This window comes from Laribacter hongkongensis DSM 14985 (assembly GCF_000423285.1).
Taxonomy (GTDB): Bacteria; Pseudomonadota; Gammaproteobacteria; order Burkholderiales; family Aquaspirillaceae; genus Laribacter; species Laribacter hongkongensis.
On record NZ_KE383997.1, the window covers coordinates 123711 to 170194 of the forward strand.

Here is a 46484-nt window from a genome sequence, read left to right on the forward strand (position 1 = left end):
GCCGAAGCGGCACCGGCTGCCACTGCCCTGTCCGACGACAAGCAGGCCGCCATCCGTGCTGCCATGGAACGGGCCGCCGCCCGCAAGGCTGCCAAAGCCGCAGAAGGCGGCCAGCCCGCTACCGCGACCCCTGACAGCACACCCGCCGAAGCGGCACCGGCTGCCACGGCCCTGTCCGACGACAAGCAGGCGGCTATCCGTGCCGCCATGGAACGGGCTGCCGCCCGCAAGGCTGCCAAAGCCGCAGAAGGCAGCCAGCCCGCTACCGCGCCCCCTGACAGCAAACCCGCCGAAGTGGCACCGGCTGCCACGGCCCTGTCCGAAGACAAGCAGGCCGCCATCCGTGCTGCCATGGAACGGGCCGCTGCCCGCAAGGCTGCCAGGGCAGCAGCCGACAAACCTGACGAAAACTCCTGACGCTTATGCGCTTTTCTCCGTTTCTTGCCCGTCCTGCCAGCGTCAGCCGCATCATGCTTTACGTGCTGGGGGCCTTGCTGCCAGGACTTGCGGTCTATGTCCACTTTTACGGGGCCGGCATCCTGTTGCAGATCGGGCTGGCGACCGCAGCCTGCTATCTTTTTGAAGCAACCTGCCTGCACTTGCGCCGGGTGGCCTTGCGTCCCTTCCTGCTGGACGGCTCGGCACTGGTAACCGCCTGGCTGATCGCCCTGTCGCTGCCTTCGCTGGCACCGTGGTGGCTGGTCGTCGTGGCCAGTTTCTTTGCCATTGTGGTGGCCAAGCACCTGTACGGCGGACTGGGCAACAATGTGTTCAACCCGGCCATGGTCGGCTTTGCCGTGGTGATCGTGTCATTCCCGGCCCAGTTGTCGCAGTGGGCGGCACCACACGGACCACTGTCGGCGATGGAACAGTTCCGCTACATCCTGACCCGCGAGCTGCCCGGCGGGATGAGCTTTGACGCCATTGCCCAGGCGACCCCGCTGGACTTCCTGAAAACCCAGCTGGCGGCCGGGCATGACCTGCTGGTTTCCGGCACCAGTCCGATTTTCGGCCTGCTGGCCGGCGTGGGCAGCGAGTGGGTGGCGCTGGCCTGGCTGGCCGGCGGACTGGCCCTGCTGGCCGCCCGGGTGATCAGCTGGCAGGCGCCGGTGGCATTGCTGGCCACGCTGGGCCTGTTGTCCGGCCTTTTTCACCAGATTGATCCTGCCCGCTATGCCAGCCCGGTGCTGCACCTGTTTGCCGGCGCCACCATGCTGGGCGCCTGGTTCATCGCCACTGATCCGGTCAGCGGCTCGACCACGCCACGCGGCAAACTGGTGTTCGGAGCCGGCACCGGGCTGTGCCTGTGGGTAATCCGGACCTTCGGCAGCTTTCCTGATGCCATGGCCTTTTCGGTCCTGATGATGAACATGGCCGTTCCGCTGATCGACCGCTACACCCAGCCGCCGGTGTTCGGCCACAAGACGGCAAGGGGGTGCCCGTGAACGATACCCTGCGCGAAGCCCGCAACAGTGCGCTGACCCTCCTGGCGTTCGCCGTCATTGCCACGGCGCTGATGGCCGGAGTGTATGCCCTGACCTACAAGACCGTGCGCGCCAACGAAGAGCGCGCCAAGCTCGCCGTAGTGGCGCAGACCCTGGTTCCTGGCAGCTACGACAACAATCCGGCACAGGATGCGCTGCTGTTGTCGGCCGAACAGGCCGCCCGGCTGGACAACGACGGCCCGAGCCAGGTGTTTGTCGCCAAACAGGCCGGCAAAGCTGTCGGCTGGGTATTCGAATCGACCGCCCCCAACGGTTATGGCGGCAAGATCCGCCTGCTGGTCGGCATTGACCGTGACGGACGCGTGACCGGCGTGCGGGTGGTCAGCCACAAGGAAACCCCCGGACTGGGCGACTACATCGATATCGGCAAGAGCGACTGGATCAAGGGGTTCGACGGGCAAAGCCTTGAGCGGCCGGATGCCTGGCGAGTCAGGAAGGACGGCGGCCAGTTCGACTACATGGCCGGCGCCACCATCACGCCCCGGGCCGTGGTGGCGGCAGTCGCCAGAACCCTGGCCTTTTTCCACGACTACCGCGCCGAACTGGCCGGCAGCACGAGGTAAGCATCATGCAACACGGACAACCGGCGCCCGATCTGCCGGCCGCTGAATCCTCTCCCTGGAAAAGCATCGCCTTCAACGGCATCTGGAAGCAGAACGCCGGCGTCGTACAGTTGCTGGGGCTGTGCCCGGTGCTGGCGGTCAGCACCAGCATCGTCAACGGCGTGTCGCTGGGGCTGGCCACCGCGCTGGTGACGGCCCTGTCCGGCGCGGCGGTGGCAGCCGTGCGCCAGTGGGTGCCAAGCGAAATCCGCAATCCGATTTTCATCACCATCATCGCCGCACTGGTCACCATGGTCGATCTGGCCATGAATGCCTGGGTCCACGGGCTTTACAACGTGCTGGGCATTTTCATTCCGCTGATCACGACCAACTGCATCGTGCTGGCCCGGGCCGAGGCATTTGCCTCGAAAAACCCGGTACGCGAGTCGGCCTGGGACGGCCTGATGATGGGACTGGGCCTGACCGGCGTGCTGGGCTTGCTGGGCGCCATGCGCGAACTCTTCGGCAAGGGCACGCTGTTCTCAGGCATCGATCTGGTCTTTGGCCCGGCAGCCGGTGCGCTGACCCTGCATCTGGCACCGGAGAATTACCAGTTTCTGCTGGCGCTGCTGCCTCCCGGTGCCTTTCTGGGGCTGGCCTGCCTGATCGCCGGCAAAAACTGGCTGGAAAGCCGCCGGCGGGCACAATCCCGCCCGGCCACTGTCAACGGAGCCGCTTCGGCATGAACGACCACAAACGCCGCCAGCTGATCGCAAGGCTGGCCGAAGCCAATCCCAGCCCGCGCACCGAGCTGGTGTATTCCACGCCGTTCGAGCTGCTGATCGCCGTGATGCTGTCGGCCCAGGCGACCGACAAGAGTGTCAACGCCGCCACCGCCAGGCTGTTTCCGGTCGCCAATACACCCGAAGCACTGCTGATGCTGGGCGAGGACGGCCTGATTCCCTACATCCAGACCATCGGCCTCTTTCGCAGCAAGGCGCGGCACGCCATCGACACCTGCCGCCTGTTGCTGGAGCGGCACGCGGGCGAGGTGCCATCCACGCGCGAAGCGCTCGAAGCCTTGCCGGGCGTTGGGCGCAAGACAGCCAATGTCGTACTGAATGTTGCCTTCAACCAGCCGACCATCGCGGTGGATACGCACATTTTCCGTGTCTGCAACCGCACCCGGCTGGCACCGGGCAGCACACCGCTGGCGGTCGAACTCAAGCTCGAAAAAATCACGCCAAAAGAATACAAGCTCGACCTGCATCACTGGCTGATCCTGTTTGGCCGCTATACCTGTACTGCCCGCAAGCCGCACTGCCAGCAGTGCGTCATCAATGACCTGTGCGAATGGCCGGACAAAACCGTTGCCTAAGCCGTTTTTCATTCAAAAAGGTGAAAATCCGCCATTTCGTGCATGACTTCATGCAAGTGGATTGCCAGTCCTTCCGCATCGCACTAGGCTTAGGACACACCATGCGGGCCAACAGCCCGAATGCGCTCTTATTTTCACGAGGTTGACCCATGCCTGCCGTATTACGTCCCGCTGCCCTGCTCCTGACCCTGACACTCCCGCTGACCATGCTGACCGGCTGCGACAAGGCCCGCGAACTCTACCAGAGCTGGAGCGGTGGCAACGAGGCCAAGCCCGTCGTGCAACAGACACCGGCCCCGGGCATGCTGCTGGCCGACTTCACCTCGCTGGTGGAGCAGGAAGGCCCGGCCGTGGTCAACATTGCCGCCACTCGCCCGGAATCGGCCGGGAATCCGTCACCGCTGCCTTTCCCGATCCCGGAAGACGACCCCCTGTTCGAATTCTTCAAGCGCTTCATGCCGCCAGGCGGCGGCAACCAGGAGCCGGAAGAAAGCGACTCCATCAGCTACGGCTCGGGTTTCATCGTGTCGCCGGACGGTTTCGTACTGACCAATGCCCACGTGGTACAGGGCGCCCAGCAGATCCAAGTCAAGCTGACCGACAAGCGCGAAGTCCGCGCCAAGCTGGTCGGGCTGGACCGCCGGACCGACGTGGCCCTGCTCAAGATCGATGCAGCCAGCCTGCCGACCGTGAAGATCGGCGACCCCAACACCCTGAAAGTGGGCGAGTGGGTGGCCGCCATCGGCGCACCGTTCGGCTTTGACAATACCGTGACCGCCGGCATCGTGTCGGCCAAGGGCCGCAGCCTGCCGGACGATACCTTCGTACCCTTCATCCAGACCGACGTGGCCATCAACCCGGGCAACTCGGGCGGACCGCTGTTCAACCTCAAGGGGCAGGTGGTCGGCATCAACTCGCAGATTTACAGCCGTTCCGGCGGCTTCATGGGCATCAGCTTTGCCATACCGATCGACATTGCCATGAGCGTGGCCGAACAGCTGAAGGCCAATGGCCGCGTCAGCCGGGGCCAGCTGGGCGTGCACATCCAGGAGCTGAGCCAGGAGCTGGCCCGCTCGTTCGGCCTGAGCACGGCCGCCGGTGCCCTGGTGGTCAGGGTGGAGCCCGGCAGCCCGGCAGCCAAGGCCGGCCTGCAACCGGGCGACATCATCCTGAACCTGGACGGCCGCAAGGTGCAAAGCTCGACTGACCTGCCGATGATGGTGGGGCAGATGAAACCGGGCACGACCGTCAAGCTGGGCGTCTGGCGCAAGGGCAAGGAAGTGACGCTGGACGCCACGCTGGCCGAAATGCGCAATCCCGGCACGGAGGAGGCCCCGCAGCAGAAGGCTCCGTCACAAATACCGTCCACCACGTTCGACAAACTGGGCCTGACCCTGAGCGAGCTGTCGGCCAGCCAGCGCAAGGAGCTAGGTGTGCAAAGCGGCCTGCTGGTCGACAAGGTCGGCGGCCCGGCAGCCAAGTCCGGCCTGATGCACGGCGACATCATCCTTGGCGTCAACCAGTCGCCGGTCAGCAACATCGAAGAGTTCCGCAAGCTGATCGACGCGGCCGGCAGCAATGTCGCCTTGCTGGTCAAGCGCATGGACAACACCCTGTACGTTCCGCTGCGACTGGGCAACTGACACTGACCGCCCTGACACCCTCAGGCCAACGGCCCGTTCCTTCCGGACGGGCCGTTTTTCTTCACCCGGGCAGGCCTGTGTCCTTATCCCTGAAAGCAGGGCAGGACACTGCCCTCCGGCTTGCCCGGACAGCCGCCTGCCTGTGATGCAGCCGGGCCTCTCCGGCTAGCTCAGTCCTGCTTACACGCTGCTTTCCAGCCAGCGGATATAGACCCGGTCGGCTTCGTCCAGCAGTGCCTGCTTGCGGGCTTCATCGAGCCAGCTGGCGCGGATGCTGTTCTTGGCCAGCCGCAGGACTTCGTCGGCGCTCAGGTCCAGTGCCTTGATGCAGGCCTCGAAATTGTCGTTGACGTAGCCGCCGAAATAGGCCGGATCATCCGAGTTGATGCAGACATTCAGGCCCAGCGACAGCATCTGCCGCAGGTTGTGCTGCGACAGGTCGTCCACTACCTTGAGCCGCAGGTTGGACAACGGACAGACCGTCAGCGGCGTCTGGCTGGCAACCAGTCGCTGTACCAGCGCCGGATCATCGGTGGAGCGTACGCCATGGTCGATGCGCGACACCTGCAACAGGTCAAGCGCCTCATGCACATAGGCCGCCGGGCCTTCTTCACCGGCATGCGCCACGACCGGCAGCCCCAGCTCACGGCAGTACGAAAACACGCGGGCGAACTTGGAAGGCGGATGCCCCACTTCACTGGAATCCAGCCCGACGCCGTCAATGCGATGCAGGAACGGCTTGGCCGCTTCCAGCGTGGCGATGGCCTCGCCTTCGGACAGGTGGCGCAAAAAACACATGATCAGGCGGAAAGTGATGCCGTGCTGTGCCTCGGCTTCCAGCAGGGCCCGGCGCAGGCCGCCGAGCATGGTTTCAAAGCTGATGCCGCGCGCAGTGTGGGTCTGCGGATCAAAGAAGATTTCCACATGGCGCACGTTGTCTGTGTGTGCGTGTTGCAGGTACGCCCGCGCCAGCAGGTAAAAATCCTCTTCGTCCCGCAATACGCTGGCTCCGGCATAGTACAGGTCAAGGAACGATTGCAGGTTGTCAAACCGGTACGCAGCGGCCAGGGCTGCCTCGTCGGGATACGGCAGGGTCACGCCATGCTTGCGGGCCAGCGCAAAGGTCAGGCCGGGCTCGAGCGTACCTTCGATGTGCAGGTGCAATTCCGCCTTGGGAAGCGCGCGCGCGAGGCCAATAATGTTCAGCATTGAGAAGTTCCTTTGCACAAAACCGGATTTTGACAAAAGGCGTCGCTTTGACGAAGTGCAATGTCGGGCAGAAAGCCGATCATGCCGCGTTTTCGACGACCGTCCACCCAGTCAGGACAGCTGAATGACCCTTGCATCACTTTTTTCCCAGTATTTCCTCGGTGCCATGCTGAGCTTTGTGGTCATCACCAATCCACTGTCGAAAATTCCGATGTTCCTGTCACTCACGCCCGGACAGACGCCGGTACAAAAGAACCGGGTGGCGTTTACCGCCTGTGCCTACGCCGGGGCCATCATGGTGGTGTCGCTGATCGGCGGCAACCTTGTACTGTCGATGTTCGGGATTTCGTACGGAGCATTGCGGGTGGCCGGCGGGCTGGTGGTGGCCGGTGTCGGCTACAAGATGCTTTATCAGGCTCATGATTCGACCAGCCACGCGCACCGCGAATCCGTGGACGTGTCGTTTTTCCCGCTGGCCATGCCCGGCATCAGCGGACCAGGCACCATCGCCGTGGTCATCGGCTTTTCCACCGAGATAGCCGAAATCACCGACTGGCGCTGGAAAATCGCCGCCATCCTGATCACGCTGGCCGCCATCGGCGGCACCATGCTGGTGGTCTGGCTGTCGCTCAAGCTGTCGGCCAAGATTGCCGAGAGGATCGGCCCGAGCGCACTGGACGTACTGACCCGGCTGATGGGATTCCTGCTGATCTGCATCGGCGTGCAGTTCGTGGGATCAGGCATCCGCACCTTCTATTCCACCCTGTCCTGACTCCAGGCAGGGCAATCATGCCAGCGGCCGGGACATGCCCGGCCGTCTGTCAGCCTCCGGTCATTGCCATCAGGCGCACGACCTGCCGTGGTGCCTCCTTGAATTCGTGCCGCTCCGGCTTCAGTTCGATCGCCGCACGAATGGCGGCCTCCAGCCCTGCGTCGTCAATGCCGCTGCGCAACAGCGGTCGCAGCGGCAGGCTGGCTTCCTGCCCCAGACACAGGTACAGCGTGCCGTCGACCGACAGCCGGACCCGGTTGCAACTGGCACAGAAATGCTGCGACATGGGCGTGATCAGCCCCAGGGTAAAGCGCGCATCAGCACTCTGCCAATAGCGGGCCGGCCCGCCGCCCATCGATACCGACAGGGGAAGCAGGGCAAATTCGTGCGCCAGCTGCTCCAGCAACGGAGCCAGCTCGGCACCGCGCACGCTGCGGCCGCTGTCGCCCATCGGCATGGCTTCGATCAGGCGCAGGATGAAACCGTGCCCGATGCAAAAGCGCACCATGTCGCCAACGTCGCCTTCGTTGACGCCGGCCAGCGGCACCATGTTGATCTTGATCTGTTCAAAACCGGCAGCCTTGGCTGCCATCAGCCCGGCCATCACATCGGCGTGACAGTCACGGCCGGTAATGTCGTGCAGGCAGTCTCCCCGCAGCGAATCCAGACTGACGTTCAGCCGCCGCACGCCGGCCTGCCGGAGGGCCGTAGCCTGCCGGGCCAGCTGGGTGGCGTTGGTCGTCAGCGACAGGTCGGCAATGCCGGGCAGCCGGGCCAGATCAGCCGCCAGGCCGGCAATGCCGCGGCGCAGGAGCGGCTCGCCTCCGGTCAGGCGGATGCGCCGGGTGCCCATGCGGCCAAAGGCCGCCACTACCCGGCTGATTTCGTCAAAGGTGAGCCAGTTGCGCGGCTCCTCGAATCCCTTGAATCCCTTGGGCAGGCAATAGGTACAGCGCAGGTCGCAGCGGTCAGTCACCGACACCCGCAGATAGTCGACCGTCCGGCCAAAGCGATCGGTGAGCATAGCCTCGTCCTTCCCATGCAGTCATTGCCGTACAGCCTTTGATCATCCTCTTGCATCGGGCATTTTTCCATTCTCCAAGCGCGTCAGACGGCCTAGTTATTTCGGCCGAAGCCCATGCCATGACAAAAGGATTTCATGTGCTTGCACTTTATCCAAACATCCGTTTGAATGACGTCACCCGGCAGATGCTCATGACATCAAAAACGTACGGACCCGATCCGGCCACTGCCAGGTACGGAGGCATGCGCGCTCTGGTGACCGACATGCCTCCGGTACATCACCAACGAGAGGACAAACACATGGCATTCAGCGACTGGTTCATTCCCGAACGGATCAGGCAACGGCAGGATCAGCTGATCCAGGCACGCACCACCGTCAATGTGGCAATGCTTGCCGCACTGCTGACCCCGCTCTTTTCCGTTTCCTATTTCAAGCTCGGCCACAGTGCCATGGGCTTCGGCATCCTGGCCGGCGGAGCCGGCATGGCCCTCAGTGTCCTGCTGATGCGGCTGACCGGCCTGATGCAGCTGGCCGCCAATGTCGCCATCACCTCCATGTACACCATGGTGTGCTGGATGGCCTGGGTAAACGGCGGGCTGATGGGCACCAGCATCGTCTGGTTTGCCACCGTACCGTTTGCCGCCATATTCATTGCCGGACGACGGGCCGGTTATGTCTGGGCCGTACTCACCCTGCTGGCACTGGTGCTGTTCATGCTGCTGCACAACGACCCCGGTGCCCTGCCCGACATCCCGATTCCCGCCACCGAATTCCCGTTCATGCAGCTCAAGTCGCTGGTCGGCCTGACCCTGGTGGTCCTGGCGCTGGCACTGGCCTTTGACTCCGCCAAGGCCAAAGGCTTCAACAGCCTCGAAACCGCACGCGAACAGGCCGAAAGCTCGCGCCACGCCATCGCTGCCATGCTGGACCAGATCGCCCGTTCGGTGCGGGCTGCCAGCCAGGAAAGCAAGGACATCGCCGATTCGGCCCACCTGATGGTCGACACCATGCAAAAGCAGAGCGCCCGCACCCAGGAGATGGTTGTCACCGTACAGCAGATGAGCGACCTGACCAGCCACAACGCCGACCAGACCGTGCATGCCGCCGAAGTCGCCGGCAACGCCCGCCAGCACGCCAGCGCCGGTGGCCAGGTGATGGACGAGGCGGTGCGCCGGCTGGACGAAGCCGGCCAGGCCATGAGCCGCTCGGCCGCTGCCATCGAATCGCTCGAGCGCCGCTCCAACGAAGTCAACGGCATCGCCCAGCTGATCGGCGAGATTGCCAACCAGACCAACCTGCTGGCGCTGAATGCCGCCATCGAAGCAGCCCGCGCCGGTGAAATGGGCCGCGGCTTTGCCGTGGTGGCCGACGAAGTCCGCAAGCTTGCCGAGCGCACGCAATCGGCCACCAAGGACATCGAAGCCAAGATCGGCCTGATTGTTGACGGTACCCAGGAAGCCCTGATCGCCATCCGCGACGGCAGCAGCCGCATGCAGAGCGGCGCCGGCAACGCACGCGCCGCCCAGGAAAGCCTGTCCGGCATCATCTCCAATGCCCACGAGCTGGCCAATGTGCTTGAAGCCGTTTCCAGCGCCGGATCAACCCAGTCGCAGGGCTTCAAGACCTTTGCCGGCAACGTCACGGCCATCGGCCGCGCGACACAGACGTTGTCGGACGAGACAGGCTCGATTGCCGGATCAACCCGTCGGCTGGACGCACTGATGGCCGAGCTGCAAGACTTTACCCGCCGCTACGAAGCCGCCCAGTCGCAGCCGGCGTAATGCAGCCCGTTTTGCATGTACCGCGCCCCGGTGATTAAATTGGCTCCATGAACTGGTTATTCAAGAAAATCGGCCTGGTGGCGCGGCAGTCCAAACCCGAAGTGGTCGAGTCGCTGCTGCTGCTCTCGCACCACCTCGAGTCGCAGGGACTGCACGTCTTTATCGACCGCGACAGCGTCACCCGCTCACAGGCACAGGGGCTGACGCTGATCGACCGCAGCGACTTCGGCAAGATCGTCGACGTGGCCATCGTCCTTGGCGGCGACGGCACCATGCTGTCGGTGGCCCGCCTGCTCGCCCCCTACCGCGTGCCGCTGATCGGCATCAACCAGGGGCGGCTGGGCTTCATGACCGACATCCCGCTGCACCAGATGCTCGATTCGGTCAGCGCCATCCTGTCGGGCGAGTTCCTGCCCGAAGAGCGCATGCTGCTGCAATCAACCGTGGTGCGCGACGGCGTCGAAATCGCCCATCACCTCGCCTTCAACGACATCGTGATCAACCGCGGTGCCATGGGCCAGATGATCGAATTCGAGGTGTTTGTCGACAACCAGTTTGTCTACAGCCAGCGCTCGGACGGCCTGATCATCAGCACCCCCACCGGCTCCACGGCCTACTCGCTCGCCAGCGGCGGACCGATCCTGCACCCCACCGTGCCGGCCATCAGCCTTGTGCCGATCTGCCCGCAGTCGCTCAACAACCGCCCGATCGCCATCAACGATTCCAGCGAAGTCGAATTCATGCTCACCCGCGGCATCGACGCCCGGGTGCATTTTGACGGCCAGGCGCACTGCGACCTGATGGAACTCGACCGCGTCCTCGTGCGCCGCTACCGCAACTCGCTGAAAATCCTGCACCCGCTGGGCTACAGCTATTTCGACATGCTGCGCCAGAAGCTCCACTGGGGCGAACGCCTGCTGTAACCGACTGCCGACCGAACCCTGCCCGACTGCCCTCCATGCTGCTCTCGCTCTCGATCCGCCACTTTGTCATCGTCGACACGCTCGAACTCGATTTTTGCTCCGGCTTCACCGTCCTCACCGGCGAAACCGGGGCCGGCAAATCCATCATCCTCGACGCACTCGGGCTGCTGCTCGGCGGCCGCGGCGACGGCTCGCTGGTCCGACACGGCGAAGAACGCGCCGAACTGGCGGCCACGTTCGACCTGCAAGCCCTGCCCGAACTGGCCCGCCAGCTGGCCGACGACGCCCTCGTTGAAGCCGGTGACACCGAACTGCTGATCCGGCGCGTGATCGACGCTTCCGGGCGCTCGCGCTGTTGGCTCAACGGCCGCAGCGCCACGCTGGCGCAACTCAAGGACATCGGCGAAGCACTGGTCGACATCCATGGCCAGCATGCCCACCAGTCGCTCAACAAGCCCGACACCCAGCGCCGGCTGCTGGACGCCTACGCCGGCGCCGTCGGACTCGCCACCGAAGTCCGCAGCTGCTTTGACACCTGGCAGACCGTCAAGCACCAGCGCCAGGAAGCCGAGCGGCACGCCGCCGAATTCGAGCGCGAGCGCGAACGGCTGGTGTGGCAGATCAGCGAGCTGGCCGAACTGCAACTGGCTCCGGACGAATGGGAGCAGCTCACCGCCCAGCACAGCCGGCTGGCGCACGCGCAGGAACTGATGGAAGCCGCCCACAGTGCCGTCGAACTGATCAACGAAGCCGATGGCGCCATCCTGTCGCAGCTGGCACAGGTGCAAAGCCGGCTGGGCAAACTCGCTGACGTCGACCCGCAGCTGAAAGACACCGTGGGCCTGCTGGATTCGGTCGAAGCCGAACTGCGCGAAGTAGTGTACGCCCTGCGCGACTACGGCGGCGACATCGAGCAGGACCCGGCCGAGCTGTACCGGGTGGAAAACCGCATCGATACCCTGTATTCGATGGCACGCAAGTTCCGGGTCCGCCCGGAAGAACTGCCGGAAAAACTGGCCGGCTGGCAGGCCGAACTCGCCCGCCTGTCCGAGTCCACCGACATCGACGCCCTGATCGAGGCCGAAACCCGGGCCGAGCGGGCCTACTGCGAAGTGGCCGAGCAGCTGTCGCTGGCGCGCCAGCACGCTGCCATCGAGCTTTCCGGCCGCATCAGCGACGAAATGCAGAATCTGGCCATGCAGGGCGCGCGCTTTGCCATCGAACTGGCCCCGCTGGCGGCACCGGCAGCCAGCGGCATGGAATCGGTCGAATACCTGGTAGCGGCCAACGCCGGCACCACCCTGCGCCCCCTGTCCAAGGTGGCTTCCGGCGGTGAACTGTCGCGCATCAGCCTGGCGTTCCAGGTGGTGGCCAGCGAAGTGGCACGGGTACCGACACTGATTTTCGACGAAGTGGATGTCGGTATCGGCGGCCGGGTGGCCGAGGTGGTCGGCCGGCTGCTGCGCCGGCTGGGCGAACGCTATCAGGTACTGTGCATCACCCACCTGCCGCAGGTGGCCGCCTGCGGCAACAGCCACTGGCAGGTGGCCAAGCGGCTGGAAGGCGGTCGCACGGTCAGCAGCATCCAGCCGCTGAGCGAGGCCGAACGGGTGGAAGAAGTCGCCCGCATGCTGGGTGGCGAGCAGATCACCGACACGACCCGCCAGCACGCCGCCGAGCTGCTGACCCTCGCCCACTGAGCCTGGCCCGGACGGAAGATGCCGGGCACACCGCACACGGACGGTGAAAGTCTCACGCCGCATGACACACGGCAGCACGACGCCGCCTCCCGGTAACGGGATGCGGCGTTTTTCATGGGCAAGACAGGAGAGGCGTGCAGGCCGGCAGCGTATGCGCAGCCGGACCGGGCGCTTCAGAAACCGGACACGCACCCGTGGATTTGCAGGGAACAAGCACCGGCACGTCCGGACGCAGTGCGGTTTCGCATCACCCTGCCATGCAGAGCCTCCGGGCCAGTCGCCTGGCGGCCAGTGCCCCGCACCGGTTGCCGGTCGCCACTGCATCACCACAATCCGGGAACGACAGCCGGAACATCACCCGGCTGTATCAGCCAGCCGAAACTACCCGGTGCCGCACACCACCACACGCCGCAGCCACACATGCCAGACCCGCCCCCGGCCACGGAAATGGCTAGGGCAGCATGAGATACATTGACGAGACAAGAGACTGTGCGCGGGTGCTTGCACGCTCCGGGACTCTGGCCGTACAGGCTGCCACGCCAGCCTTGTGGCCTGTTGACACAATGCCATTCCTCACCGCAGCGGCTCTCCCGCCGACATCAGGCCAGTCCGGAAAAACAGGCGGCAAACCACGCCGCATCAGGTGATGCCGGCCAAGCCGCTTGTCCTGTCCCTTGCCGGACGACAAGTCAAAGAATGTTCAGCCCGCCGGCGATGCAGCCTCGCACCAGCGGTCAACCATGGCTTTTGCATTGCACAGGGTTTCAGCTGGCATCAGCGCGGATTGCCCCTGAACGCCCCCAGACAACCGGAGCCGCGTTCAGCGCGGCTGGCGCAACGCTGTGTTGGCCGACTGGATGCGCTCGCAGGCCGTGGCGGCCGATTGCAGGTCGGCGGATTTTTCCAGTACGGCAGGTTCGGCCTGCAAGGCTCGCTGCACGGCAGTCGCCAGCAGCACGGTGATGTCAAAATCGGCACTCGACAGCACGCGCCCGTTGCGCAGCTTCTTGAAATACACCCGCGCCATCTGGGCGTATTGCCAGGCGCGCTCACCCATGCCGCCACTTTCCTCCCACGCATCCAGCATGGCCAGCATGTGGTGGGTGTCGCGCTCGGCTGCCAGCCAGCGTGCTTCGCTGCTGGCCCGCAGGCTGGCAGCGCTGCCGGTCCTGGCGGATTTTCTGGTTTTTTTGTCTGCTGCCATGTCAGTTTTCTTCCGCCGGAGCCGGTTTGTCGATGGTTTCGTAGCCCAGATCACTGACGGCACGACGCAGTTCGGCAATCGCGATGCGGACCAGTGCCGGTGCTCCGCTAAGGCCGAATTCGATATGCATCATCGGCAGGGCGTCACTGCCAAAGCTCGGCAGGCTGGAAAAACGCAGGGCCGGATAGCGTGCCACCGTGGCCTGCATCAGGTCGATCAGGTCGCCTTCGCGTGCCTTGAGGGCGATGAATCCTTCCTCGGTATCCGGCTCGCGGACCACCAGTTCCGGGTACAGGGTATCGAGCACCCACTCGACCATTGGCCAGGCCATGCTCGGAAAACCCGGCACGCAGTGCAGGTGGCCAAAGCTGAAACCCGGCATCTGGTTGACCGGGTTGGGCACCAGCCGGCTGCCGGCCGGCAGGTTGACCATGTTGATGCGGTGCGGATAGGCCTCGGCCCCGAAGCGCCCTTCGACAATGGCCTGTCCCTCGGGATGAATGGCCAGCGGCACGCCGGCCGCTTCGGCCACGCACTGGCGGGTGTAGTCGTCCGGGGTGGCGCCGATGCCGCCAAAGCTGAACACCACTTCACCGCTGGCCAGTGCCCGGCGAAAGGTCGCCGTCAGGCGTTCCGGGTCGTCCCCCAGATATTCCACGCCAGCCAGCCGCTGGCCGCGGGCAGCCAGAATGCGGACAAGTGCCGCAAGATGTTTGTCCTGTCTCTTGCCGGACAACAGTTCGTCGCCGATGATGATGGCCGAAATTTTCATGTCTTGATGGCTTGGCGGATCAGTGAAAACCGGCATCTTGCAACCTGCCGTCCGCTCATGCAATGCTCAGACGACCGCTTGTCCCCTGCCTCGCGTAAAATACCTGCCATGCTGAATGATCGTGCCCAACGCCTGCTCAAAACCCTGGTCGAACGCTATATCGCCGACGGCCAGCCTGTCGGCTCGCGCACCCTGACCCAGCTGTCAGGCCTCGACATCAGCCCGGCCTCGGTCCGCAACGTCATGGCCGAGCTGGAAGACATGGGGCTGGTGGCCAGTCCGCACACCTCGGCCGGCCGGGTGCCCACCGCGCGCGGCTACCGGGTGTTCGTGGACAAGCTCCTCACCATGCACCCGCTGGAACAGCAGGCGCTGCGCCAGGTCGAAAGCGGCATCCATCCGGACAGTCCGCTGCGCATGGCTGCGGCTGCCTCGCAGCTTTTGTCCGACCTCACCCACTTTGCCGGCGTGGTCATCACGCCGCAGCGGGCCGATGCCGCGTTCCGGCAGATCGAATTCCTGCGCCTGTCGGAAAAGCGCATCCTGCTGATCCTGGTCACGCCGCTGGGCGACGTGCAGAACCACCTGCTGGTCACCGACCGCGACTACACGCCGGGCGAGCTGATCGAAACCGCCAACTACCTCAACCACCACTACGCCGGCCAGTCACTTGAGCACATCACCCGCGACCTCGAGCAGGAACTGGCCAGCCTGCAAGGCCACATTGCCCGCCTGATGACGGCCGCCATCCACGCCAGCAAGGAAGCCACCTCGCAGGACGACATCGTGGTCAGCGGCGAAAAGCGCCTGCTGTCGGTGGAAGAACTGTCGTCCGACCTGGCCTCGCTGCGGCGGCTGTTCGACATGTTCGAACACAAGACCGAGCTGCTGCACCTGCTCAACATCAGCCGCCAGGCACAGGGCGTGAGCCTGTTCATCGGTGAAGAATCCGGCCTGTCGCCACTGGACGGCTGTACCGTCGTCACCGCGCCCTATACCTTCGACGGCACCCGCGTCGGCACGCTTGGCGTGGTCGGTCCCACGCGCATGAACTACGAGCGCGTCATCCCGATCGTCGACATCACCGCCCGGCTGGTATCCAGCGCCCTGTCCAGCCCGCTGTCGGGCTCCGACGCTCCCTCATCCCATTGACCGGTCCGTTTCCCGTGAAAACACTGCTGCCCATGAAATCCCTGTTCTCCGGCCTGCTGCTGGCCTGTTCCCTGCCGGCACTGGCCGACGATGCCCTGATCGCCCGCCCGGACGTCCAGGCATTCATCAACAAGGTCGTGGCCGAACACGGCCTGTCGCGCGAAGCGGTGACCGCATCGCTGCAAGCCGCCGAAAAAAAGCCCAACATCCTGACCATCCTTGACCGTCCCTCGACCGCGCGGCCGTGGTACCAGTTCCGCCCGGCCCACGTGAACAGCCGGCTGGAAACCGAAGGTGCAGCCTTCTGGCGCCAGCACGCTGCGGCACTGGCCGACGCCGAAGCACGCTACGGCGTGGATCCGGAAGCCATCGTGGCCATCCTTGGCATTGAAAGCGGCTACGGCCGCAACATGGGCAGCTTCCGGGTACTGGACGCTCTCTCCACCATCGGCTTTGACTATCCGCGCCGGGCCGCGTTTTTCCAAAACGAGCTGGCTGAGTTCCTGACGCTGGCACGCGAGGAAAAAGCCGATCCGCAAAGCTTCAAGGGCAGCTACGCCGGTGCCATGGGCATGGCGCAGTTCATGCCGTCGAGCTTCCGCCAGTGGGCAGTGGACGGCAACGGCGACGGCCGCCGCGACATCTGGGGCACGCCGGCTGACGCCATCGCCTCGGTCGCCAATTACCTCAAGCAGCATGGCTGGCAGCACGGTGCCGACATCATCCTGCCGGTCAGCGTCAACCCGGCCATGGGTGAAAAACTGGCTGCCGAGAAATTCAACCTGCACTACAGCGCAGCCGAACTGCGCGGGCTGGGTGTCGACATGCCGGCCGGCGTACCGGACCAGGTGCAGGCAGTGGTTTACCCGCTGGAAATGCAGGCCGGCGTGACCGAGTACTGGATGGGGTTGCAGAATTTCTACACCATCACCCGCTACAACAAGAGCACGCTTTACGCCACCGCTGTCGCCCAGCTGGCCAACAACATCAAGCTGCGCTGGGCCATGCAGGAAGCCTACAGCGGCCTTTGATCCACCCGTATCCGGCCGGACAGCCCGGGCGCTGGCCGGCTGGCTACCGTCCTGATTTCCCGGGCCTAGGCCGGCACGATTCCGGCAGTTGCCGTACCCTGCGGCCAACGGACTCCCCCTGTGATTGCCGGCACAGGCACGCCCCTGTTGCCATCCCGGCCCGGATCACCAACCGGCCCGTGGCTGCCTGCTTTTACGCCAGCCTGCCATCGTTTCCTCCCGGAATCCGCCCTGACGAACTCACCAGCCGGACAAGCCACCAGCATCAGGGCGGCCCGGCCCTGCTGACGCCGGCAGCCTCATCTTCCGCCCGCAGCTACCTGGCGCCAGTGGTTTTCCGTGACCTTTGTCGCGCTCGCGCCGCCCCACTCCCCCGCGAGCGGCGCGCCAGCCAAACCTGCCAGCGGACACCGGCTGCCGCGGCGTTTATCATCGGCAGTTTGTCCTTGCCCGCCCGCTGCCCATGACTGCCCTGACCGGCTTTACCATCCTGCATGCCAACCGCGCCGAAATGCTGCGCGACGTGATCCTGGCCTGGCTGGCCCGCGATCCCCTGTCCAGCCCGCTGGACGACGAGGTCTTTCTGGTACAGAGCCAGGGCATGGCGCAGTGGCTCAAGCACGCACTGGCCGAATCCCCGGCCGGCATTGCCGCCGCGCTGGATTTCCAGCTGCCGCAAGGCTTCCTGTGGCGCTGCTACCGGGCCGTGCTGGGCGAAGACAGCGTGCCGGCCCAGTCACCGTTCGACAAGGCGCCGCTCAGCTGGCGCCTGTACCGGGAGCTGCCGGCCTGGCTGCACGAGCCGGTATTCGCGCCGCTGGCACGTTTTGTCGAAGCCGATGCCGACCCGCGGCGCCTGTACCAGCTGGCCCACCAGCTGGCCGACCTCTACGACCAGTACCAGTCCTACCGGGCCGACTGGCTGACCGGCTGGGAAAACGGCCACGACGACATCACCCGCCACGGCCGTCCTGCCCCCCTGCCCGAAGGTGAACGCTGGCAGGCCGAGCTGTGGCGCCGGCTGGCCGGGCAGCTGGCCAGCGCCCGCCATACCCACCGGGCGGCAGTCCACCAGCGGTTTGTCGCGGCACTGCGCGAAGGCACGCCACCGCCGGGCAGCCTGCCGGAACGGGTGGTGGTGTTCGGCCTGTCGGCGCTGCCGCAGCAGACGCTGGAGGCACTGGACGCCATCAGCCGCCACAGTCACGTCCTGATGGCGGTCAACAATCCCTGCCGTTACTACTGGGGCGACATCGTCGAAGGCCGCGAATGGCTGCGCCGCCAGGCCGAACAGCGCCACCGCCGCCGCAGCGGCATGCCGGCCGCCCTCGACGACAGCACCCTGCACCTGCACGCCCATCCCCTGCTGGCATCGTGGGGGCGGCAGGGGCGCGACTTCATCGCCCTGCTGGCTGACTACGACCGCTGGCAAAGCGCGGCCGCCACGCATGCGCAGGACATCGACCTGTTCGACGAGGCCGTGCCCGCCGGGACCCTGCCGCTGCTGCAACAGGTCCAGCAGGCCGTGCTGGAACTGGAGCCCCTGCCGGCTGAACCGCACCGCCTGCCGCTGCCGGACCATTCAATTGCCTTTCATGTCGCCCACAGCCCGCTGCGCGAAGTGGAAATCCTGCACGACCAGCTGCTGGCCATGTTCGACGACCCCGAGCTGGCGCTGAAACCGCGCGACGTGATGGTGATGGTGCCGGACATCAGCAGCTACGCGCCCTTCATCCGGGCGGTCTTCGGCAAGCTGCCGCCCGACCATCCGCGCTTCATCCCGTTTGCCCTGTCCGACCAGTCGGCCGTCAGCACCGAACCCTTGCTGCGGGCCCTGCAACAGCTGCTGGACCTGCCCGCGCTGCGGCTGACCGTCAGCGAGGTACTGGAGCTGCTGGACGTGGCCGCCGTACGCCGGCGCTTCCGCCTGCGCGAAACCGACCTGCCGCTGCTGACCCGCTGGATCGAGGGCAGCGGCATCCGCTGGGGGCTGTCTGCCGCCCAGCGCGCCGAACTCGGCATGCCGGACGATTTTGACCAGAACAGCTGGCACTTCGGGCTGGATCGCATGCTGCTGGGCTATGCCTGCGGTGCCGGCGCCAGCTGGCAAGGCATGGCGCCATACGACGAAGTCGGCGGCATGGACGCCGCGCTGGCCGGCCAGCTGGCAGACCTGCTCTCCACGCTGGCGCACTGGCGGCAGTGCCTGCAAGAGCCCGCCACTCCGGCCGGCTGGCAGGCACGCATCGCTGACCTGGTCGAGGCCTGTCTCGACATCAAGGACGAGCACGACCTGCTGCTGTACGCCGGCATTGCCGACACGCTCGACAACTGGGTGGCCACGCTGGACGGCAACGGCCTCGCCGATACCCGCCTGCCGCTGGAGGTGGTCCGCGACGTGCTGCTTGGTCAACTGGCCGACACCAGCGTGTCGATGCGCTTTCTCGGCGGGGCGGTCAACTTCGGCACCCTGATGCCGATGCGCGCCATCCCGTTCAAGGTGATCTGCCTCCTGGGGCTCAACGACGGCGACTACCCGCGCAGCCAGAACCGCGCCGACTTTGACCTGATGGCGCAGGATTACCGCCCCGGCGACCGCTCGCGCCGCGACGACGACCGCTACCTGCTGCTCGAGGCCCTGCTGTCGGCCCGCCGTCGCCTCTATCTGAGCTGGGTGGGCAAAAGCCCGCGTGACAACCGTCCGCGGCCGCCTTCGGTGCTGGTCGAGCAACTGCGCGACTATCTGGCCACCGGCTGGCAGGCGGCGCCACTCGGAACGGAGCCGGCCACCACCGGCCTCCTCGCCGCCCTGACCACCGAACACCCGCTGCAACCGTTCAGCCCGCGCTATTTTTCCCGGGCGCCGGATGCCCGCCCGCAACCGGAGCAGCCGCCGCTCTTTACCTACGACAGCGACTGGCGCGCCATCCACGACGCAACCGATCCACCGGCCGAACCCGCCGCCGCACTGCCCCTGCCGCTGCCCGACTGGGACGGCCGGACCGACGCCGTCACGCTCGCACGCTTCCTGCGCCAGCCGGCCGCCACCTTCCTGCACGGCCGGCTGAAAGTCCGCTTTGGCGAACTCGACGAACTGGCCGAGGACGAACCGTTCGCGCTGGACCCGCTGGCCACGCACCAGCTCAAGTCCCGCCTGCTGGAAGCCGTGCGTGACGTGCCCGAGGCCGAAACCGGCCGGCACTGGCATGCCGCAGCCACCCGCCTGACCGAAGAAGGCGGCCTGCCGTTCGGTGCTGCCGGCGCCCAGCTGTTACAGGCCTGCCATGCGCCGGTCATGGCACTGCGCCAGAACTGGCACCGGCTGGATGACCTGACCGACCTGCCGCCACTGACACTGCCCCCGCTGCTGTTGCCGCTGGCCGGTGACCAGACCGCCACCCTGCTGGCCCACTGCGACGGCTTGCAGGCGGTGGCCGCCGACAGCCCGCCGCTGCGCCGCCGCGTCATGCGCACGGGCCGGCTGGCCGACAGCGCCGGGCGAGGAGCCGATACCCGCTGGATACCGCGCCTGCACACCCTGGTCGGTTTCTGGCCGGCCCACCTGGCCTTGCAGGCAGCCGGCCTCGCCATCCCCACCCTGATCGTCGGCGAAACCGTCACCCTGCAACTGGCACCGCTGCCGGCCGACGAAGCCCGCCACTGCCTCCAGGTGCTGGCCGGATACTGGCGGCAAGCCCACGGCGAGCCGCTGCCGCTGCCCTGCAAGACTGCCGGCGTCTGGCTGCAACAGCAGGACGCATCCGCGGCCCGCCAGGCTTACGAAGGCGGTTATCACAGCACCGGCGAGCGAGCAGAAAGCCCGGCGCTGGCCCGGCTCTTTCCGGCCTTCGAGGACCTGGACCTCGCCCGCCTCGACGCACTCGCCACCGACCTGTATGCCCCGCTGCTGGCCAGCGTCACCGTTCCGGAGTCTGCCGCATGAGCAACCTGATGCAGGCGCTCGACGCGCGCCGCTTTCCCCTGCACGGCCTGCGCCTGATCGAGGCCAGCGCCGGCACCGGCAAGACCTTTACCATCGCTGCCCTCTACCTGCGGCTGGTGCTGGGCGCCCGTTCGGAAGACGACGGGCTGGCTTACAACGCAGGCGGCCTGCTGCCGCCACAGATCCTGGTAGTGACGTTTACCGAAGCCGCCACCGAAGAACTGCGCGAACGCATCCGCAGCCGGCTGGTCGAAGCGGCCCGGGCCTTTCGCCAGAACGACAGTGACGACGCCTTCCTGCGCGGACTGCTGGACGACTATCCGGCCGGGCAGCGCGGCCGCCACGCGCACCAGCTGGAACTGGCCGCACAATGGATGGACGAAGCCGCCATTTTCACCATCCATGCCTACTGCCAGAAGATGCTGCGCACGCACGCCTTCGACAGCGGCAGCCTGTTCGAGCTGACGGTCAACACCGACGAAAGCGCACTGCGCGAGCAGGCCGTCAACGACTACTGGCGCCGGCATTTCTATCCGCTGCCGCGCGCGCGCCTGCTGCCCTTGCAGGCCATTGCCGCCAGCCCGGCCGAGCTGGGCCTCCTGGCCTTGCCGCTTTTGGGGCGGCTGCCGGCCGGACCGGCCGACTGGACGCCGGTCGAGGCCATCCTCGCCGCCCGCCGGGCGGAAAAAGCCGCCTGGCGCCAGCAGGGCTGGCTGGAAGAGCTGGCGCGCACGCTGACCGGCCTGCGCGAGAACAAAACCGTCAACGGCAACAAGGTGCGGGCCGATTCCTGCCAGAAATGGCTGGACGACCTGGCCGACTGGCTGGCACGCGACAGCGACGACCTGCCGCTGGCGGGCAAGCCGTTCGAAACGGCGCGCTGGCGCCTGACGCCGGCCGGTATCCTTGATGTCCTCAAGGCCGGCATGTCGTTCGATCCGCCGGAGCCGTTTTTTGCCGTCGAGCGGCTGTTGCAGCCGGCGCTGGCCGACACCAGCCTGCGCGCCGCCCTGCTGACCCACGCTACCCGCAGCATCGCCGCAGCGCTGGCCGCCGAAAAATCCCGCCGGGCGGAAATCGGCTTTGACGACATGATCCGCGGGCTGGCACAGGCGCTGGCACCGGACAGCCCGAACCGCGAGCGTCTGGCCCAGGCCCTGCGCCAGGCCTACCCGGTTGCCCTGATCGACGAATTCCAGGATACCGACCCGGCCCAGTACGCCATTTTCCGCACGCTGTACGCCGATGCCGGCCCGGAGGCGCGGCTGGGGCTGTTGATGATCGGCGATCCGAAGCAGGCGATCTACGCCTTTCGCGGCGCCGACATCTTCACCTATCTCGCCGCCCGTCACGATACCCGGCCGGAACAGCGCTACACCCTCGACACCAACTGGCGCTCGACCATGGCCATGGTCGGCGTGGTCAACCGGCTGTTCTGCGGTTCGCCCGAAGCCGGCACGGTATCGGAAACGGTATTCGGCCGGCCGGACATTCCCTTCCAGGCCGTGCGGGCCGCCGGCCGGAGCGAGCAGCTGGTGCAGGGCGGCATGCCCGTGCCGCCCCTGACGCTGGCCTGGCGCCAGGAAGCCGGCAACAAGGACGACTACCGCCAGGAGTTTGCCCGCCGGGCCGCCGAAGCCATCACCACCCTGCTCAACGACAGCGAAGCCGGCTTGCTGGCCGACGACGGCGGATTCGAGCCGCTGGCCCCGCGCGATATTGCCGTGCTGGTACGCGACTGGCAGGAAGCCGCCGCCATCCGCCGGGCCCTGGACCTGTGCAGCGTGCGGTCGGTATACCTGTCAGACAAGGATTCGGTCTTCGCCAGCCAGGAAGCGCAGGACCTGGTGCGCTGGCTGGACGCCGTGCTCTACGCCGAAGACAACGCCCGCCTGCGGCTGGCGCTGGCCACCGCCACGCTGGGCCTCGACTATGCCGGGCTGGACCGGCTGTTCAACGACGAACGTGAATGGGAACGCACCAGCGAGCGCTTCCGCAGCTACCGCCAGACCTGGCGCCAGCAGGGCGTGCTGCCGATGCTGCTGGCCCTGCTGCACGACTACCGGCTGCCGGCGCGCCTCCTTGCCCGCCGCGACGAAGACGGCGAACGGCAGCTCACCAACCTGCTGCATCTGGCCGAACGCCTGCAGGCCGACGCCGCCGGCATTGACGGTGAAGTCGGCGTGCTGCGGCACCTGGAGCGGCTGACCGAACAGCCGGATGCCGCGCAGGAAAGCGTGCTGCGGCTGGAAAGCGAAGATGCGCGCGTGCGCGTGGTCACGCTGCACAAGTCCAAAGGGCTGGAATACCCGCTGGTGTTCCTGCCGTTTCTCGCCGGTGGCCGCGCGCTACCGGACGGGCGCAACGGCATTTTCTGGCATGACGGGGACGGCCGGCTGCACGTCGACCTGACCGGCCAGGACGCCGACGGACTGGCCGCCATGCAGCGCGAAAGCGCGCAGGAGGACATGCGGCTTCTGTATGTCGCCCTGACGCGGGCGCGGCATGCGCTGTGGATCGGCCTCTCACCGCTGTCCGGCACCGGCGACCTGCTGGCCGGCAGCGCCATCGGCCGCCTGTTGCAGCTGGACAGCGATCCCGGACGCCTTGCCGGCCGCCTGCACGCGCTGGCGCAGGCGGGCAGCGACATCCGGCTGGATGACACGCCACCGGCTGATCCGCCGCCACGCTACTGCGACAGCACTCCGGCGCCGGTACTGTTTCCGGCCCGCCGGCTGACCCGCCGCATCGCCCGCCGCTGGCGCATCGCCAGTTACAGCGCCCTGCTGACCGGCCCGGCACAGGCCGGCACGCCGGCAGCCGAGGACAGCGCGGCAGCCAACCGCATCGACGACACGGCCATGCCCGACAGCCCGGTGCTGCCGATTGCCGGCCGCACCCTGGCCGGATTCTGGCGTGGTCCGCAGGCGGGGATTTTCCTGCACGGCCTGTTCGAATGGGCGGCACAGCAGGGCTTTGGCCGCACCTGCGAGCTGGCTGCCGAACGCCGCGACCTGCTGGCACGCCGCTGCCAGCGCCGGGAACTGGCAGGCTGGATCGACTTTTTTGACGGCTGGCTGCCGTGGGTGCTGACCCGGCCGCTGCCGCTGAATGATGCTTCGCCGGTGACGCTGGCGGCCCTGCCGCCCCGGTCGGCACGGGCCGAAACCGAATTCTGGCTCGGCAACCCGCAACTGGCGACCACGGCACTGGATGCGGCCGTGTCTGTCGCCGTCTGGCCCGGTCATGCCCGCCCGGCGCTGCTGCCGCAGTCGCTGCAAGGACTGTTCAAGGGCTTCATCGATCTGGTGTTCGAGCACGAAGGCCGTTTTTACGTGCTCGACTACAAGTCCAACTGGCTGGGCGACACGCCCGGCAGCTACCACCCCGACGCCCTGCGCGACGAGATGCTGGCGCACCGCTACGAGTTGCAGGGCATGCTGTACCTCCTGGCCCTGCACCGCCTGCTGCGCGCGCGACTCGGTGCGGACTACGATCCGGCCACCCGGCTGGGCGGCTTTGTCTGCTGGTTCCTGCGCGGCACCGACGGCCCCGGTGCCGGCATCGTGCACCTGCCCGCCGACCTGGCCCTGCTGGACCGGCTCGACCACCTGTTTGCCTGCGAGACGCCCGATGCTGACGCCTGATTCCCTGTTTGCCGTACTGGACACCCTGGTCGGGACTCGCCGCCTGCGTCCGCTGGACCGGGCGCTGGCCCGCTTTCTGGCCGGACACGTACCGGACACCCCGCCGGCCGTCCTGCTGGCCACCGTACTGGCCAGCCACCAGCTGGGGCGCGGCCATCCGGCGCTGGACCTGGCCGCCGTCCATGCCGACCCGGCCGCCACGCTGGGCTGGGCCGACGATGGCGATACGCCGGACCTGACGGCCTTGCCGGTATTTGCCGGGCCGCTGTCCGGCTGGCTGGCGCAGCTCGAAAGTGCCGCCTGTATCGACCGGCCGCCGGCCGACAGCGGTGCGCCGCTGGTGCTGGCCGGCCACAACCTGTACCTGCGCCGCTACTGGCAGTGCGAGGAAACCGTGGCGGAGGCCATCCGCGCCCGCCTGCCGCAGCGCCTGGCGGTGCCGGACGACCTGTCCGTCCGGCTGGACCGGCTGCTGGCCGACATGCGTGATGCCGACGAAGCGGCCCGCCGCCAGACCCACTGGCAGTCGGTGGCGGTGGCACTGGCGGCCCGGCTGGGGTTCTGCATCATTTCCGGCGGTCCGGGCACCGGCAAGACCACCACGGTGGTCCGCCTGCTGGGCCTGTTGCAGGGACTGACGCTGGATGCCGGCAGGACGCCGCTCGCAATCCGGCTGGCTGCCCCCACCGGCAAGGCGGCGGCCCGCTTGCAGGATTCGATCCGCCAGGCGGTGGCCCGGCTTGACCCGGCCGTCCGCGAGCATGTCCCCGCCGAGGTGTCGACCCTGCACCGGCTGCTGGGCCCGCTGCCGGACAGCCGGCATTTCCGTCACCATGCCGGCCAGCCGCTGCCGCTGGACGTGCTGGTGATCGACGAAGCCTCGATGATCGACCTTGAAATGATGGCCGCGGTGCTCTCGGCCCTGCCGGCCCATGCCCGGCTGATCCTGCTGGGCGACAAGGACCAGCTGGCTTCGGTCGAGGCCGGTGCCGTGCTGGGCAGCCTGTGCGCCGGCAGCCGGGTGGATGTGCAGGATCCGGCGCAATGGGCCGGCAGCCACGAAATGGCAGCCTGGCTGGGCGCGGCCAGCGGCTATGCGGTCAAGGCCGACGGCCTGCCAGCCGGAGCGCTGACCGACCATGTGGTGGTATTGAAAAAGAGCCACCGCTTCGGGGACGACAGCGGCATCGGCGAGCTGGCCCGCGCGGTGAACGACGGCGATGCCTCGCGGGCGGCCACCGTGTGGCCGCGTCACGCCGACAGCATCGCCCGGCTGGAGCCGGCTTCCCGCTGCATCGAACAGCTGGCGCTACAGGGCCGCAGCAGTGGCAGCCCGGCAGGCTGGCAGGCCGCCAGTTACCGCGCCTATCTGGAAATCATGGCCGCCGGCGACCAGGGCGATCCCGACGGCTGGGCGCGCCAGGTGCTGGAGGCGTTCAACCGCTTCCGGGTGCTGTGTGCCCTGCGCCAGGGCGAGGAAGGCGTCAGCGGCGTCAATGCCGCCATCGAGGCCAGCCTGCGCACAGCCGGGCTGCTGCCGGCCGGTCGCAGCGAATGGTATGCCGGCCGCCCGGTGATGGTGCTGAAAAACGATTACGGACTCGGGCTGATGAACGGCGACACCGGCATTGCCCTGCCGATGCCCGACGCCACGCTGCGCGTGTGCTTTGCCCTGCCCGACGGCCGGGTACGCCAGGTATTGCCCAGCCGGCTGACCGACGTGGAAAGCGCGTTTGCCATGACGGTCCACAAGTCACAGGGATCGGAATTCAGCCACACCGTCTTGCTGCTGCCGCAGCACGACAGCCCGATCCTGACCCGCGAGCTGGTGTATACCGGCATCACCCGCGCCCGTGACCGGCTGACACTGGTGGGCAGTGCCGACATTTTCCGGCGTGCCGTCAGCCGCCGCACCGTCCGCCACAGCGGACTGGCCCAGCGGCTGGGCTAGAGCATCCGCAGGATGCCGGCTCCGGGTTCCCCCGGCCGGCATCGGCCGAAACGGCCCGTATTGCCTGCCGGGGCCAGGCGCACCGGCCTGATGAAGTCCGGACTCCTGTTGCGGACAGTTCAGCCGGCAAACGCCGGATCGCCCTGCTGGGTGCGCTCGCCCGGACGCCGGGGCCAGGCCTCCCACTTGAGGTTGCAGCGCGGCAGGCTGTCCATGTCGAGGCTGGCGGCCAGTTCGCCGAGACTGACAAGCTGCCAGCCCTGCTCTTGCCAGCCGGCCAGCAGGGCTTCAAACACGGCGGCAAACGCACCGCCTTCGCGCTCGGCCGCCAGGGTGTAGACGTGGCAGCCGCCGGCCGGCACGCGCGCACTGAGGCCGAGCAGGCGCTCGGCAGCATGGGCTTCGTCATTGCCGATGTCGGCCAGCACTTCGTCCAGCGTCGGCAGCGTGGTCGGCAACTGCGGCACGGCCACGATTTCGGCGTGATGCACCGGGATGAACGGCCGTGAGCCACGGGTATCACTGGCCCAGGCAAAGCCCTGCTGTTGCAGTTCGCGCATGGCCGGCCAGTTGATGCGCCAGCCCGGCGAGGCAATGCCGGCTGCCGGCTGGCCGGTCAGCTGGCTGAAAGCCGTGCGGGCGTGTTCCAGCGTCTTGCGCGACCACTCGGCCTCGCCGGTCAGGGCTTCCTGCCGCCAGGCGGCCTGATCCCAGGCAGCCAGCGCCAGCTCGAAACCGGCAGCCTGCAACTGCTGGCAGACCTGGCGCCCGGCGCGGCCGGGCTGGCGGCCGAGCCACCAGCGACCCGCCATCCGGGTGCTCCACGGCAGCTGGCGGCGCAGCTTGAAGCTGTCCTTGGCCAGCCATTCGGCCGCCGGCACCCGGCCGGCCCGGTCCGGGCCGACATTGAGGCAGAACGTGGCACTGGCGCCGGCAGCGGCCAGCAGTTCCGCCAGCTTCGGCACGCCATGCAGCAGTCCGTGGCGGGTATGGACGTCGACCTTGAGGGCAAGGAGCGGCATCGGCGGGATTCCTTCAGGCAACCTGGGCCAGTTCGGCGCGCATGGCATCGATCACGGCGCGGTAGTCGGGTTGTCCGTAGATGGCCGAACCGGCCACGAAGGTATCGGCACCGGCTTCGGCCACGGCACGGATGTTGCCGGCCTTGATGCCGCCGTCGACTTCCAGCCAGATTTCGCCACCGTGTACGGCAGTCCAGGCATCAATGCGCTGGCGCGCGGCCCGGATCTTGTTGAGTGCTTCGGGGATGAACGACTGGCCGCCGAAACCGGGGTTGACCGACATGATCAAGATCATGTCGATCTTGTCCATGACGTGATCCAGATAACTCAGCGACGTGGCCGGGTTGAACACCAGGCCGGCCTTGCAGCCGTGTTCCTTGATCAGCCCGAGGCTGCGGTCGATGTGCTCGCTGGCTTCCGGGTGAAAGGTGATCAGGTTGGCCCCGGCCTTGGCAAACATCGGAATCAGGCTGTCGACCGGCTTGACCATCAGGTGCACGTCGATCGGCGCGCTGGTATGCGGCCGGATGGCCTCGCACACCATCGGTCCGATGGTCAGGTTGGGAACGTAGTGGTTGTCCATGACATCGAAGTGGATGATGTCGGCGCCGGCGGCGACCACATCACGGACTTCTTCGCCCAGACGGGCAAAATCGGCAGACAGGATACTGGGGGCAATACGGAAGTTGCGCATGGCAAAACGCGGCCGGAGTTTCACGAAGGCGGCGATTTTACGCCAAGCCCGCGGCACGGGCTTGGCATTTTGGTGGCAATGGCCGGCTCAGGCCGCCGAGATGCAACGCACTTGGCGCACGCCTTCACCAGTCAGCAGCAAATCGAGCAGTGCCGCAGCCAGGTCGGCCCGCGCCAGATAGCTGCCGCTGCCGTCCGCACCGTCATGCCAGCGCCAGCTGCCAGTGGCTGCGGCATGGCTGAGTCCGCCCGGACGCAGCAGCGTCCAGGCCAGCGGCGACGCCTGCCAGCGGGTTTCGGCCAGGTTCTTGGCGCGGATAGCGTCCCCCAGCGCGGCCCGGGCAGCAGGCGACAGCTGCGGATACAGCTCGCCGCAGCCAAAGCTCGTCACCAGCAGCGCGCGCTCGATGCCAGGCACGGCTTCGGCCGCCCCGATCACGTTCAGGTTGCCGGCGGCATCGATGCGCCGGCCATCGGCCGACTTGCCGCCCAGCGTACTGACCAGCCAGCGCGGGCGGGCGGCTTCGATGGCCGCGCAGCAGTCGGCCTCCGAAAACGCATCGCCCGACAGCACGGTGACGCCCAGCTCGCGCAGGGCTTCGGCCGGGCTGTCGGGCCGCACCATGGCGGCCACCGACAGGCCGTGGCGACGGGCCACCCCGGCCAGCAACCAGCCGCTGTTGCGGGTGGCGCCGAAGATCAGCAGGTCGTGCATGGCGGCTCCGTGGCAGCGGCCATCCGGGCCGGCAGGGCGCGCAGGGCTGCGAGCTGGTCAGCGCGCAACTGACCTTCGGCATCCCGGCCGACAAAAATCTTGAACATGATGTCGCCGGCGTGATTGGCGAACAGCAGGCTGGCCGTGGCCTTGTTCATGAACGGCCGCTCGACGGCGTAAACGGCAGCGCAGCGCTCGGGACGCAGGTGGCCGTGCAGGCCGCCGGTGCTCTTGAGGTTGTAAAAGCCGTGGCCGCTTTCGCCGGCCGGAAAGGCACCGCCGATCTCGAAAATGCCGTCGGCGGTATGGATGATGGTGGTGACCTCGCCCCAGCCGGCCACCAGCTGCAACACGTCGGTCATCCGCTCGCCGGCCATCTTGTGCCAGCAGCCGGCGGGCAGGCATTCAATCAGTTCGGCCAGCGTGGCTTCACCGGCTTCGGCCAGGGTTTCCAGGATGATGCCGGGGTTTCTGGCCAGGCGTTCTTGCAGGGCGGAACGGTGTTCGGGAGTCATGCAGCTTCCTTTCTTTTCATCATGTGCATCATGGCATGCGGGGGCATGGTGTCTGCGGAGGGCGGAATCATGGTGTCCACCACGGCGCGGGTCAGGGTCGGCCCCCAGAAGCGGCCGGCCGGTGTCAGTTGCCAGCCGGTGCCGGCTGGCTCCGGAGTGACGAGGCCGGCGTCCTGCCAGCGCGCCAGCGATCCGGCCAGCTGCTCGGGGTGCGGCAGTACGGCCGGATCAAGCCGGCCGGCTTCCACGTCGCCTTGCAGGCGGCTGACCCAGCCGTGGTGTTCGCCCAGCCGGGCCAGCCGGGCCAGCGGCTTGCTGCCGGTGCTACCGATATAGCCCGCCACGTCCGGCTCGACGGCATAGCTCAGTCCGGCATGGTTGCCGCCGGCACCGGCGCCGAACGCCAGGCAGGTGGCACCGGACTTGATCGCCCGGTTGTAGTGGTTGCGCTCGCCCCGTCCCGGTGCGCCAAAGTGGCTGTTGGACAACTGTTCCCAACCGGCGGCAGTGAAAGCCTGATGAGCGAGGCCGTACTGGGCAGCCACCTCGGCTAGGCCCGGTGCCGGCGGCAAGGCGCCTTTTTCGATCATGCGGTTGACCGGCAGGTGCGGATAGAGGTTGAAGGCGTAGACATCGATGCCGGACAGGCCCAGCGACAGGGCGGTATCGAGGTCTTGCTGCCAGACGGCCTCCGTCTGGCCGGGCAAACCGAAAATCAGGTCGGTCACCACCACGGCCTGGCTATGGCGGGCCAGCCACGCCAGATAAGCGGCCGCCTCGTCTCCGGCGTGCTTGCGCCCGAGACGGTGCCGGATGGCGCTGTCGAAGGTCTGCACACCGATGGAAAACCGGTTGGCGCCTGCCGCCAGGCAGGCATCCACCTTGCCGGCGTCAAAATGCGACATGCGCCCTTCGACGGTGATTTCACAATCCGGCGACAGCGGCAGGCAGCGGCGCAGGGTCTGCAACAGGCGCGTCAGCTGGCCGGCCGGCAGCAAGGTGGGCGTACCGCCGCCCAGATACACTGCCGCGATGCTGCCGCCGGCCGGCCGGCGGGCGGCTTCGGCTTCGATGTCGGCCACCAGCCGGTCCACATACTGCTCCGCCAGGCCGGCATTCCAGCCGTTGCGGTAAAAGCCGCAAAAGACGCAGTGGTTGGCGCAAAAGGGGATGTGGACATACACCAGCGCCCGCTCGGGCAGCGGGGTGGCGGCAATCGTGTTCCAGGCTGCGGGCCAGGATTCGGGCGGCAGCACGGCCTGCCCCCACATGGGCATCAGGGCCCGGCGGCTGGCAAACGGCAGGGGGGCAGCGGCAGGCGGGCCGGCATGGCAGGCCGGGGATGAAGCAGCCATCGCATCTCCAGAAAAAACAGGTCAGTCGGATGGCTGGCGATGGCTGGCTGAGGCAAAAGATAGTCGAGAACCGATCTCATCTGCAACAAAAATCGTTTCATGACAAAGAGTTGAAAAATTCACAACCTGATCTCTTGTCGAGCAAGTTGAGAACCATTATCATCTTTTCGCATGAATACCGCGCCCTTTCCATCCCTCATGCCGCCACAGCTTCCCGTGGTCCTGCACAGCCAGCAGCTGTTCCGTGACCGGCGGGAAATCCTGATCGAACACGCCGGAGAAACCTACCGCCTGCGCCTGACCAGCAACAACAAACTCATCCTGACCAAGTAATCCCCGCCAGCCAGCCTCATGCCAGCCAGCGAAAACCCGATTCCCGTGGAGTTTTCATGGCTGTTCCCCGTCTTGCCCCGCTTGTCCTGAGTCTTGCCGCCGCTTTCCCGGCACTTGCAGAAGAACTGCCCAGCCTCGAGGCCGTCGAAGTCACCGCCCACCGCACCGACAAAAGCCTCGCCCAGACCGCACCCAACGCCGTGGTCATCTCGCGCCACAAGCTTGACGCCACCCTGGCCGAAGACATGGCCGATGCCGTCAAGTACGAGCCCGGCGTCGACGTTGCCAGTGACCCGGCCCGGCGCGGCAATGCCGGCTATACCATCCGTGGCATCGACGGCAACCGCATCCTGATGCTGGTTGACGGCATCCGCCTGCCCGATGCCTACGCCGGCGGCGGCAACACCAACGGCTTTGTCTCCGGCCGCGACTACATCGACCTCGACAGCCTGCGCGCCATCGACATCGTCAAGGGGCCGTTTTCCAGCCTGTACGGCTCGGACGCCATCGGCGGCGTGGTGGGCTACCGCACGCTGGAAGTCGACGACATCGTCATGCCGGACGAGCGCTTTGGCGGCGGCATCAAGGTTTTCGGTGCCAGCGCCGACCAGTCGGCCGGCCTGACTGCCAGGCTCGGCGTCAAGGGCGACACGGCCGATGCCATGCTGCTGGTAACCCGGCGGAACGGCCATGAAACCGGCAACCAGGGTCACAACGACACCCGGGACACCAGCCGTACCACGCCCAACCCGCAGGACTGGAGCAGCGACAACGTGCTGGCAAAGGTCGGCTTTGCCCCGGCTGCCAACCAGCGGCTGGAACTGGTGTTCGACCACTACCGCCGCCAGACCGACACCGACGTGATCAGCTCGCAAAGCAGCAGCATCACCCGGATGCTGGCCAACGACACCGTCCGGCGCGACCGCCTGTCGCTCGGCTGGCAGGCCCGCGAGCTGGGCATCTTCGACAAGGTGGCACTCAAGCTCTACACCCAGAAACTCGACAACAGCGATGACAGCACCGAATGGCGCAGCAACGGCGCCCGCCGCCTGTCCGACTACGGTTTCAGGCAGACCAGCCACGGGCTGACCTTCGACGCCCGCCACCAGCTCGACCGGGGCGGACTGGTCCACCAGCTGGTCTGGGGCGTGGATGCCAGCCGCACCGACACCAGCCGGCCACGCGACAAGGTGGAAATCCGTGCCAACGGCAGCACCAGCCATGTCGTGGCCGGCGAAACCTATCCGAGCAAGACCTTCCCCGACAACACCTCGGACCGGCTGGGCCTGTTCGTGCAGGACGAAATCCGGTTCGCCAACGGCATCGTCGCCTCGCCGAGCCTGCGCTGGGACTACTACCGGATGCGTGCAGAAGTCGACCAGGCCTATCTCAACGCCAATCCGGCCGGCGGCGTGCCTTCGTTCAGCGATAGCGCCTTCTCGCCCAAATTCGGTCTGTCCATCCCGTTTGCCGGTCACTACACCGGTTTCGTACAGCTTTCCACCGGCTTCCGGGCACCACCGTTTGACGACGCCAACATGGTCTACGCCAACCAGACCTACGGTTACGAAGTCATCGCCAACCCCAACCTCAGGTCAGAAACCAGCCAGGGCATCGAGCTGGGCCTGAAGGGCGCGTGGGACCACCTTGATTTCGGCATCACGGCCTACGCCAACCGCTACCGCGACTTCATCGAGCTGGTCGAACTGACCGGCGACAGCAACGGCAACGGCATCGGCAGTCCGGCCCGTCCCGGCAGCTTCGAGTCGCAATACCAGAACATCGGCCGCGTCACCATCCACGGGCTGGAAGCCAAAAGCACCTGGAGGCTGGCACCGGGCTGGCGCCTGACGGGCTCGCTGGCATGGGCCCAGGGCAACAACCAGACCGATGACCGGCCGCTGGATTCGGTAGCCCCGTTCACCGCCGTCGCCGGCCTGCGTTACGACAGCCAGGACTGGGGGGCCGAAGCCTTCGTCAAGGCCGTGTCGCAAAAGAAACGCGTCAGCAACGACAGCACCTTCAAGGTACCCGGCTACGCCACGCTGGACCTGACCGCCTACTGGAGCCCGGTCCGCAACCACATGCTGCGTGTCGGCGTCTTCAACGTCTTCGACCGCACCTACTGGAACGCCGCCGACGTACGCGGCCTCGCCACCACCGATCGCGTCCTGGCGCGCTTTACCCGGCCCGGGCGCAACGTCAGCGCCAGTTACGAACTAACGTTCTGATCAGCACCCGGCCGGCGTGCACGGCCCCGCGGCCACCCGGCGCATGCCGGTGCAGGTCACCCCGCACAGGTGCCATGCACCGGCAGCAAACCCGCTTTCCGACCATCACCACAACAATGCCAAGGATGAACTGCATGGACCAACCCACCCTCGCCCTGCTCGACCGGTTTCGCGCCTTGCAGGCCGGCACGCCCGGCCTGCGCGCCCGCGATGCGGCCCGCCAGCTCGGGGTCAGCGAATGCGAACTCGTGTTTGCCAATCCGGCCGCCCGGCGCCTGGCCGACGATAACTGGAGCACCCTGCTCCAGTCCGTCGCCAGTCTGGGCCCGGTCATGGCACTGGCCCGCAACGAGGCCTGCGTGCACGAACTCACCGGCGACTACCGCCACGTCCAGATCGAAGGCAAGGTCGGACTCGCCATCAACCCGATCGTCGACCTGCGCTTTTTCCTGTTCCACTGGCGCTACGCCTTTGCGCTGGAAGAATCCACCCCGCGCGGCACCCGGCGCTCGCTACAGTTCTTCGACCGCTACGGACAGGCCATCCAGAAGGTGTACCTGACCGCCGAAAGCGACGTGGCGGCATTTGAAGCCCTGCGCGACCGCTTCGCCATCGACAAGGGCGAAGCGGCATTCGACACCCGCCCGGCGCCGGAACCCGAACAACCCGACAGCGCCATCGACGCCGCCGCCTTCCAGGCTGACTGGCTGGCCCTCAAGGACGTGCACGAATTCCACCCGCTGCTCAAGCAGTACGGGCTGACCCGCCCGCAGGCCTTCCGGCTGGCGCCGGCCGGCCAGGCCTGGCGCGTGCGGGCCGACGCGGTGGAAACCCTGCTGCGCCGTGCGGCCGCCACCGGCCTGCCGGTCATGGTGTTTGCCGGCAACGGCAGCATCATCCAGATTCACACCGGCCCGGTGAAAGAGATCAGGACCGTCGGCGACTGGCTCAACGTCCTCGACCCGCAGTTCAACCTGCACCTGCGTACCAATGACATCGCCGAAGCCTGGGTTACGCACAAGCCCGGCGACAACGGCGTGGTGACGTCGCTCGAGCTTTTCAACGATGCCGGCGAATCCATCGTCACCTTCTTTGGCGAACGCAAGCCCGGCCGGCCCGAACGCCCCGAGTGGCGCCAGCTGGTGTGCGAACTGGCCCCCGAGGAGGCGGACCATGCCTAAGTCCGGCTGGCTCGGCCTCCTTGCCCTGACACTGGCCGCCCCGCTGTGGGCTGCCGAACGGGTGGTGGTGGTCACGTCCGACGTGTCCGACATCGTGGTGGCACTGGGTGCGGCAGGTGAAGTGGTCGGCCGCGACCGCTCCAGCCGCGCACCGGAGCTGGCCCACGCGCCGGAAATCGGGTTTTCGCGCTCGCTGTCGGCCGAAACCATCGCCCGCCGCCAGCCCACGCTGGTACTCGGTAGCGCAGCCGCCCAGCCGCCAACGGTCTGGGAACAGCTGGAACGGCTGCGCGTGCGCGCCGTGGAAGTCTCGGTGCGCGAGGATGGCAGCGACTTTGGCTCCGCCATCCGCAAGGTCGGCGAGCTGGTCGGCCGTCCGGCCGCCGCCGAGGCGCTGGCCCGCGACTGGCAGACCCGCATGGCACCGCGGCCGGCCACCGGCAAACGCTATCTGGTCAGCTACGACGGCACGCTGGTCTCCGGCGCCGGCACGCCGGCCGATACGCTGATCCGCGCTGCCGGCGGCATCAATGCCGCAGCCGGACTCAACGGCAACAAACCGTTATCACGCGAGGCATGGCAGGCGCTGCGGCCGGACGTGATCATCCTCGCCAGCCACAATGCCGCCGTGCATGGCGGTGCCAAAGCGTTTGCCCGACGCCCGGACATCCAGGCCACACCGGCCGGCCGCAACGGCCGGGTGATCGAAATGACGGCCAGGGACGCCATGATGATCGGCCTGCACAGCCCGGCCGTGGTCGAGACCTTGCGGGGGTTGTAAATGCGGGATGTTTCCGTTTCCGGCCGCCGCCCGGTGCTGCCGGGCCTCCTGGTGGTCAGTGTGGTGCTGCCCCTGCTGGCGCTGGCCGCCGGTGGCGATGCGCTGCGCTGGCCGGACTTTTCCGATCCGCTGGTCAGCAGCCTGCGCGTACCGCGCATTCTGGCTGCACTGGCCGTCGGGGCGGCGCTGGCCGCCAGCGGCGCGGCCTTGCAGGCACTGTTCCGCAATCCGCTGGCCGACCCGGGCCTGATCGGCACCTCCAGCGGTGCCGCCCTCGCCGTGGTCACGGTACTGGCCATCGGGGCCGGTGGCTGGTCGCTGCCGCTGGCCGCCTTTGCCGGTGGCCTGCTGGCTACGTGGCTGATCCTGCTGCTGGCCCGGCTGGTGCGTGGCGGGCTGGCGGGGCTGTTGCTGATGGGGCTGGTGGCGGGAGCGTTCTGCGGCGCCATCATGAGCCTCGTCATGTTCCTGTCCGACGACCTGACGCTGCGCTCGGCCACCTCGTGGCTGGCCGGCAACCTGTCTTCGGCCACGCCGGAGCGGCTGGCGATGTGCCTGACGGTGATGGCCGCCGGCATCCTGCTGCTGCTGGGCATCGGCCGTGACCTCGACTGCCTGCTGCTGGGCGAGGATGCCGCCCGTTCGCTGGGCATTGACGTCCGCCGTACCCGCAGGCTGGCCGCCATTGGCGCGGCACTGGCCACCGGCGGCGCCGTGACGCTGTCAGGGGTGATCGGCTTTGTCGGCATGATGATTCCCAACATGCTGGCGGTGCTGGTCGGGGGCTGCCGCCGCCGGCTGATCGCCCTGTCGGCCTGGGCCGGCGCACTGTTCTTGCTGGCGGTGGACACGCTGGCACGCAACCTGGTGTGGCCGCTGGACCTGCCGGTGGGGCTGATGGCGGCCTTTGCCGGCCCGCCGTTTTTTATCTGGCTGTATCGCCGCCAGCAAAGGAACCTGATCGATGGCTGACATTCCGGCATTTGCGGTCAGCAACCTGACCGTCGCCATCGGACGCAAGACTGTCCTGCACGATGTCTCGCTGACACTGCCGGCCGGCCGCCTGTCGGCCCTGCTCGGCCCCAACGGCGCGGGCAAGACCACGCTGCTGCGCCAGCTGGCCGGCCTGTCGCCCGCCCGCTCGGGCACGGTGCACTGCCAAGGCCGGCCGCTGGCCGGACTCAGCGGCTGCCAGCGCGCCCGGCAGGTGGCCTATGTGCCGCAGCATGTTCCGGCCGGCCTGCCGCTGACCGTGCGCGAATTCGTCGCCCTCGGCCGGGTGCCGCATCTGGGGCCGTTTTCCCGCCTGACCGGCAGCGACCGGCAAGCGGTGGAAACCGCCATCGAAACCGTGGAACTGGTGTCCGATGCCGGCAAGCGGCTGGATGCCCTGTCGGGCGGCGAACGCCAGCGGGCGGCGATTGCCCGGGCGCTGGCGCAGGAAGCGCCGGTGCTGCTGCTGGACGAACCGACCAATCACCTGGACCTGCGCCACCAGCACCGCTTGCAGACCCTGCTGGCCAGCCTGTGCCGGCAGGGCAAGACCGTGGTGGAGGTGCTGCACGACCTGACGCTGGCCGCCAATTACGCCGACCACGCGGCCCTGTTTGCCGACGGCCGGCTAGTGGCAGCCGGTGCACCGCCCGCAGTGCTGCAAGCCGACACGCTGTCGCAGGTCTACCGCTGGCCTGTCCGCCTGCATGCCCACGAAGGACGCTGGCTGGTGGATACACCGGCCGCCCTGCCCGCCTGATGGCCTGCTGTGCCGGTGTGGCCCGGGCTCCGTACACGACCGGCCTTGTCACCCTGAACGGAACCGGCACGACCCGGTGTACGGTGCCGGCAGCCAGTCCGGGAGCGCCAGCGAAGCCGGGCCGGGATGGCCCGGCTGACCGGGCAGGCTCGCCGGGATGCCCGCAAGGCTGCCGTACCGGGCCGCAAAGCCCGCAGCGCAGGGACCACACCGGACAGGATCAGCGCCGGAACGATTCCGGCACGATGCCCAGCCGCGTCATCTTGTCGTACAGGGTCTTGCGCGGCACGTTCAGCTGCTGCGCCGTCTGGCTGACCTGTCCGCCACAGCGGTCCAGGGTGGCCCTGATCAGTTCGCGCTCGAAATCGTCCACGCGCTCGGCCAGCGAGCGCTCGCCGTTTTCGCCGGCAGACGACCCGCCGGCCGGACCGGGCGGACACAACCCCAGCACGAAGCGCTCGGCCGTGTGCTTGAGTTCGCGCACATTGCCCGGCCAGTCGTGCGCCAGCCAGCCCTGCCAGTCGGCCGCCGTACACGGTGGCGGCTGGCGGCCGAAGCGCCCGGCGGCGTCCTGGATGAAAGCGGTCATCAGCGCCTCGATGTCGTCCTTGCGCTCGCGCAGCGGCGGCAGCGTCAGCATGGCCACGTGCAGGCGGTAATACAGGTCGGCACGGAAGCCGCCACGGGCGGCAAGCTCCGCCAGATCGCACTTGGTGGCAGCCACCACCCGCAGGTCCAGCTGCCGGCTTTCGTTGCTGCCCAGCCGCTCGACCGTGCGTTCCTGGAGGACACGCAAGAGCTTGGCCTGCAGGTTCAGGGGCAGGCTTTCGATTTCATCGAGGAACAGCGTGCCGCCGTCAGCGTATTCGATCTTGCCGATACGCCGCTTGCCGGCACCGGTAAAGGCCCCGGCCTCGTGGCCGAACATCTCACTTTCAAACATGCTCTCGGGCAGCGCGGCGCAGTTGAGTGCCACGAACGGCCCGCGGCAGCCGCTGGCCTGGTGCAGGGCACGCGCCACCACTTCCTTGCCGGTGCCGGTTTCGCCCATCACCAGCACGTCCACCCGGCTGGGCGCCAGCGAGGCAATCAGCTGGCGCAGGGTTTCGATGGCAGCGGACTGGCCGGTCAGGGGCTGGGTGACGCTGGCGACCAGGGCCGAGCGCAGGGCGTGGTTTTCCCGGCTCAGGCGGGTTTTTTCCAGTGCCCGCCGGGTGGCGTCGACCAGCCGGTCGGCGGCAAAGGGCTTTTCGATGAAGTCGTACGCCCCGTCCTGCATGGCTTCGACCGCCAGGGAAATCTCTCCGTGACCGGTCATCAGGATGACCGGCAGGGCTGCATCACGCTGCAACAGGCTGCGCAGGAAAACGAGGCCGTCCACGCCGGGCAGGCGCACGTCGCTGACCACCACGGCCGGCGGCCCGGCGGCAAACGCTGCCAGTGCCGATTCGGCATCGGCAAATGCCGCAACCTGCCAGCCTGCCAGTGTCAGCGTCTGGGCACAGGCCTTGCGTACGATCGGGTCGTCTTCGACCAGCCAGATGCGCGCGTCAGGCATGCTGCACAGCCTTGGCATAGGTGGCGCGCTCCATCTCGGCCACGTCCACGCTCAGTTGCAGTTCCGTGCCGGCCGGCGCGATAGAGCCGGCTTCCAGCACGGCCAGCGCCTGCCGGGCCAGCGCTGCGCGCTCGTCCGCGCTGCGACCGGAGAGGACCGACAGCGTCAGGTGGACAAAGGCCCGCGGCGCCGGGACGACGCCGACGGCAAACTGCTCCAGCCGGATGGCGCGGCTTTTGATGTCGGCTTCGGCAAACAGGCCGCTGGCCAGCAGTTCGGCATTCAGGGCGGCCAGCATCCGGCCGGCGGCAAAGTCCGTCAGGTTAGCGCTGTATTCAAGAGTGCAGTGCGGCACGGTCATTCCTCTGGCGGTACGGCATTCAGGATCAGGGTAAACACGGCGCCGCCTTCGGGGCGGTTGCCTGCCTCCAGCCGCCCGCCCAGGCTTTCGGCAATGGCCTGCGACAGGGCAAGCCCGAGCCCCAGCCCCTGCCCGGCCGGCTTGGTGGTGACGAAAGGTTCGAACAGCAACGGCAGTACGTCTTCGGACAGGCCCGGTCCGCTGTCGCTGACCGACAGCAGGACATTGCCGTCCACCAGTGCGCCGTGCAGGATGATCTGTCGTGTGCCGGCCACTTCGGCCAGCGCATCCAGCGCATTGCTGAGGAGATTGATCAGGATCTGCCCCAGCCGGATCGGCTCGGCCTGCACCAGCAGGGTGACCGGTTGCAGGTCGATGTCGACCTGTGCGCCCAGCCGGTGCGCCCGGGTGCCGACCAGGCACATGGCCTGGGCGATGGCCTCGGACAGGCGCACCGGGGCCAGTTCGGCCGGTGCCTTGCGGGCAAACGCCTTGAGCTGGGTGATGATCTGCCCCATGCGCTGCGCGGTCTGCTCGATCAGGTCGAGGTTTTCCCGTGCCTCGCCGATCTGGTCGCGCGCCAGCAGCACGCGGGCGTTGGCCGACAGGGTGGTCAGTGCCGCCAGCGGCTGGTTGAGTTCGTGCGTCAGCCCGGCGGCCATCTGCCCCAGCGCTGCCAGCTTGCCGGCCTGGATGGCGTCGTCGCGGGTTTCGCGCAGGATGCGCTCGGTGGTTTCCAGCTGTGCCAGCCGCTGCTGGAGCTCGGCCGTACGCTCGATCACCTTGGATTCGAGCCGGGCATGGGTGGCCCGCAGTTCATCGGCAGCCAGCAGGCGTTCGGCCTTGCGCCGGTGGCGCTGCCAGAACAGGTAGGCCACGGCCGCCATCAGGGCGCTGGCGAGGCCGGCCAGTGAGGCTTCAAGGCCGGCGGTCTGGCGGGCCTGCCACGGGTCGGTGAACAACAGCATTTTCCAGTTCAGGGGGCCGATATGGCGGGCCTGCAACAGGACGCGGGAATCCTGGACGGCCGGAAACGACACCAGCTGCGGCCGGGACAGGTCGGCTGGCAGGCTACTGGCCAGCGGCTCCAGCGGATGTCCGCCGTACTGGCGGGTGCTGCTGAGCCGCATGGCCACGTCGGCAGGCACCGGTTGCAGGGTGCGGTAGCGCCATTCAGGCACGGCCGAGAGGAAAACCACGCCGGCAGCGTCAGCCAGCGCCAGCTGTTTGCCACTGCGGTTCAGGGCTGACTCAAATGAATCCAGCACCATCTTGACGACGACCACACCGGCAATCCGGCTGTCTTTCCAGACCGGGGACGAGATGAAATAACCAGGCTCGCCGGTGGTGGCACCGACGGCATAAAAGTGTCCGGTCCGGCCCATCATGGCTTCCTGGTAGTAGGGCCGGAAGGTATACAGGTGTCCGACAAAGCTCTGCGGCGTACCGGCATTGCTGGCAGCCAGCGTCAGCCCCCTGCTGTCGAGCAGGAAGGCGGTGCCGATGTGGGCCGAACGGGCCACCACCGACAGATAGCGGTTGGCTGCGGCCTGGCGCTCCGGGCTGTCCGGCTGCATCAGCACTTCGGTCAGGCGGGCTTCCTGAGCCAGTATTTCGGGCAGGTGCTCGTGCCGCCCAAGCGTGCTGCTGAGGCTGGCGGCATAAAAGTCGAGTTGCTGGGCCGATTCTTTGTGCAGGCGTTCCAGCGATGCCTGGAATGACCAGTAATAGGTAAACAGCACCAGGGCCAGCCAGCAGGCAGGCAACAGCAGCAGGAATGCATGGCGCCAGCGACACGTGACGGGTAAAGGAAGCATCTGCACCTGACGGACGGGGCCGGAAGCAAGGCCGGCAACCCCGACATCATAAGCAAGCCGGGGCGCCGCATCCATATGCCTTGTTGACCTTTTTTGGCTCAGTCCACCACAGCCAGGCGAAGCTCGGCGGCGGCATGGCGCTCCTGCTCTTCCATCACCAGCCGCCCCAGTTCGCGCTTGAGCTCGTTGAATTCGGCCGATGCCGGGTCGCGCGGGCGCGGCATGGTCACCCGCTGGTCGCGCTTGACCGTGCCGGGGCGATAGGTCATCACCACGATACGGTCTGCCAGGTAGATCGACTCTTCGATCGAGTGCGTCACGAACAGGATGGTCTTGCCGGTTTCCTTCCAGATGCGCAGCACCTCGTCCTGCAGGTTGCGGCGGGTCAGCGCGTCCAGCGCCCCGAAAGGCTCGTCCATCAGCATGATGGGCGAATCCAGTGCCAGCACCCGCGCGATGGCCACGCGCTGGCGCATGCCGCCGGACAGGTCTTTCGGGAAACGGTCACGGAAATCGCGAAGCTTCAGCATGTCGAGCAGCCGGTCGACAGTGGCGTTGATCCTGGCGCGTGGCTGCCCCTGCACTTCGAGGCCGAAGGCAATGTTCTGCGCCACGGTCATCCACGGAAACAGGGCGTATTCCTGGAACACCATGCCCCGCTCCGGCCCGGGGCTGCGGACTTCGGCACCGGCAACGGTGATGCTGCCGCTGCTGGGCGGGGAAAACCCGGCCACGGCATTGAGCAGGGTGGACTTGCCGCAGCCTGACGGCCCCAGCAGGCAGACGAATTCGCCGGGTTCGATGACGAGATTGATGTCCTTGAGCGCGTGCACGTCGCGGTCGCGGGTGCTGAACACTTTCTGGACGTTGTTGACAATGATCTGGGTCATTCTGGATTCCATTAATGCTCAAGGCCACGGTGCCAGCGCAACAGGTGGTTGTTCAGACGGCTGATGGCGGTATCGATCGCCAGGCCCAGGAGGCCGATGGTCAGCATGCCGGCGATGATCTTGTCCGACCACATGAACTCGCGGGCCTCGAGGATGCGGAAGCCCAGCCCGTCGTTGACGGCGATCATTTCCGACACGATCACCACGATGAAGGCCGTGCCGATGCCGATGCGCACCCCCGCCAGGATGTAGGGGGTGGCGGCCGGCAGGATGACGCGGGTGAACATGGTCCACGACCCCACGCCGAGGTTGCGCGCGGCCCGCAGGTAAATGCCGTCAACATGATTGACGCCTGCGATGGTGTTCATCAGCACCGGGAAAAACGCGCCGATCGAGATCAGGAAAAACGATGGCGGGTTGCCCAGGCCAAACCACAGGATGGCCAGCGGAATGTAGGCAATCGGCGGGATCGGACGCAGCACCTGCAACAGCGGGTTGAACAGTGCATACAGGCGCGGATTGGCCCCCATGACCAGACCCAGCGGCAGGGCGAGACCGGCTCCGACGAGGAAACCGACCACCACGCGGTACATGCTGGAAATGGCGTCATGGATCATCTCGCCGGAAAACAGCCAGGCGAGATAGCCCATCTGCGCCGGGTCGTGCGGCTGCATCGGCAGCAGGGAGGCCCACCACTTGGCAGCCACGGCACTGGGTGCCGGCAACACGACCGCGCTCATCAGGCCTGCGCGGGCGCAGGCCTCCCACACCACCAGTGCCAGCAGCGGCACGATGGCGCCTTCAACAACGGACTTCAGCTTCAGCGACATGGGCGGCTCACTTCACCTTCAGATCGGCTTTGGCCTTTTGCAGCAGGTCGAGCTTGACCCACTCGGCGGCCTTGGGCGGCTTTTGCATGCGGCCGACACCGTATTTCTGCATGAAGCCGGTCGTGACATCGACGTGCTGGAGGGTCACGTCATAGGTGTAGTCGGCGTTGTCCATCGCATCCTTGAAGTCGTCCGAGGTGATCTGCCCCTTGAACATCTTGTCGCGTACGTAGGTTTCGGCGAGCTTCATGTCCTTGTTGAACGTGGCGGTCGACTCGACAAAGCATTTCATCACGCGCTGGGACAGGTCCTTGTTGGCGTAGAGCTTTTCGGTCATCACCAGCAGGCGGTACGGTTCGCCCATGGCGGTGGTGTAGGGCTTCATCACTTCCACGCCGAACTTCTTGTTGATGGCCTGCGAGGATTGCGGCTCGGACTGGCACATGGCATCGATCTGCCGGGCCACCAGCGCCTGGTTCAGGTCGGCAAACGACAGGAACACGATCTGGACGTCCTTGCCCGGCTTGTCCGACCAGGTGAGGCCGGCCTTTTCCAGCTCGGCGTACAGCAGCAGTTCATGCGCGCCACCACGGGTCACGCCGACTTTCTTGCCCTTGAGTCCCTTGATGTCCTTGATGCCGCTGTCCACACCCGCCACGATGCGCGCACCGCCCTTGGCAAAACCGGCCACGGTATAGATCGGCACACCATTGGCACGTCCGGAAATGGCGCCATCCGAAGCCAGGGCAGCCAGATCGACCTCGCCTGCCACGATGGCCGGCATGATGTCCGGTCCCTTGGGAAACATGCGCTCTTCCACCTTGATGCCGTATTTGGGACACACCTCCTTCATGTATGACACGGCGCCGTAGTGGGCAAACTTCAGGTTGCCAAGGCGGATGATGTCTTCAGCCTGGGCCGATACGGCAAACGCGGCAGCCAGACCGGCAACCAGCATCTTGATAGAGGTCATGATTTCTCCTGGATATTGTTGTAAGTGCCATTTGCATGGCGCACGCCATCAAATGCACATCGCATGCCAGAAAACAAAAACCATAACCAGCTGATTTACATGAAATTCAATACTCACCACCAGCCACATCACGGCGAAATACCGCATGCACACCCGCTGGCGCGGGCGACATTCCGCACACCGATCCGGCAATCACAGCGACAGTACAGCAGGACTTATCCCGCACAAGAATCCTGCTGACCGGAAAAAATTCATCTCAGCCCTTGCCAACACCGGTGTTCATACATAGAATGCGCGACTCATCTCAGCGGAGAGATGGATGAGTGGTTTAAGTCGCACGCCTGGAAAGCGTGTTCAGGGTAATACCCTGACGGGGGTTCGAATCCCCCTCTCTCCGCCAGAACACCAAGTCAAAGCCCTGATTATTCAGGGCTTTTTCTTTTAGAGCTGTTTTCGGTACGCCAGTCAGTATGCCATTTCGCATCGGTTTGTAACGCGGCGCGGCTTTTGTCCCTTTTTCGCGGGACATTTGGCATCGTGCTGGAGCCGGCCAGTTCCAAGGTTTTGCGCTACCTTTGTCACATTTTTAGCCGCATGAATTCTCGTCCGGTTGGATGCTCATGACACCCGCCCGGACGCTACCCTTCCTTATGCTTGGGCTGGCTCTGGCCAGCCCGGCTGGAAGGCCTCCAGCTCAGCGCGGCTCATGCCCGCGATTTGCTGCTCCATTTCCAGCCAGCGCTGATAGATCGCCGCGTGCAGTGATGGCCTGCCACAGCGATTGCAACTCAGTGAACGTCAGCGGCACGATCTGGCGGTCTGCCGTCAGCCATCGCTGGCCAGCGTGTTCGATACCGGCAGCGCGCTCGGATTTTTCCCAGGCGGGGAGCCGCTCTAGCAGGGCGTCATCCGTAGACTCGTCTGCAGGCAGCGGAGTATTTCCCGCAGCCAGCCAAACCTTGTACTCACGCCAGTCGCGGTTCCGGTCATCATCCGGAATCATCGCACTGTCGAATAGGCGCTCGACCCCACCCGTGCCAATGAGTTTGTAGCCTTCCATGATTTCTCCTTACAGTTCAGCGTCAGCTGACTAGGTTGTCGAAAATGCGTTCTGACTAGTCGGTGTCTGCCCTGTGTAGTTCGGAGAGTTCATGAGAGTCACTGCGTCGGCATCAATCATGTAGTTGACGTAGGGTACGTACGGATTTGCAGGCGGTGTTGTTTTGGTGAATGTAGGTGTAGCGCGCTTTTTCACTTTGAAAGAAATCTGGTGAGACCAGTAGCAGTACGTGTTGCCGCTGGTAGTGCTGTTGCCGATCTGGATCATCCAGTTAGCAACGCCACTCTCGTAGTAGCGCTGGCACAATGACAACTCGAGTCCGGGCGGACGCTCTTCGTAGCGTGTCGCAACGGGAGACTTTTCGAGCTGTGGGCGAGATACAGTTCCAGCTGTAAATTTTACGGCCACGTTGACTCCGCCAGGCAACGCGATGGCCTCACCATTTGAAACGGAAGTGCCGCCAACGCTCGCTGATGCCGTTCCCGTCCATGACAAGCGGTAGATGCCACCAGAAATAGCGGCACCCTCGATGACTTGCTCCATGCCACCAGCCGGTGCTGTGACCGTGAGAGTGTTGCCATCGGTCGCCCAAGTCAGACGCTGCCCGCTGATCACGACTCGCCATCGATCGACCGTGTATTGATTTGCTGTGCTGGTCGGTGTTCCAGACACATAACCGCGCTGATTGATGCTGAAATTGCTGTTGATCAGCAGCTTCTTGAAGCCGCCGACAGTGAGCAGGTCATCCGCTCTGGCGAAATAGCTGGCCGGGTGTCCTTCCAGTTTTGCCGAGCCCCCGGCGCAGCGGGTAGACAAAGGTATTCGACACGCCGGGCACTTCCATGACCTGCGTCGAGCCCGTTTCCGGGTTGATCACCTTGGCCTTGAGGCCATGGCCGTCACCGACCCACACGTCACCCGGCTGCAACTGGCTCCAGTCGCGGCGAACGAACGGCAGCTTGGCCTTGAGGGCCGCGCCGGTATACCGGCCGACATACAGGGCTGCCGGCGGCAGCTTTTTAAGGATGCGGCGGACCGCATGCACGCTCGGGACGATTTCGCCGGCAGGGAATGCCTTGGCAAAATCCCGATAGGCTTCCGACAGGGAGGGCTTTCCCGGACGGCGGTACGCCGCTAGAAACCCACCCAGCCACCACGGCATGGCCTGATCGGCCTCACGGACTTGAGGGGCCAGACGGCGCAGGCGTTCGGACGGGCTTTCAGTTGAATCAAAGGCGCTTTCCCAGCGACGCAGCGTTCTCACGCAAACCGTCCGCTCGGCATTACCACGTGCGTTGGCACAATCGACCAGACGCTGGAGTAGTTCTGGCAGAGCACGCTGGCTGGCGGGCAGCCTTGATCCCCATGACGCGGGAGAACTTTTTGACTTCGCCCACCAGGGCGCAGCGGGCTTCGGCGACAGCGCGTTGTTTGCTGGTCAGCCGCTCGACCGTGGTCAGCGTCAGGCTCAGTTGCTCCTCGCGCCGGGCCAGACGTACCTCGCTGGGCAGAATGACGCAGGTCGTGGCTGATTCCTGCAGTTCCTGAGCCTGACGGCGGCGGATTTCGGCCTGGGCTTCTTGAGGAAGGCTGGTGATGGCGTATGTCCGAGCAATGCCGGCCCGGCCTCGACTAGGAAGCTCCCTTACCCCCCATTGCTCTCGGCGAGCGAGATGGTCAACACCTTGCCTGCTTGTTGGCAAACAAGGCAATTGCATGTCCGCCAGCTCGGCTGCGCTGAAATGGGTTTTACTGGCTACGGTCATCACTCGCCCCCTTGGAACAGGTCCAGCTCGGGTTAGCCCGTCTTGCGGACGTTCTCGCGGTGGTAGGCGAACTCGGACAGGGTCAGGTTCACGGCTGCAACGGTTTCATCCAGCGAACCATTGCCGGTGTAAAAACGGGACAGCAGAGCCATGGCTGTGCTGCGTTGGCCTGGGTATCTGCCAGCTCCGGTACACCGGCTTTCTTGCCGGAAGGGATGTCGATGACCACCCGGTTGCCGGGAGCCATGCACAGGTACTCGCTGACATGGGTGGCCCGGCACACTGCCGGATACGGTTCAGCGGCATGGATGATTCGGCACGCCAGCGGTACAGGGTCTTGAGGTCGACCCCCATCAGGTCGGCCAGTACCTTCATGGGACGGCGACTGTGTTCGGCCGCTTCGAAGTTCATCTCGATGGCTTCATCAAGCGAGCCCGGCAGGCGCTTTCTGTTTCGCATCTCGGTTTACCTCT

39 protein-coding genes, 1 tRNA gene and 1 pseudogene are annotated in these 46484 nt (G+C 66.3%); 22 read left to right on the plus strand and 19 right to left on the minus strand.

Going from position 1 to position 46484, the window contains the following annotated elements:
• The 6 genes and pseudogenes from G542_RS0114730 to G542_RS0114755 form a co-directional block, all read left to right on the plus strand.
• A pseudogene (locus tag G542_RS0114730) lies at positions 1–417 on the plus strand (electron transport complex subunit RsxC); the annotation flags it as partial.
• 5 nt (positions 418–422) lie between these two features.
• Positions 423–1445, plus strand: coding sequence for an RnfABCDGE type electron transport complex subunit D (locus G542_RS0114735; RefSeq protein WP_027824506.1), 1023 nt, complete (start codon positions 423–425; stop codon positions 1443–1445).
• Positions 1442–2068: an electron transport complex subunit RsxG gene (gene rsxG, locus G542_RS0114740; RefSeq protein ID WP_012696698.1), complete on the plus strand. Its 627-nt coding sequence runs from the start codon at positions 1442–1444 to the stop codon at positions 2066–2068. Before G542_RS0114735 ends, rsxG begins: the two co-directional genes overlap by 4 nt.
• A 5-nt stretch (positions 2069–2073) precedes the next feature.
• Positions 2074–2793, plus strand: a complete 720-nt coding sequence (locus tag G542_RS0114745; RefSeq protein ID WP_012696697.1) for an electron transport complex subunit E — start codon at positions 2074–2076, stop codon at positions 2791–2793.
• Positions 2790–3425, plus strand: coding sequence for an endonuclease III (gene nth / locus G542_RS0114750; protein ID WP_012696696.1), 636 nt, complete (start codon positions 2790–2792; stop codon positions 3423–3425). The genes G542_RS0114745 and nth overlap by 4 nt, the downstream gene beginning before the upstream one ends.
• Before the next feature lie 149 nt (positions 3426–3574).
• Complete coding sequence (locus G542_RS0114755; protein WP_012696694.1) at positions 3575–5068, plus strand: DegQ family serine endoprotease; 1494 nt, start codon at positions 3575–3577, stop codon at positions 5066–5068.
• Between the two features lie 180 nt (positions 5069–5248).
• On the opposite strand, the gene G542_RS0114760 is transcribed toward G542_RS0114755, so the two are convergent.
• Complete coding sequence (locus G542_RS0114760) at positions 5249–6277, minus strand: adenosine deaminase (RefSeq protein ID WP_081666874.1); 1029 nt, start codon at positions 6275–6277, stop codon at positions 5249–5251.
• 124 nt (positions 6278–6401) lie between these two features.
• Between G542_RS0114760 and G542_RS0114765 the strand changes: the two genes are divergently transcribed.
• Positions 6402–7049, plus strand: a complete 648-nt coding sequence (locus G542_RS0114765) for a MarC family NAAT transporter (RefSeq protein ID WP_027824508.1) — start codon at positions 6402–6404, stop codon at positions 7047–7049.
• Between the two features lie 49 nt (positions 7050–7098).
• Here the strand turns inward: G542_RS0114765 and moaA are convergent, their stop codons facing one another.
• Positions 7099–8073 (minus strand): GTP 3',8-cyclase MoaA, encoded by a 975-nt coding sequence (gene moaA, locus G542_RS0114770; protein ID WP_027824509.1) that lies wholly within the window; start codon positions 8071–8073, stop codon positions 7099–7101.
• Between the two features lie 299 nt (positions 8074–8372).
• On the opposite strand from moaA, the gene G542_RS0114775 reads away from it, so the two are divergent.
• The 3 genes from G542_RS0114775 to recN are packed head-to-tail and all read left to right on the plus strand — an operon-like array spanning position 8373 to position 12477.
• A complete protein-coding gene (locus G542_RS0114775; RefSeq protein WP_012696690.1) occupies positions 8373–9854 on the plus strand; it encodes a methyl-accepting chemotaxis protein in 1482 nt (493 codons plus the stop codon).
• Positions 9855–9901: 47 nt separating this feature from the next.
• A complete protein-coding gene (locus G542_RS0114780; protein WP_012696689.1) occupies positions 9902–10777 on the plus strand; it encodes an NAD kinase in 876 nt (291 codons plus the stop codon).
• 35 nt (positions 10778–10812) lie between these two features.
• The gene (gene recN, locus G542_RS0114785) at positions 10813–12477 is read left to right on the plus strand and encodes a DNA repair protein RecN (protein ID WP_027824510.1); all 1665 of its coding nucleotides are present in this window, start codon (positions 10813–10815) and stop codon (positions 12475–12477) included.
• An 820-nt stretch (positions 12478–13297) separates the two neighbouring features.
• On the opposite strand, the gene G542_RS0114790 is transcribed toward recN, so the two are convergent.
• Positions 13298–13681 carry a hypothetical protein gene (locus G542_RS0114790; RefSeq protein WP_012696686.1) on the minus strand — a complete coding sequence of 128 codons (384 nt, stop codon included), beginning with the start codon at positions 13679–13681 and terminating at the stop codon, positions 13298–13300.
• A 1-nt stretch (position 13682) separates the two neighbouring features.
• Positions 13683–14453: a competence/damage-inducible protein A gene (locus G542_RS0114795; RefSeq protein ID WP_012696685.1), complete on the minus strand. Its 771-nt coding sequence runs from the start codon at positions 14451–14453 to the stop codon at positions 13683–13685.
• 108 nt (positions 14454–14561) lie between these two features.
• Here G542_RS0114795 and hrcA point away from each other — a divergent pair, with 108 nt between their 5' ends.
• From hrcA to recD, 5 genes are all read left to right on the plus strand, one after another.
• The gene (gene hrcA, locus G542_RS0114800) at positions 14562–15605 is read left to right on the plus strand and encodes a heat-inducible transcriptional repressor HrcA (protein ID WP_012696684.1); all 1044 of its coding nucleotides are present in this window, start codon (positions 14562–14564) and stop codon (positions 15603–15605) included.
• Between the two features lie 32 nt (positions 15606–15637).
• Entirely contained in the window at positions 15638–16636 is a 999-nt protein-coding gene (gene mltB / locus G542_RS0114805; RefSeq protein WP_012696683.1) for a lytic murein transglycosylase B, read from the plus strand.
• 463 nt (positions 16637–17099) lie between these two features.
• Positions 17100–20579 (plus strand): exodeoxyribonuclease V subunit gamma, encoded by a 3480-nt coding sequence (recC, locus tag G542_RS0114810; RefSeq protein ID WP_027824511.1) that lies wholly within the window; start codon positions 17100–17102, stop codon positions 20577–20579.
• On the plus strand, positions 20576–24226 hold the full coding sequence (gene recB, locus G542_RS0114815; RefSeq protein WP_051190094.1) for an exodeoxyribonuclease V subunit beta: 3651 nt from the start codon (positions 20576–20578) through the stop codon (positions 24224–24226). The genes recC and recB overlap by 4 nt, the downstream gene beginning before the upstream one ends.
• The gene (gene recD / locus G542_RS17235; RefSeq protein WP_034986104.1) at positions 24213–26177 is read left to right on the plus strand and encodes an exodeoxyribonuclease V subunit alpha; all 1965 of its coding nucleotides are present in this window, start codon (positions 24213–24215) and stop codon (positions 26175–26177) included. Before recB ends, recD begins: the two co-directional genes overlap by 14 nt.
• Positions 26178–26296: 119 nt before the next feature.
• Here the strand turns inward: recD and G542_RS0114825 are convergent, their stop codons facing one another.
• From G542_RS0114825 to hutW, 5 genes are all read right to left on the minus strand, one after another.
• Complete coding sequence (locus tag G542_RS0114825; RefSeq protein WP_027824513.1) at positions 26297–27199, minus strand: polysaccharide deacetylase family protein; 903 nt, start codon at positions 27197–27199, stop codon at positions 26297–26299.
• A 13-nt stretch (positions 27200–27212) separates the two neighbouring features.
• Complete coding sequence (gene rpe, locus G542_RS0114830; protein ID WP_012696677.1) at positions 27213–27893, minus strand: ribulose-phosphate 3-epimerase; 681 nt, start codon at positions 27891–27893, stop codon at positions 27213–27215.
• Positions 27894–27980: 87 nt separating this feature from the next.
• Entirely contained in the window at positions 27981–28607 is a 627-nt protein-coding gene (locus G542_RS0114835; protein WP_027824514.1) for an NAD(P)H-binding protein, read from the minus strand.
• Complete coding sequence (hutX, locus tag G542_RS19375; protein WP_027824515.1) at positions 28592–29122, minus strand: heme utilization cystosolic carrier protein HutX; 531 nt, start codon at positions 29120–29122, stop codon at positions 28592–28594. Before hutX ends, G542_RS0114835 begins: the two co-directional genes overlap by 16 nt.
• Complete coding sequence (gene hutW / locus G542_RS0114845) at positions 29119–30477, minus strand: heme anaerobic degradation radical SAM methyltransferase ChuW/HutW (RefSeq protein WP_027824516.1); 1359 nt, start codon at positions 30475–30477, stop codon at positions 29119–29121. Before hutW ends, hutX begins: the two co-directional genes overlap by 4 nt.
• 171 nt (positions 30478–30648) lie before the next feature.
• Here hutW and G542_RS18305 point away from each other — a divergent pair, with 171 nt between their 5' ends.
• The 6 genes from G542_RS18305 (at position 30649) to G542_RS0114875 (ending at position 36756) form a co-directional block, all read left to right on the plus strand.
• Entirely contained in the window at positions 30649–30810 is a 162-nt protein-coding gene (locus G542_RS18305; RefSeq protein WP_012696672.1) for a hemin uptake protein HemP, read from the plus strand.
• 56 nt (positions 30811–30866) lie between these two features.
• The gene (locus G542_RS0114855; protein WP_027824517.1) at positions 30867–33041 is read left to right on the plus strand and encodes a TonB-dependent hemoglobin/transferrin/lactoferrin family receptor; all 2175 of its coding nucleotides are present in this window, start codon (positions 30867–30869) and stop codon (positions 33039–33041) included.
• Positions 33042–33175: 134 nt separating this feature from the next.
• Positions 33176–34222 (plus strand): hemin-degrading factor, encoded by a 1047-nt coding sequence (locus G542_RS0114860; RefSeq protein WP_027824518.1) that lies wholly within the window; start codon positions 33176–33178, stop codon positions 34220–34222.
• A complete protein-coding gene (locus G542_RS0114865; RefSeq protein WP_012696668.1) occupies positions 34215–35003 on the plus strand; it encodes a heme/hemin ABC transporter substrate-binding protein in 789 nt (262 codons plus the stop codon). Before G542_RS0114860 ends, G542_RS0114865 begins: the two co-directional genes overlap by 8 nt.
• On the plus strand, positions 35004–35975 hold the full coding sequence (locus tag G542_RS0114870) for a FecCD family ABC transporter permease (protein WP_027824520.1): 972 nt from the start codon (positions 35004–35006) through the stop codon (positions 35973–35975).
• Positions 35968–36756, plus strand: a complete 789-nt coding sequence (locus G542_RS0114875; RefSeq protein WP_027824521.1) for an ABC transporter ATP-binding protein — start codon at positions 35968–35970, stop codon at positions 36754–36756. Before G542_RS0114870 ends, G542_RS0114875 begins: the two co-directional genes overlap by 8 nt.
• A 220-nt stretch (positions 36757–36976) precedes the next feature.
• Here the strand turns inward: G542_RS0114875 and G542_RS0114880 are convergent, their stop codons facing one another.
• The 6 genes from G542_RS0114880 to G542_RS0114905 all read right to left on the minus strand — a co-directional run bounded on the left by G542_RS0114880 (position 36977) and on the right by G542_RS0114905 (position 43185).
• Positions 36977–38314, minus strand: a complete 1338-nt coding sequence (locus G542_RS0114880) for a sigma-54-dependent transcriptional regulator (protein ID WP_034986109.1) — start codon at positions 38312–38314, stop codon at positions 36977–36979.
• Positions 38307–38669, minus strand: a complete 363-nt coding sequence (locus tag G542_RS0114885; protein ID WP_027824523.1) for a 5-carboxymethyl-2-hydroxymuconate Delta-isomerase — start codon at positions 38667–38669, stop codon at positions 38307–38309. The genes G542_RS0114880 and G542_RS0114885 overlap by 8 nt, the downstream gene beginning before the upstream one ends.
• 2 nt (positions 38670–38671) lie before the next feature.
• Positions 38672–40492 carry a sensor histidine kinase gene (locus tag G542_RS17240; RefSeq protein ID WP_051190095.1) on the minus strand — a complete coding sequence of 607 codons (1821 nt, stop codon included), beginning with the start codon at positions 40490–40492 and terminating at the stop codon, positions 38672–38674.
• 98 nt (positions 40493–40590) lie between these two features.
• Positions 40591–41382, minus strand: a complete 792-nt coding sequence (locus tag G542_RS0114895) for an ABC transporter ATP-binding protein (RefSeq protein ID WP_027824524.1) — start codon at positions 41380–41382, stop codon at positions 40591–40593.
• Between the two features lie 11 nt (positions 41383–41393).
• Complete coding sequence (locus tag G542_RS0114900) at positions 41394–42212, minus strand: ABC transporter permease (RefSeq protein WP_012696661.1); 819 nt, start codon at positions 42210–42212, stop codon at positions 41394–41396.
• A 7-nt stretch (positions 42213–42219) separates the two neighbouring features.
• Positions 42220–43185, minus strand: a complete 966-nt coding sequence (locus G542_RS0114905; RefSeq protein ID WP_012696660.1) for an ABC transporter substrate-binding protein — start codon at positions 43183–43185, stop codon at positions 42220–42222.
• A gap of 309 nt (positions 43186–43494) precedes the next feature.
• On the opposite strand from G542_RS0114905, the gene G542_RS0114910 reads away from it, so the two are divergent.
• A tRNA-Ser gene (locus tag G542_RS0114910) sits at positions 43495–43585 on the plus strand.
• Positions 43586–43879: 294 nt separating this feature from the next.
• Here G542_RS0114910 and G542_RS17720 read toward each other — a convergent pair.
• Genes G542_RS17720 through G542_RS0114925 form a run of 4 tightly spaced genes read right to left on the minus strand, consistent with a single transcriptional unit; the run spans position 43880 to position 46011 of the window.
• Positions 43880–44245, minus strand: a complete 366-nt coding sequence (locus tag G542_RS17720) for a DUF4376 domain-containing protein (protein WP_012696658.1) — start codon at positions 44243–44245, stop codon at positions 43880–43882.
• A 30-nt stretch (positions 44246–44275) separates the two neighbouring features.
• Complete coding sequence (locus G542_RS18310; protein ID WP_228369952.1) at positions 44276–45061, minus strand: hypothetical protein; 786 nt, start codon at positions 45059–45061, stop codon at positions 44276–44278.
• On the minus strand, positions 44988–45509 hold the full coding sequence (locus G542_RS0114920; RefSeq protein ID WP_012696656.1) for a hypothetical protein: 522 nt from the start codon (positions 45507–45509) through the stop codon (positions 44988–44990). The genes G542_RS18310 and G542_RS0114920 overlap by 74 nt, the downstream gene beginning before the upstream one ends.
• 19 nt (positions 45510–45528) lie before the next feature.
• A complete protein-coding gene (locus tag G542_RS0114925) occupies positions 45529–46011 on the minus strand; it encodes a DNA-binding protein (RefSeq protein ID WP_012696655.1) in 483 nt (160 codons plus the stop codon).
• Positions 46012–46484: the final 473 nt, after the last annotated feature.

What these genes read in the sequence shown, in the direction of transcription:
- G542_RS0114735 (WP_027824506.1), top strand. Translation starts at nt 423, where the DNA reads ATGCGCTTTTCTCCGTTTCTTGCCCGTCCTGCCAGCGTCAGCCGCATC.
- G542_RS0114745 (WP_012696697.1), top strand. Translation starts at nt 2,074, where the DNA reads ATGCAACACGGACAACCGGCGCCCGATCTGCCGGCCGCTGAATCCTCT.
- nth (WP_012696696.1), top strand. Translation starts at nt 2,790, where the DNA reads ATGAACGACCACAAACGCCGCCAGCTGATCGCAAGGCTGGCCGAAGCC.
- G542_RS0114755 (WP_012696694.1), top strand. Translation starts at nt 3,575, where the DNA reads ATGCCTGCCGTATTACGTCCCGCTGCCCTGCTCCTGACCCTGACACTC.
- G542_RS0114760 (WP_081666874.1), bottom strand. Translation starts at nt 6,277, where the DNA reads ATGCTGAACATTATTGGCCTCGCGCGCGCGCTTCCCAAGGCGGAATTG.
- G542_RS0114765 (WP_027824508.1), top strand. Translation starts at nt 6,402, where the DNA reads ATGACCCTTGCATCACTTTTTTCCCAGTATTTCCTCGGTGCCATGCTG.
- moaA (WP_027824509.1), bottom strand. Translation starts at nt 8,073, where the DNA reads ATGCTCACCGATCGCTTTGGCCGGACGGTCGACTATCTGCGGGTGTCG.
- G542_RS0114775 (WP_012696690.1), top strand. Translation starts at nt 8,373, where the DNA reads ATGGCATTCAGCGACTGGTTCATTCCCGAACGGATCAGGCAACGGCAG.
- G542_RS0114780 (WP_012696689.1), top strand. Translation starts at nt 9,902, where the DNA reads ATGAACTGGTTATTCAAGAAAATCGGCCTGGTGGCGCGGCAGTCCAAA.
- recN (WP_027824510.1), top strand. Translation starts at nt 10,813, where the DNA reads ATGCTGCTCTCGCTCTCGATCCGCCACTTTGTCATCGTCGACACGCTC.
- G542_RS0114790 (WP_012696686.1), bottom strand. Translation starts at nt 13,681, where the DNA reads ATGGCAGCAGACAAAAAAACCAGAAAATCCGCCAGGACCGGCAGCGCT.
- G542_RS0114795 (WP_012696685.1), bottom strand. Translation starts at nt 14,453, where the DNA reads ATGAAAATTTCGGCCATCATCATCGGCGACGAACTGTTGTCCGGCAAG.
- hrcA (WP_012696684.1), top strand. Translation starts at nt 14,562, where the DNA reads ATGCTGAATGATCGTGCCCAACGCCTGCTCAAAACCCTGGTCGAACGC.
- mltB (WP_012696683.1), top strand. Translation starts at nt 15,638, where the DNA reads ATGAAATCCCTGTTCTCCGGCCTGCTGCTGGCCTGTTCCCTGCCGGCA.
- recC (WP_027824511.1), top strand. Translation starts at nt 17,100, where the DNA reads ATGACTGCCCTGACCGGCTTTACCATCCTGCATGCCAACCGCGCCGAA.
- recB (WP_051190094.1), top strand. Translation starts at nt 20,576, where the DNA reads ATGAGCAACCTGATGCAGGCGCTCGACGCGCGCCGCTTTCCCCTGCAC.
- recD (WP_034986104.1), top strand. Translation starts at nt 24,213, where the DNA reads ATGCTGACGCCTGATTCCCTGTTTGCCGTACTGGACACCCTGGTCGGG.
- G542_RS0114825 (WP_027824513.1), bottom strand. Translation starts at nt 27,199, where the DNA reads ATGCCGCTCCTTGCCCTCAAGGTCGACGTCCATACCCGCCACGGACTG.
- rpe (WP_012696677.1), bottom strand. Translation starts at nt 27,893, where the DNA reads ATGCGCAACTTCCGTATTGCCCCCAGTATCCTGTCTGCCGATTTTGCC.
- G542_RS0114835 (WP_027824514.1), bottom strand. Translation starts at nt 28,607, where the DNA reads ATGCACGACCTGCTGATCTTCGGCGCCACCCGCAACAGCGGCTGGTTG.
- hutX (WP_027824515.1), bottom strand. Translation starts at nt 29,122, where the DNA reads ATGACTCCCGAACACCGTTCCGCCCTGCAAGAACGCCTGGCCAGAAAC.
- hutW (WP_027824516.1), bottom strand. Translation starts at nt 30,477, where the DNA reads ATGGCTGCTTCATCCCCGGCCTGCCATGCCGGCCCGCCTGCCGCTGCC.
- G542_RS18305 (WP_012696672.1), top strand. Translation starts at nt 30,649, where the DNA reads ATGAATACCGCGCCCTTTCCATCCCTCATGCCGCCACAGCTTCCCGTG.
- G542_RS0114855 (WP_027824517.1), top strand. Translation starts at nt 30,867, where the DNA reads ATGGCTGTTCCCCGTCTTGCCCCGCTTGTCCTGAGTCTTGCCGCCGCT.
- G542_RS0114860 (WP_027824518.1), top strand. Translation starts at nt 33,176, where the DNA reads ATGGACCAACCCACCCTCGCCCTGCTCGACCGGTTTCGCGCCTTGCAG.
- G542_RS0114865 (WP_012696668.1), top strand. Translation starts at nt 34,215, where the DNA reads ATGCCTAAGTCCGGCTGGCTCGGCCTCCTTGCCCTGACACTGGCCGCC.
- G542_RS0114870 (WP_027824520.1), top strand. Translation starts at nt 35,004, where the DNA reads ATGCGGGATGTTTCCGTTTCCGGCCGCCGCCCGGTGCTGCCGGGCCTC.
- G542_RS0114875 (WP_027824521.1), top strand. Translation starts at nt 35,968, where the DNA reads ATGGCTGACATTCCGGCATTTGCGGTCAGCAACCTGACCGTCGCCATC.
- G542_RS0114880 (WP_034986109.1), bottom strand. Translation starts at nt 38,314, where the DNA reads ATGCCTGACGCGCGCATCTGGCTGGTCGAAGACGACCCGATCGTACGC.
- G542_RS17240 (WP_051190095.1), bottom strand. Translation starts at nt 40,492, where the DNA reads ATGCTTCCTTTACCCGTCACGTGTCGCTGGCGCCATGCATTCCTGCTG.
- G542_RS0114895 (WP_027824524.1), bottom strand. Translation starts at nt 41,382, where the DNA reads ATGACCCAGATCATTGTCAACAACGTCCAGAAAGTGTTCAGCACCCGC.
- G542_RS0114900 (WP_012696661.1), bottom strand. Translation starts at nt 42,212, where the DNA reads ATGTCGCTGAAGCTGAAGTCCGTTGTTGAAGGCGCCATCGTGCCGCTG.
- G542_RS0114905 (WP_012696660.1), bottom strand. Translation starts at nt 43,185, where the DNA reads ATGACCTCTATCAAGATGCTGGTTGCCGGTCTGGCTGCCGCGTTTGCC.
- G542_RS17720 (WP_012696658.1), bottom strand. Translation starts at nt 44,245, where the DNA reads ATGGAAGGCTACAAACTCATTGGCACGGGTGGGGTCGAGCGCCTATTC.
- G542_RS0114925 (WP_012696655.1), bottom strand. Translation starts at nt 46,011, where the DNA reads ATGACCGTAGCCAGTAAAACCCATTTCAGCGCAGCCGAGCTGGCGGAC.